At 58.3% G+C, this 41,573-nt stretch carries 42 protein-coding genes (1 of these 42 only partly in view); 12 read left to right on the top strand and 30 right to left on the bottom strand.

Going from position 1 to position 41,573, the window contains the following annotated elements:
- Positions 1 to 106: 106 nt before the first annotated feature.
- Positions 107 to 1,012 carry a hypothetical protein gene (locus tag WC370_00745; protein ID MFA5307998.1) on the bottom strand — a complete coding sequence of 302 codons (906 nt, stop codon included), beginning with the start codon at positions 1,010 to 1,012 and terminating at the stop codon, positions 107 to 109.
- 244 nt (positions 1,013 to 1,256) lie between these two features.
- On the opposite strand from WC370_00745, the gene WC370_00740 reads away from it, so the two are divergent.
- A complete protein-coding gene (locus WC370_00740) occupies positions 1,257 to 1,862 on the top strand; it encodes a LysE family transporter (protein ID MFA5307997.1) in 606 nt (201 codons plus the stop codon).
- A gap of 26 nt (positions 1,863 to 1,888) precedes the next feature.
- Here WC370_00740 and secF read toward each other — a convergent pair whose 3' ends face one another.
- The 10 genes from secF to recA all read right to left on the bottom strand — a co-directional run bounded on the left by secF (position 1,889) and on the right by recA (position 12,610).
- Positions 1,889 to 2,806: a protein translocase subunit SecF gene (gene secF / locus WC370_00735; protein MFA5307996.1), complete on the bottom strand. Its 918-nt coding sequence runs from the start codon at positions 2,804 to 2,806 to the stop codon at positions 1,889 to 1,891.
- The gene (gene secD / locus WC370_00730; GenBank protein MFA5307995.1) at positions 2,806 to 4,362 is read right to left on the bottom strand and encodes a protein translocase subunit SecD; all 1,557 of its coding nucleotides are present in this window, start codon (positions 4,360 to 4,362) and stop codon (positions 2,806 to 2,808) included. Before secD ends, secF begins: the two co-directional genes overlap by 1 nt.
- A 24-nt stretch (positions 4,363 to 4,386) precedes the next feature.
- Positions 4,387 to 5,889: an HD domain-containing protein gene (locus WC370_00725; protein MFA5307994.1), complete on the bottom strand. Its 1,503-nt coding sequence runs from the start codon at positions 5,887 to 5,889 to the stop codon at positions 4,387 to 4,389.
- 71 nt (positions 5,890 to 5,960) lie between these two features.
- Positions 5,961 to 6,464, bottom strand: coding sequence for a hypothetical protein (locus tag WC370_00720; GenBank protein ID MFA5307993.1), 504 nt, complete (start codon positions 6,462 to 6,464; stop codon positions 5,961 to 5,963).
- The gene (locus WC370_00715; GenBank protein MFA5307992.1) at positions 6,461 to 7,168 is read right to left on the bottom strand and encodes a glycerol-3-phosphate acyltransferase; all 708 of its coding nucleotides are present in this window, start codon (positions 7,166 to 7,168) and stop codon (positions 6,461 to 6,463) included. Before WC370_00715 ends, WC370_00720 begins: the two co-directional genes overlap by 4 nt.
- A 273-nt stretch (positions 7,169 to 7,441) precedes the next feature.
- On the bottom strand, positions 7,442 to 8,269 hold the full coding sequence (locus WC370_00710; GenBank protein ID MFA5307991.1) for a PHP domain-containing protein: 828 nt from the start codon (positions 8,267 to 8,269) through the stop codon (positions 7,442 to 7,444).
- Complete coding sequence (locus WC370_00705) at positions 8,266 to 9,093, bottom strand: TIGR00282 family metallophosphoesterase (GenBank protein MFA5307990.1); 828 nt, start codon at positions 9,091 to 9,093, stop codon at positions 8,266 to 8,268. The genes WC370_00710 and WC370_00705 overlap by 4 nt, the downstream gene beginning before the upstream one ends.
- A gap of 166 nt (positions 9,094 to 9,259) precedes the next feature.
- Positions 9,260 to 10,798, bottom strand: coding sequence for a ribonuclease Y (gene rny, locus WC370_00700; GenBank protein ID MFA5307989.1), 1,539 nt, complete (start codon positions 10,796 to 10,798; stop codon positions 9,260 to 9,262).
- Positions 10,799 to 10,835: 37 nt separating this feature from the next.
- Positions 10,836 to 11,498, bottom strand: a complete 663-nt coding sequence (locus WC370_00695) for a regulatory protein RecX (GenBank protein MFA5307988.1) — start codon at positions 11,496 to 11,498, stop codon at positions 10,836 to 10,838.
- 95 nt (positions 11,499 to 11,593) lie between these two features.
- Complete coding sequence (recA, locus tag WC370_00690; GenBank protein ID MFA5307987.1) at positions 11,594 to 12,610, bottom strand: recombinase RecA; 1,017 nt, start codon at positions 12,608 to 12,610, stop codon at positions 11,594 to 11,596.
- Between the two features lie 327 nt (positions 12,611 to 12,937).
- Between recA and WC370_00685 the strand changes: the two genes are divergently transcribed.
- Together WC370_00685 and WC370_00680 are read left to right on the top strand one after the other, a co-directional pair.
- Positions 12,938 to 13,648, top strand: coding sequence for an acetate--CoA ligase family protein (locus tag WC370_00685; GenBank protein MFA5307986.1), 711 nt, complete (start codon positions 12,938 to 12,940; stop codon positions 13,646 to 13,648).
- 70 nt (positions 13,649 to 13,718) lie between these two features.
- On the top strand, positions 13,719 to 14,138 hold the full coding sequence (locus tag WC370_00680; GenBank protein ID MFA5307985.1) for a hypothetical protein: 420 nt from the start codon (positions 13,719 to 13,721) through the stop codon (positions 14,136 to 14,138).
- On the opposite strand, the gene WC370_00675 is transcribed toward WC370_00680, so the two are convergent.
- The 8 genes from WC370_00675 to WC370_00640 all read right to left on the bottom strand — a co-directional run bounded on the left by WC370_00675 (position 14,139) and on the right by WC370_00640 (position 23,622).
- Positions 14,139 to 15,371 carry a CoA transferase gene (locus WC370_00675; GenBank protein ID MFA5307984.1) on the bottom strand — a complete coding sequence of 411 codons (1,233 nt, stop codon included), beginning with the start codon at positions 15,369 to 15,371 and terminating at the stop codon, positions 14,139 to 14,141.
- 105 nt (positions 15,372 to 15,476) lie between these two features.
- On the bottom strand, positions 15,477 to 16,352 hold the full coding sequence (locus tag WC370_00670; protein MFA5307983.1) for an enoyl-CoA hydratase/isomerase family protein: 876 nt from the start codon (positions 16,350 to 16,352) through the stop codon (positions 15,477 to 15,479).
- A 210-nt stretch (positions 16,353 to 16,562) separates the two neighbouring features.
- On the bottom strand, positions 16,563 to 17,786 hold the full coding sequence (locus WC370_00665; GenBank protein MFA5307982.1) for a CoA transferase: 1,224 nt from the start codon (positions 17,784 to 17,786) through the stop codon (positions 16,563 to 16,565).
- Positions 17,787 to 17,926: 140 nt separating this feature from the next.
- Complete coding sequence (locus WC370_00660; protein MFA5307981.1) at positions 17,927 to 19,168, bottom strand: CaiB/BaiF CoA-transferase family protein; 1,242 nt, start codon at positions 19,166 to 19,168, stop codon at positions 17,927 to 17,929.
- A 114-nt stretch (positions 19,169 to 19,282) separates the two neighbouring features.
- Positions 19,283 to 20,653, bottom strand: a complete 1,371-nt coding sequence (gene glmL, locus WC370_00655) for a methylaspartate mutase accessory protein GlmL (protein MFA5307980.1) — start codon at positions 20,651 to 20,653, stop codon at positions 19,283 to 19,285.
- A gap of 114 nt (positions 20,654 to 20,767) precedes the next feature.
- A complete protein-coding gene (gene glmS, locus WC370_00650; protein ID MFA5307979.1) occupies positions 20,768 to 21,193 on the bottom strand; it encodes a methylaspartate mutase subunit S in 426 nt (141 codons plus the stop codon).
- Positions 21,194 to 21,322: 129 nt separating this feature from the next.
- The gene (locus WC370_00645) at positions 21,323 to 22,783 is read right to left on the bottom strand and encodes a hypothetical protein (protein MFA5307978.1); all 1,461 of its coding nucleotides are present in this window, start codon (positions 22,781 to 22,783) and stop codon (positions 21,323 to 21,325) included.
- A gap of 32 nt (positions 22,784 to 22,815) precedes the next feature.
- Positions 22,816 to 23,622 carry an SDR family NAD(P)-dependent oxidoreductase gene (locus WC370_00640; protein MFA5307977.1) on the bottom strand — a complete coding sequence of 269 codons (807 nt, stop codon included), beginning with the start codon at positions 23,620 to 23,622 and terminating at the stop codon, positions 22,816 to 22,818.
- A gap of 184 nt (positions 23,623 to 23,806) precedes the next feature.
- Between WC370_00640 and WC370_00635 the strand changes: the two genes are divergently transcribed.
- The 3 genes from WC370_00635 to WC370_00625 all read left to right on the top strand — a co-directional run bounded on the left by WC370_00635 (position 23,807) and on the right by WC370_00625 (position 25,730).
- Positions 23,807 to 24,589 carry a glucose 1-dehydrogenase gene (locus tag WC370_00635; protein ID MFA5307976.1) on the top strand — a complete coding sequence of 261 codons (783 nt, stop codon included), beginning with the start codon at positions 23,807 to 23,809 and terminating at the stop codon, positions 24,587 to 24,589.
- A 20-nt stretch (positions 24,590 to 24,609) separates the two neighbouring features.
- Entirely contained in the window at positions 24,610 to 25,041 is a 432-nt protein-coding gene (locus tag WC370_00630; protein MFA5307975.1) for an ester cyclase, read from the top strand.
- Between the two features lie 185 nt (positions 25,042 to 25,226).
- Positions 25,227 to 25,730 carry a MarR family transcriptional regulator gene (locus tag WC370_00625; GenBank protein ID MFA5307974.1) on the top strand — a complete coding sequence of 168 codons (504 nt, stop codon included), beginning with the start codon at positions 25,227 to 25,229 and terminating at the stop codon, positions 25,728 to 25,730.
- A 40-nt stretch (positions 25,731 to 25,770) separates the two neighbouring features.
- Here WC370_00625 and WC370_00620 read toward each other — a convergent pair whose 3' ends face one another.
- Positions 25,771 to 27,579 carry an aldehyde ferredoxin oxidoreductase family protein gene (locus WC370_00620; protein ID MFA5307973.1) on the bottom strand — a complete coding sequence of 603 codons (1,809 nt, stop codon included), beginning with the start codon at positions 27,577 to 27,579 and terminating at the stop codon, positions 25,771 to 25,773.
- Between the two features lie 178 nt (positions 27,580 to 27,757).
- Here WC370_00620 and WC370_00615 point away from each other — a divergent pair, with 178 nt between their 5' ends.
- A complete protein-coding gene (locus tag WC370_00615; protein ID MFA5307972.1) occupies positions 27,758 to 28,498 on the top strand; it encodes an enoyl-CoA hydratase-related protein in 741 nt (246 codons plus the stop codon).
- 449 nt (positions 28,499 to 28,947) lie between these two features.
- On the opposite strand, the gene WC370_00610 is transcribed toward WC370_00615, so the two are convergent.
- Positions 28,948 to 29,808, bottom strand: coding sequence for a PIG-L family deacetylase (locus WC370_00610; GenBank protein ID MFA5307971.1), 861 nt, complete (start codon positions 29,806 to 29,808; stop codon positions 28,948 to 28,950).
- Between the two features lie 173 nt (positions 29,809 to 29,981).
- Here WC370_00610 and WC370_00605 point away from each other — a divergent pair, with 173 nt between their 5' ends.
- Entirely contained in the window at positions 29,982 to 30,701 is a 720-nt protein-coding gene (locus WC370_00605) for an enoyl-CoA hydratase/isomerase family protein (GenBank protein MFA5307970.1), read from the top strand.
- Here the strand turns inward: WC370_00605 and WC370_00600 are convergent.
- Positions 30,698 to 31,138, bottom strand: coding sequence for a nuclear transport factor 2 family protein (locus WC370_00600; GenBank protein ID MFA5307969.1), 441 nt, complete (start codon positions 31,136 to 31,138; stop codon positions 30,698 to 30,700). The genes WC370_00605 and WC370_00600 overlap by 4 nt on opposite strands.
- Positions 31,139 to 31,356: 218 nt before the next feature.
- Positions 31,357 to 32,874, bottom strand: a complete 1,518-nt coding sequence (locus tag WC370_00595; GenBank protein ID MFA5307968.1) for an FAD-dependent oxidoreductase — start codon at positions 32,872 to 32,874, stop codon at positions 31,357 to 31,359.
- 809 nt (positions 32,875 to 33,683) lie between these two features.
- On the opposite strand from WC370_00595, the gene meaB reads away from it, so the two are divergent.
- The 3 genes from meaB (at position 33,684) to WC370_00580 (ending at position 36,346) form a co-directional block, all read left to right on the top strand.
- Positions 33,684 to 34,625, top strand: a complete 942-nt coding sequence (meaB, locus tag WC370_00590) for a methylmalonyl Co-A mutase-associated GTPase MeaB (GenBank protein ID MFA5307967.1) — start codon at positions 33,684 to 33,686, stop codon at positions 34,623 to 34,625.
- An 87-nt stretch (positions 34,626 to 34,712) separates the two neighbouring features.
- Positions 34,713 to 35,855, top strand: a complete 1,143-nt coding sequence (locus WC370_00585) for an acyl-CoA dehydrogenase family protein (GenBank protein ID MFA5307966.1) — start codon at positions 34,713 to 34,715, stop codon at positions 35,853 to 35,855.
- The gene (locus WC370_00580; GenBank protein MFA5307965.1) at positions 35,855 to 36,346 is read left to right on the top strand and encodes an N-acetyltransferase family protein; all 492 of its coding nucleotides are present in this window, start codon (positions 35,855 to 35,857) and stop codon (positions 36,344 to 36,346) included. Before WC370_00585 ends, WC370_00580 begins: the two co-directional genes overlap by 1 nt.
- Here WC370_00580 and WC370_00575 read toward each other — a convergent pair.
- From WC370_00575 to WC370_00555, 5 genes are all read right to left on the bottom strand, one after another.
- The gene (locus WC370_00575; protein ID MFA5307964.1) at positions 36,343 to 37,098 is read right to left on the bottom strand and encodes a tyrosine-protein phosphatase; all 756 of its coding nucleotides are present in this window, start codon (positions 37,096 to 37,098) and stop codon (positions 36,343 to 36,345) included. The genes WC370_00580 and WC370_00575 overlap by 4 nt on opposite strands.
- Positions 37,099 to 37,109: 11 nt before the next feature.
- The gene (locus WC370_00570) at positions 37,110 to 37,868 is read right to left on the bottom strand and encodes a tyrosine-protein phosphatase (protein ID MFA5307963.1); all 759 of its coding nucleotides are present in this window, start codon (positions 37,866 to 37,868) and stop codon (positions 37,110 to 37,112) included.
- Positions 37,865 to 38,596 carry a hypothetical protein gene (locus tag WC370_00565; protein ID MFA5307962.1) on the bottom strand — a complete coding sequence of 244 codons (732 nt, stop codon included), beginning with the start codon at positions 38,594 to 38,596 and terminating at the stop codon, positions 37,865 to 37,867. The genes WC370_00570 and WC370_00565 overlap by 4 nt, the downstream gene beginning before the upstream one ends.
- A gap of 118 nt (positions 38,597 to 38,714) precedes the next feature.
- The gene (locus WC370_00560) at positions 38,715 to 39,125 is read right to left on the bottom strand and encodes a Zn-ribbon domain-containing OB-fold protein (GenBank protein ID MFA5307961.1); all 411 of its coding nucleotides are present in this window, start codon (positions 39,123 to 39,125) and stop codon (positions 38,715 to 38,717) included.
- A 2-nt stretch (positions 39,126 to 39,127) separates the two neighbouring features.
- On the bottom strand, positions 39,128 to 40,315 hold the full coding sequence (locus WC370_00555; protein ID MFA5307960.1) for a hypothetical protein: 1,188 nt from the start codon (positions 40,313 to 40,315) through the stop codon (positions 39,128 to 39,130).
- A gap of 157 nt (positions 40,316 to 40,472) precedes the next feature.
- On the opposite strand from WC370_00555, the gene WC370_00550 reads away from it, so the two are divergent.
- On the top strand, positions 40,473 to 41,096 hold the full coding sequence (locus tag WC370_00550; protein MFA5307959.1) for a glycerol-3-phosphate acyltransferase: 624 nt from the start codon (positions 40,473 to 40,475) through the stop codon (positions 41,094 to 41,096).
- Positions 41,097 to 41,129: 33 nt separating this feature from the next.
- Here the strand turns inward: WC370_00550 and WC370_00545 are convergent, their stop codons facing one another.
- Together WC370_00545 and nadE are read right to left on the bottom strand one after the other, a co-directional pair.
- Complete coding sequence (locus WC370_00545) at positions 41,130 to 41,288, bottom strand: hypothetical protein (GenBank protein ID MFA5307958.1); 159 nt, start codon at positions 41,286 to 41,288, stop codon at positions 41,130 to 41,132.
- A 14-nt stretch (positions 41,289 to 41,302) separates the two neighbouring features.
- On the bottom strand, positions 41,303 to 41,573 hold the 3' end of the coding sequence (nadE, locus tag WC370_00540; protein MFA5307957.1) for an NAD(+) synthase. The gene runs 458 nt beyond the window's last position; 271 of the gene's 729 nt are visible here — the last part of the coding sequence; its start codon lies beyond the right edge, outside the window — the gene reads right to left on this strand; it ends in the stop codon at positions 41,303 to 41,305.

Genomic DNA, 41,573 nt, shown 5'->3' with positions numbered 1-41,573 from the left:
AGCTGGCGAAAGGATTATAATACTGTCAGGCCGCATAGCTCATTGGGCGGCTTGGCACCCCAGGATTTCATAGAACTAGCCGGAAGACGCTAAGATGCAGATGGCACTAAGAATGGGGTAAGGTCACTTGATACCAATCCGCATTACTATTCCAATTTTCAAACCAAACACTTGTATGCCCATCTCTTATTAATTTGGTACCTGTCGCACTAGTTCTAAAATAATACTCAAAAGTTCCTGTACTCATATCTTCACACCATATTGACCACACATTATATGAATAACAAATGTCATATTTAACTACATGGCCGATTGCATAAGGAATAGCGAAAAACTGAGGGTAAAGTCCTAATGCAGTATCAGTCCATATATTCCATCCAGTCCCTTGTATATATAACTGACCCGCCTGTAAAAAATATCGTCCGACATCTGTCATTCCGTTAACCAAAAAATAGCTGCCCCAATCCTGATTAGCTCCTACAACCATAGAAACCAATCGTGCACGCTGACTAGTCACTACTTGACTGGAGGGGTCTGTATTGGCACAAATAGAGAATGTTGGGAAATTGGCCTGTTTCATTCTACTGTCTACAGTAAAATCAATGTTTTGTATTGTACCACGACCGCTAAACCATGGTTGGTTTTCCTTAGCGAATTTAATTAATTGTTCTTGGTTTGCTTGATGTGCCTTTTCAAAATTTTCCTTTGTAGCTCCGTTACCTCCATAGACTGAAATATTCCAACCCTTTGGTAAAGGATTTTTATTGAGGTATTCTGAAATGTTCAGTTTAGCAAACGATTCTTCTATTGTTTTATTGGCATTGTCTAATAGCGTAAGTATAACTTCGCAATCTTTTAACCCATATGTATTTTCAGGGGTCTGGATAAAAATAACAGGATATCCGTTTATTTCCTGTGGATAACTTACTTCATCTGCAATGACTGAAAGAGGTATTATTGAGGTTAAAACTAATGCGATCAGAACTAATATTATACTAAATTTTGAAAACATGTTGTTCTCCTTTAGTTTATATAATACGCTAATAAATTCCGCCATTTTAGGGACGCTCTCTGTCCACTTGCCACATTCTATACAATATATGCAATTTCATCGTAATACTCTAGTTAGTGCCTGCTGGCATTATAGGGCATAAAACGGACAATAGTCAATACTCTTAACAAGAAAAGTACCTTAGCTTCCCGTCGCTCGTAAATGCTATAATGGTATTATCATGTTAGCCGCTCTGGGGACTGTCGTGGTTACTTCACTGTCCGGCGTGATGATGCCGGGCCCCATGTTCACCGTCACCATCGCCAAGAGCTTGAAGTCGCCCTGGGCTGGCGTGCTGGTGTCTTTAGGTCATGCCGTCATCGAGGTGCCGCTCATCGTGGCGGTGTACTTCGGGCTGCGGGGCTTTTTCCAGAACGAGATATTCCAGCTGGTGCTGAGCGTGCTCGGCGGCGGCATGATCGTCTGGATGGGGTACGACCTTTTCCGGGCGCGCAAGAAGATCGTCCGGGAGGGGAGGGATACCACCTATAACGCTTTTACCGCCGGCATCCTGATGAGCGGGATGAACCCCTTCTTCCTGTTCTGGTGGGCCACGGTGGGGCTACAGCTTTTGCTGACCTTTACCGGCACGGTAGGCACCTGGGCGCTGCCCTTTTTTATCATCGTGCACTGGCTGTGCGACCTCGTCTGGCTGTCCGTGGTGTCCTTTACGATATACAAGACGCATGCGTTCTGGGGGGAAAAGGTGCAGGAGTGGGTGTTTATCGTGCTGAGCGTCGCGCTGCTCTACTTCGGGGGGCAGTTCATGGTGAAGGGGATTATCGCTTATACGCAGCGGGGGCAGGTGTAATACCTCCCGCCCCCGCCTTTTAGTTCTTATGCCTTAACCGGGGTGGCTTTCTTCCGCCCGATAAACCGGCCCCACTCGTTCTTGTCCCACACCACCAAAAGCCCCGGCGCCACGAAAACGGAGTCGAACGTGCCGGCGATGAGGCCTATCATCAGCACCACCACGAAGTTCTGGATGGACCCTCCCACGAACAGCAGCAGGGCCAGGCAGGTAATCAGGATGGTGATGCTGGTATTCATGGACCGCCCCAGCGTCTCTATCTGGCTGCGGTTGACCACCGCCTCGAAGTTGGGGCTGACGCCCATGCGCTGGTTCTCCCGCATCCGGTCGAAGACGACGATGGTGTTGTCCAGGCTGACGCCCACGATGGCCAGGATGCCGGTAATAAACATCAGGTTCATTTCCCAGCCGAACATCTTGCCGAACAGGGAGAACAGCCCCACCGTGACCAGAATGTCATGGAAAAGCGCGATGACGAAGCAGGTGCCCCAGCGGAAGGGGCTGGGCATTTTGCGGAAAGCGTAGGTAACGTAAAGCAGCATACCCACCATAGCCACCGCTACCGCGATGCCGGCGTTGCGCGCTGTCTCCGAAGCTATCATGGGCGAGACGGAGTTGAAGGAAGATTCCGACAGCGTCCCGAAGGCGGCGGTAAGGTCGGTTTCTAATTGCGTTTTCTGGGCGTCCGTCAGCACCTCGGTGCGGACGAGGAATTGGCCGGAACCGGTCCGCTGCACGATGGCGTTACTGTAGCCTAGATCGTTCATTTTTTGCTGAAACTGGTCGTATTCCACCGGCGTTTCAAAAGCTAAAGATATGATGGACCCGCTGCTGAACTCGATGCTCGGCTTGAGGCCGAATACCGCCAGCGAGACAACCGCTATCAAGATGAATACCCCGGAAATCAGGAAGTACCAGAACCGTTTTCCCACTATATCAAGCATTATTTTTTGCCTCCGGTTACAGTAAATAGCCGCGTTTTATTGGCCAGCCCGGTGCCGGTCAGCGCGCGCAGCAGCGTGCGGGTCACCAGTACCGCGGTGAACATGCTGACGACGGCGCCGAGGAACAGCGTCACCGCGAAGCCGATTACCGCGGCGTTATGCATGGCCGTGCTGCCCAGCCAGTACAGTATGATGCAGGCGATGAAGGTGGTCATGTTGCTGTCCCAGATGGCGGACCAGGCGCGGTGGAAGCCGGCTTCTATGGCCGCTTTCAGCGTCCGCCCCGCCCGGAACTCCTCCTTCATACGCTCGAAGATGAGCACGTTGGCGTCCACCGCTATGCCCACGCCGACGATGATGCCGCCGATGCTGCCCAGGCTTAACGTGATGGGCCACAGCTTGCATACCGCCAGGGTAAGGGTGGTGTAAAAGACCAGCGCCATGCTGGCCATCAGGCCGGGCAGGCGGTAATAAGCCACCATGAATCCCATCACCAGTATCAGCGCTATCAGCCCGGCTTTCCAGCTCAGTGTGATAAACTCCGCCCCCAGGGTGGCGGAAATTTTTTCCTGCATTTCCGGCGCCTTGAGCGCCATCGGCAGTGAGCCGGATTTCAGCAGGTTGGCCAGCTGCTCCGCTTTGGCCAGGGTAAAGCTCCCGGATATCGTGCCCCGGCCTTCATATTTTTCGGAAGTCAGCTGCGGCGCGGAAAGCAGGTTGTCGTCCAGGAAAATTCCCAGGGCATACTGGTAGGAATAGGTACCGCCGGCGCCCGCCGGATTGTGCAGGCGTGCCGCAATCTGGTCGAATATCGTCGCCCCTTCGGTGTTCCATTTAATATCTATCTCCGGTTTGGAGCTGGTCTGGTTGATATTGGGCTGCGCGTCCGCCAGCAATGAGCCGGTCAGCGCCGTGCCGTCATCGCCCCGGGTTACTATCCACGATTCACTGGCGCCGTAAGTCTTCAGCGATACGTTATCGGTCGGGTTACCGGCCCCGTCGGTCAGGGTGATCACGCCGTCGATATTGCTCACGAAGGCGATAGTCTTGTAGGCATAATCGCCGTTATCATCGGTTCCCTGGGTGACGAATACCCGGTTGCCGGTTTCCGCCGTGTCGATATACTGGAGCTGATCCTGGCTCAAATAATCTTTAAGATAGACCATTCCGCCGGAGCTGTTCTTTTCCACCTCCCGGAACTCGAGGAAGCCGACCTGCTCCACCAGGCTCCTGGCGGCGGCGATATCGGTAAAGCCGGGGAGCTGCACCATGATGCGGTCATTGCCCAGCTGCTGGACTACCGGCTCCGTAACGCCGAACTGGTCGATACGTTTTTCAATGGTAAGCACCGCCCGGTCCATATACGCCTGGCGGTCCTCGGTATTGTTCCCGCTGAAATCGGCCTGGTAAATCAGCTGCACGCCGCCCTTCAGGTCCAGCCCGAGGCGCAGTCCGTCCCGCCCCAGACGGCTGGAGTCTACGGGAAGCAGCACCCACAGGGTAAAGGCGAAGATGACCAGTATTACCAGCAGCACTATCTTGTTATTTCTTGTCATGTTTCTCTCCGGGTGAACTCAAATTCAGTTGGTCCCAGCCCGTTCACGGAACAGGCGTTTCAGATATTTCAATGCCTGGGCGCGGGTGGCTATTTCTCCGGCGGCGCGGGCTTCCCGCAACGCTTCCAATAGCTCCCCCACCGCCGGCCCCGGCTTTAGCTTGAGGCTTTGCATCACGTCATTGCCGTTAAAAATATTACCCGGCGCCGCCTGGTTTTCCGCCGCCGGGTACCGGGATAAAACATATTCCGTCTCCCGGGTGTGTTCCCGCCACCCGGCCATGTCCAGGGTGTTCCCCCGCGCCGCCAGGTGGTCGGCCAGGCACAGGTAAAGCAGGTCGATGCCCACCTCCCCGGTATCGCGGAAAAAGCGGTAGACCGCCCGCGCGGTAGGCAGGCCCTCGTGGCTCATCTGGGTGGGGCGGAGGTGGTATTTAATTAACAGCGCTACCAGCTGTATTTCACGCTTACTGAAGCGCAGCCGTGTCATAATTGCCGCGGCCGCGGCGGCGCCCTGGTCCGGGTGCCCCAGGAACCGGGTGCGCTCTCCGTCCACGGTGCGGGTCTGCGGCTTGGCTATATCATGTAAAAGCGCCGCCAGCTTGAGCATGGTGCGGCCGGTGCTGCCGCGGCTTATTTCGCGGTCGAAGTGGCGGCGGAGTTTATCCGACCACGGTACGGCCGCCAGCGCGTCTTCCCCGGCGAAATCGCAGCCGGACTCCCGCAGCACGAACTCAACGGCGGCCACGGTCTGTATTGAATGGTCGAACACGTCCCAGACATGCAGTTTCGGCTGTTCGACGCCCCGGGCCGGCTCCAGCTCCGGGAAAAGGGCGGTAAGCAAACCCAGCCGGTCCAGGTAAAAAAGACGCCCGGCGGCGCCGGGCAAAGCCAGCAGGCGCAGCAGCTCTTCGCGGATGCGCTCTCCGGCGACCCCGGTCACCAGATGGCTGTTGTTTACAATCAGTTTTTCGGTGCCTTCCTCGATATCGAAACCTAGCTCCGCGGCCAGGCGCGCGGCGCGCATCAGGCGGGCGGGGTCGGAGGTGAAAACGCTGTCGCTCACCGCCCGGATGAGGCGGCGGTCAAGGTCTTGCCGACCGTTAAACGGGTCGATAATATCATTGACGGTAATGGTTTTTAAGCTTTTGTCCAGCGCCGCCGCCATGGCGTCTATGGTAAAATCGCGCCGGGCCAGGTCCTGCGTTATATCGCCCTGCAAAGTGGTAAAGTCCACCTGCCATTTATTTTCGGGCAAGACTACCCGGCCGATGCGGTTCACGTCATCGAGCTCTACATAGGCGCCCCCGAGGCACGCGGCGGCCTCCCGGGCAACCGCCGGCGCATCCGCGTCCACCGCGATGTCTATATCCGCCGTATCGCGTCCCAGCAGCATATCCCGCACCAATCCGCCGACGATGAACGCGGGGATGTCCTTGCTGGCGAGAAAATGGCTGATTTGCGTCAGTAGCCGGGAAGCCTCGGGCCCGATGACTATTTTTGTCATTTCTATGGTAAGCGCAGGCATCTGTTTAACTATACTATCAAGTTTTGGAATTATCAAGTGTAGCTATATCTAATTTCATATTTGTTTAAGCTTTAACGCAGGCGGCTGACGGCCGTGGAAACGGCTACCGCCACGGCGATGATATCCAGCAGCAGTCCCAGCCCTAATCCCGGTATCCGCCCGAAGGTAAAGATATTGACCAGGTAGCAGAAGAACACCCCGGCGGAGCCGATTATCGCCAGCGGCAGGCCCCGCTTGCGGTTGACCGCCAGGCCGGTTATCTCCGCGATGGCATAGCCTACCCCGGCGGCCAGAATCAGGTTGAGATAGATGAAAGAAAAGAGGCCGGTAATTAAACCCCACCCCACTCCGATAACCGCCGCCGCCCCCAGCGCCGCGCCGGTGGCGCGCAGGTAGTAAGCGGAAGAAAGACGGTAGGTGGGCAGTCTTTTTATTTTAGCGCAGTCCCGGCACCTGGCCCCCACCGGCGTTTGCACCAGGCAGCGGGGGCATATAAGTTTGCCGCACTTGCCGCAGCGCAGGTTGGTTTCAACGTCCGGGTGGGTGGCGCACCGTAAAGGTCCCGGCTCCGTCATGCCCCGCTTTCCTTCTTGGGGGGCAGTTCCCGGTGCACCCAGGCGCTCCGGTCCCGGATATCCCGGTCGAAGAGCAGGCGGTTCCAGAGGACGCGCCCCATGCCGGTCTGGATTTTCTCGCTGGACTTCTGGGCGGTGAGGCGTTTGATGACGATAATCAGCAGCAACGCCAGGTAGGCGAAGGTAAGCGACGGCGGGTCGTCCACCACTTTACTGGTTACAGGCAGGGAAATCAGACCTAAAAGTATGGGCACGGGCGTGCGCCGCGCGATAACGAGCCCGGCCACCCCCACGGTGAAAAAGATTACCAGCGGCCAGGTGGTTATCTCGTCGGTATTGAGCATCGGCAGGATGATGATAATGCCCAGGCTGGTGGCGATGCCCCGCCCCCCGTGGAAGCGGAGAAAGACCGGCCAGTTGTGGCCGGCCACCGTGGCCAGGCCTACCGCGAACTGGAGGCCGGGGTCCAGCCCCACCCTCCAGGCGATGATGATCATCATCATGCCTTTGAAGAAGTCGAAAATGCCGATAGACAGGCCGAGGGCGCGGGAGGTGGTCCGCCAGAGATTGCCCCCGCCCACCTGCTGGGTGCCCTGTTTGCGCAGGTCTATGCCGCGCGACCGCCCGGCGAGGTAGGACAGCGGCATCGCACCTACCAGGTAGGCGGCGGCTACCAGTATCACGAATTTAAGCCAGATATCCATCGATCTCCTTCAGCAAGATTTCTTTGCCATAATTATAATATATTTTCCCGTTGATGTGGAATTTGGGGGAATAAAAATAATCCGCTCACCCTGAGTGAGCGACTTTGTCGCCATCCCGCACCGATTCGTACCTCATCCGGTGTACCGCATGACCATAGGGAATCGGGATATGACGCAGGAATCGGGACTTGTCGAAGGGTGATTCTATAGCTTCAATGGGTTTACCGGAGGGAAAAACAGCCCGGCAGGAGAATCGCAAGCGGAGGATTATAGTTAACGCCCCGCCATCTTCATCAGTGCCTCCGCGGCGGCCATAGGCACTTTCACCCCGCCCATCATCACCTCTCCGGCGTTTTCCAGGCCGTGGTAGTCCGTGCCGCCGGTGGCTATCAGCCCGTACTTTTCCGCCAGCTGCCGGGTGTTTACCGTCCGTTCCGGGGTGTTGTCCTTATAATAGACTTCTATACCTACCAGCCCGGCCGGCTTTAGCTGCCGCACCATCGCCTCCGGGTCTTTGACGGTGAAGGGGTGCGCCAGCACCGGCAGGCCCCTGGAGCGTACGATTAGAGCTACCGCTTCCTGCGGCGTCATCTTTTCCCGCTCCACGTAGGCCGGAGCGCCGTGGCCGATGTACTTATCGAAAGCTTCCTCGAAGGTGGCTATGTATCCCTTTTCCAGCATCGCCCGCGCTACGTGCGGCCGGCCGATAGCGCCGTCCCCGGCTATTTCCTGCACCCGGCTCCAGTCGATATCGATGCCTAAAGCAGCCAGCTTTTCCACCATTTTGCGTCCCCGCCCCGTCCGCGATTCGCGGAATTTCAGCAGCTCTTGCTCAAAAACGGGGTCGGTGTAGTCAATGAAATAGCCCAGGATATGCGCCTCGCCGTCGGGCAAATCGGTGCTGATTTCCACGCCGGGGATGAGGGTCAGGCCGGGATATTTTTTTAGCGCTTCTAAAGCCGGGGCTATACCGGCGATGGAATCATGGTCGGTGAGGGAAATGACCTTCAGCCCCAGCGCCGCCGCCTTGCTCACGATAGCTTCCGGCGCTAATTTGCCGTCGGAGGCGGTGGAGTGGATATGGAGGTCAACCAGGCTCATGTTTCGTCCATCTCCCGGCGGATGCGTTCGATGCCGGTGGCCTTGCCGCTGCTTTCGTCGATTTCCACGATAACGGCGTTCAGCTCCGGTTTGCCCTTGCCCACGGAAAGGTGGTACGGCATCTGGGTGAGGAAACGCTGGAGGACAGCATCGGCGTCGTCCCCGATGACTGAATCGGTCGGGCCGGTCATGCCGATATCGGTAACGTAGGCGGTGCCGCCCTTTAAAATCCGCATATCGGTGGTACCCACGTGAGTGTGCGTGCCCAGCACGGCGCTTACCCGCCCGTCCAGATAGCGCCCCAGGGCCACCTTTTCCGAGGTGGCTTCCGCGTGAAAATCGATGATGATAACGGGGGGCCTGTCCTTAAGCTCCGCCAGCAGCCGGTCCATGGTGCGGAAGGGGCAATCGTAGGCATTCATGAAGACCCGGCCTATCAGGTTGATTACCAGCACCTTGCCCATGACGCGGTAGCCCCGCCCCGGCACGCCTTCGGGATAGTTCAGCGGCCTGATGACGGGCATATCCGTGTCCAGGAAGGGGATTATCTCTTTCTGGGCGAAGATATGGTTGCCGGAGGTCAGGATATTAATGCCGTCGTCCAGCAGCTCCCGCGCCGTGCTGGAGGTCAGCCCGAAGCCGCCGGCGGTATTCTCGCCGTTGGCCATGATAAAGTCGATTTTATATTGCTTGCGCAGGCCGCGCAGGTAGTGATGTACCACCTGCCGCCCCGGCCGCCCTACGATGTCTCCGATAGCCAGTATGTTCATATTATTTTTGTTTATCCCCACCCCCGCCGCCTGGATTCCAGCCCCGATTGGCATACGGGGTATACTACTTTCGCTGGAATGACAAGATTCTACTGCCATTGCGGGCCGGAGGGCGAGGGTTACTTATTTTCCCTCCTCCCCGGGATTCTTCGCTGCGCTCAGAATGACAACTCAATGAGATTGCTTCGTCGCTGCACTCCTCGCAATGACATATGCTTTTCTATTTGGCGTAGTCCACGGCGCGGGTCTCCCGCAGCACGGTGACCTTTATCTGACCCGGATAGTCCAGGGTCTCTTCTATCTTTTTCACGATGTCCCGCGCCAGCCTCATGGCGCCCAGATCATCGATAGTTTCCGGCTTCACCAGGATGCGCACCTCGCGCCCGGCCTGGATGGCGTAGGACTTCTCCACGCCCTTGAAGCTGTCAGCGATGTCCTCCAGCGCCTTGAGCCGCTTGAGGTAGTTTTCCATGGACTCGCGGCGGGCGCCGGGACGGGCGCTGCTGATAGCGTCAGCCGCCGAGGCGATATAGCCCCAGATGCTGGTATCGCTGGTCTCCATGTGGTGCTCGGAGACGCCTTTATAGACATCAATATTTTTATCCCATTGCTTGACGAGGTCGGCGCCGATAGCGGCGTGAGTGCCTTCAACCTCGCGGTCAACCGCCTTGCCGATATCATGCAAAAGCCCGACCTTCTTGGCGGTGTTGACGTTAGCGCCGATTTCCGAGGCGATCATGCCGGCCATGTAGGCCACCTCGGTGCTGTGATCCAGGGCGTTCTGGCCGTAGCTGGTACGGAACTTGAGCCGGCCCAAAAGTTTTATCAGCTCCGGATGCAGCTGCACGCCGAGCTGCTGCGCCGCCTGCTCCCCGGCTTTTTGGATTTCCTCTTCCACTTCCGTTTTGGCGCGGGCGGCCATTTCCTCGATGCGGGCCGGGTGGATGCGCCCGTCCAGCACCAGCCGGTTCAAAGCCACGCGGGCTATTTCCCGGCGGACGGGGTCGAAGCTGGATATCGTTACCGCTTCCGGCGTATCGTCGATGATGAGGTCGACCCCGGTGGCCTGTTCCAGCGCCCGGATATTGCGCCCCTCCCGCCCGATAAGCCTCCCCTTCATCTCGTCGTTGGGAATAGGTACGACGGATACCGTGGTCTCCGCCACTATTTCCGAGGCGCTGCGCTGTATGGCCAGCGCCAGTATTTCCTGGGCTTTTACCGCGGACTCTTCCTTGAGCTTGTTTTCCCACTGGTGCAGCCGCCTTGAGGCTTCCTGCTGCATCTCCACTTCCATGGCGTCCAGCAAAGTCTGCCGGGCTTCCGCGCTGGACATGCCGGAGACAATCTCCATCTGCTTCAATTGCTTGTCCTTGAGCTCCACCACCTGGGCGCGGACGGCGTCTATTTCTTTTTCCTTGTTAATCAGGTTGCGGTCGCGCTGCTCCACGCTTTCCAGCTTGCGGTCCAGTGTTTCTGATTTCTGGTTCAAGCGGTTTTCCTGCCGCTGCACCTCGGTCCGCCGCTCGCGGTACTCGTTCTCGGCGGAAGTCTTGGTGCGTTTGGATTCCTCCTGCGCCTGCTGTAATAGCTCCTTGGCTTCATCTCTGGCTTCGGAGACCATCTTGACCGCTTTTCTTTCCGCTTGCCGTATCTGGCGGTTGATGAACACACGGCGGAACAGGAAAAATCCCCCGATGCCTAGTATGATACCTATGATGAAGGCAAAACCAATTGCAAGGTATACTAAACCTGCATCCACTGCACTCCTCCTTATTTAAAGTTTGTAGATTTTATATTTATGTAACCGCTTTCAGGCTGCGGTTGTCTTCCGGTATTTGATGGCGCTCCCGCCAGAGTCGCTTCGTTGTTTCATCGATTACGCCGTAGCTGAATCCCCGCCGCCCTAAAAATCCCCCCAGGCGCTGGCGGAAGTCCCGGTAGTCCTCTGTAGAAAGGCGGCGCGCCCTGGCTAATGCCGCCTGGTAGGCGCTTTCATGGTCGTCGATGTGACTGACGGCCTGTTCGATGGCTTCCGTAGAAAGCCCTTTGCGCTTCAGCTCCAGCTCCGTCAGGCGCCGGCTGCGCGGGCTGAACTCCTGCCGGTTGTCTCTCCAGAAATGCGCAAAGGCAATATCGTCAATAAGTCCCTGCTCTTTAAGCCGGGCAACGGTTTTTTCAATTTCAGCATCGGGGAAGCCGCGGCGCAGTAAACGCTGCCTGATTTCCGCCTCGGAGCGCGGGCGGTAGGCCAGGAAACGGACGGCGGCGTTGCGGCAGCGCTGGCAACGGTCCAGCCCGGCCAGAGCTTCCAGACTGCTCTCCGTAAGCTCTTGCCCCACCTGTAAGCCCGCTTTCAGGACTGTTTCCGCCAGCAGGGCAATGGCCGGTTTTCCGTCCAGGATAACGTTGATGCGCTTTTCACGGGTCTTGCCCGGTTTAAGTCCGGTTATCTTGCTCATCGGTTAATTTCTCTATCTAAAAACACAAAAGGCTGAAGCGTCTGCCTCAGCCTTATCTTTCCGTGCTATCGGTTGGCTTATCCAGCCGAATGGCTTTAATCTTCTTCCGCAGATGCGGAATGGGCAGCGCCGGCTGAAGCTCTGATTTTGTCTTCAATTTCCTTTTTGAGCTCGGGATTTTGCCGCAAATACTGCTTGGCACTCTCCCTGCCCTGTCCGAGGCGGGTGTCCCCGTAAGAGAAAAAGGCGCCGGCTTTGTTGATGAGACCGTATTCTATACCTATATCAAGGATGTTGCCCTCTTTGCTGATGCCGTGGTCGAACATGATGTCGAACTCGGCGCTGCGGAAAGGAGGCGCAACTTTATTCTTTACTACCTTGGCTTTAACATGACTGCCGATTGCTTCATTGCCCTGTTTGATGGTCTCGGCGCGGCGGAGCTCTATTCTTATCGAGCTGTAGAACTTGAGCGCCCGGCCTCCGGTCGTCACCTCCGGATTACCGAAGACGATACCAACTTTCTCTCTGAGCTGGTTGATGAAAATAACCGCCGTGCCTGATTTTCCGATGGCCCCCGCCAGTTTGCGCAGGGCCTGCGACATGAGACGGGCCTGTAAGCCCATCTGCGGGTCACCCATGTCCCCTTCGATTTCCGCCCGGGGTACCAGAGCCGCCACGCTATCGATGATGATGGCGTCGACGGCGCTGCTCCTTACCAGCGCTTCCGTGATTTCCAGGGCTTGTTCGCCGGTGTCCGGTTGTGAAATAAGCAACTCATCCACTTTGACGCCGCAGTTGGCGGCGTAGGTCGGGTCAAGGGCGTGTTCCGCATCTATATAGGCAACCGTTCCACCTGTTTTTTGTGCTTCGGCAATGATATGCTGCGCCAGGGTAGTTTTTCCCGATGATTCGGGTCCGAATATCTCCGTGATACGTCCTCTCGGTATCCCTCCAATACCGAGGGCAAGGTCTAAAGCCAGCGAGCCGGTGGGAATGGCTTCAATCGGCGGCAGGCCGGAGGACTCCCCCAGTTTCATGATGGAGCCTTTGCCGAACCGCTTTTCTATCTGGCCGATAGCCAATTCCAGTGCTTTAACTTTCTCCGTTGTCATCTCTCGCCTCACCCCCGATAATAGCACAACTGTTTTACCAAAACAAGGGCTTTATCAGCCTGAGGTACGCAGTGACGGCATGACCCGCCAAAATATTTTAGTAATGTGTTAACGTCTTTTTGACCTTGCCCTTTTTTACGCAAAGCGGCCGGGCATGGGTGTTTCACCGGGGCTGATGCCCTACCCCCTTTTTTGATATCCCGCCCCGCCCGCAGTTATAATGCTAATGTATTCCCCGTTAATACCTGCTCAAGAGGCAGCCGGCGGGATATGGGGGGTGCGGCGGCGCGTGAAAAACGCCGCCGTGGTAAATAACCGGGGGTAAACATGAACAAAATAAACAGTATGATAAAAGACCTGCAAAAGCAGGGCCGGGATATCCTGACGGAGATAGAAGCCAAGCAAATCATGCAGGCGGCCGGCATTAAAACCGTGGCCACCAGGCTGGCGGCGTCGCAAAAAGAGGCGGCGGCCGTCTCCGCGGAAATAGGCTTTCCGGTGGTTTTGAAGATAGCATCGCCGGAAATCACCCATAAAAGCGATGCCGGCGGCGTGAAAACAGGACTTAAAAGCGCGGCGGATGTCCGCCAGGCCTACCGGGATATCATGGCTTCCGTCCGCGCCAAATACCCTAAAGCTAAAATAGAGGGCGTGTCCGTGCAGAGCATGGCGCGGCCGGGCATTGAAATCATTATCGGCATGTCCCGGGACGCGCAGTTCGGGCCGGTTATCATGTTCGGGCTGGGCGGCATCTTCGTGGAGGTCCTGAAAGACGTCGCCTTCCGGCTGATTCCCGTCTCCCGGTATGACGCTGAAGAGATGATAAAAGAAATCAGGGGTTACGCGCTGCTGAACGGCTACCGCGGGCAGGAGCCGGCGCATATACCGTCGCTGGTGGACGTTTTGCTGAAAGTCTCCGAACTGGTGGACAAAACGCCGGAAATCAAGGAAATCGACCTTAACCCGGTATTCGCCTATAAGGACTCCGCCATGGCGGTGGACGCCCGTATCGTATTGGAAAAACCGGAAAAGTCCTGAAGAATGTGACAAAAGGCATAAGTACCGGTTGCCGGGCATGATAGCATGTAGCCTGGGAGGGCTAAAGACGATGAAAAAGGTTTTTGCCTTATTGGGTATTTTGGTTATCTCCGTGATACCGCTGGCGGCGGCATCCTGCGGCCCCGGCGGGCTTTCCGCTTCCCTGGGCGAGCAGTTCACTTTGCCCATCGGCCAGACCATCGCCATCAAAGGGACGGACCTGAAAATTACCTTTGAAGAAGTGAACGGGGACAGCCGCTGCGCTACCGGCAATACCTGCGTCTGGGAGGGGGTAGCCAAGTGCCGGGGGATAATCGACTATGCCGGGGATAAAAATATCATTATCTTTACGATAACGGGCAGCGGCGTGACCGACCAGTCCCTGGCGCACGGATTTACGGCCAGCTATACGCTGGAGCCTTACCCGGTGGCCGGCCAGACCATCGCCCACGGGGACTATTACCTGCTGATGACCGTCACCAGGGAGTAACTACTTCTTTTTTACGGTCTTGATGATGCCCTGCGCTTCCATACCGGCGATGTCGTTGGGTCCATAACCCAGCCTGAGCAGGATTTCTGCCGTGTGCTCTCCCAGCAGCGGGGAAGGCCCCTGCGGCTTACCGGGGGTCTGCTGGAGCTTTACCGGCAGCCCCAGCATTTTAATCTCGCCGCGGGTGGGGTGTTTGGTGGTATAAATCATATCGTTGGCGGCCACCTGGGGATGGGCGCAAATCTCTTCATAAGTCAGGCAGGGGTCGCAGCGCATCCTGGCGTCCCGGAATATCTGCGCCCATTCGGCGCGGGTCTTCCGGCTGAACGCCTCATCCAGCAGCCGGCCTATTTCCTCGCGGTTTTCCCGCCGCGCTGCATCGGTATTGTAACGGGGGTCGTCGGCCAGCTGCTCCACCCCCACCACCTTGCAGAAAGAGGGCCACATCGGCCCGTTGCCGAATATGGTTAAAACGTCCCCGTCTTTGGCGCGGAAGGGCCCGAAGGGCGGGGCTTCATAGCTCCTGCCCAGCTTGTAAGGCATATCGCCGTCGGTCAGGTATTTGGCGAAGCCGGAGAACTGGAGATACATGGCCGCGTCCAGGTTATTTACCGTAAGCGATTGCCCGGCGCCCGTCCGCTCCCGGACGAATAAAGCGGTCATCACCGCGTAAGCCACCAGTACCCCGCCCAGGTGGTCGCAGGCGGGCACGGGCAGCATTTGCGGCGCCCCTCCCCGGAAGCCCAGGACGCTGACCAGCCCGGACATCGCCTGGCTCCACATATCCCCGCCGGCGCGGTGGGCCACCGGCCCCGTTTCCCCGTAGCCGGAGAAGGAGCAGTAAATGATTTTGGGATTGATTTTGGCTATGGCCTCGTAGCCGATGCCCAGCCTGTCCGCCACCCCGGGGCGGAAGCTCTGGAGGATGACGTCCGCTTCTTTGGCCAGCTTCAGGACGATTTCCCGACCCTGTTCCGACCTTATATCCACGGCCAGGTCTTTCTTGCCGCGGTTGAACGCCATCCAGTCCGCTTTATCCGGCGTTTTCCCCGCCTCGCTGGTGTCCAGCATATCGTCGATGCCGGCGGGCAGTCCCAGCCGCGTGGCTTCCCCCTGCACCCTTTCCACCTTGATGACCTCCGCGCCCATGTCCGCCAGCATCGTCCCGCCGAACGGCGCCGCCACGGCGATGCTGAAGTCCAGTACCTTGATGCCTTCCAGCGGGTAAGCCATATATGCCTCCTTTTTAGGAGAAATCAAATAGCAATAAGTTTACAGTCGACGGTTAACAGACCCCGCCCCTTTTCCCCAGCGGTAAACGGTGTACCGTTAATTCCATTATTTATCCAGCTGCTCGTACAGTTTATTCCGCGCGTGTATCGCGTCCCGCACGCCCATGTCCCGCCGCGCTTTGAAGAAGTTGAACTCGTCCTCCTCGAAGTGGATGTTGGTGCCCATGGTATGCGCCAGGAAGTGATTGGACAGGCCGCTGGTGATGCCCATCATGTCATAGACCATCTGCTTGGAGGTCTTGCCCAGCGCGATACCGTCGAAGGGGAATTTGCTGAAGCCTTCGGCGTAGCGGTTGACCTCTTCCTCCAGCTTGTCCGGCGGCACCGCCCGGTTGATGAGCCCGATGCGGGCGGCTTCCTTGCCGTCCATCATGCGCCCGGTCAGGCACATATCCAGGGCGTTGGTCAGGCCGACGCGCAGTATCATCATGGGGGTAATGGTCATCTGGGGAATGCCCAGCCGCACTTCTATCTCGCCGAACTTGCAGTCCTCCGCCCCCACGATGAAGTCGCAGAGCATGTACATGTCCATGGACGCGCCCAGCAGGAAGCCGTGGGCCTGCACCACCGTTATCTTGGGGAAATTGAGCAGCTTCTGGGCGCATTCGTAAAAGAGCTTCCTGTCGAACTTGATGCGGTGGCGGATGGGGGTCTTGGGCGCTTTCTCGCCGGGCTTGGGGTTTTTCCACCCGTAAACGAACCCCACCTCGTGCAGGGGGGCGCCGGCGGCTAAAGCCCTTCCCGCCCCCTTGATAACCAGCACCTTGATGTCGTCTGCCTCCTCCACCACGTCCAGCGCCTTCCAGAAGTCCTTGACGCCGGTGTTCATGGTATCGGGGTCGTTCAGGGTAATGCGCGCCACGTAGCCGCTGCGCTCGTAAATAACGTCCTTAAATTCCCCGGCCTTTTCAAACTTAAGCATTTTGCGCCTCCAATATATTTGTCATTCTGAAGGAGCGAAGCGACTGAAGAATCTCGGTGGGGTGGGGGAAAACCTCCCCGCCCCGGTATCCTTCGCTACGCTCAGGATGACATTATTTAAGTATCAAGTGTCAAGCAGCAAGCCCCCCCACCCCCGCGGGATTCCCGCTCTCCTTCGACAAGCTCTGGATGAGCGGGGATGCCATATCCTCTATTCAAATAAACCCTCCTGCATCAGGCCGACGAACTCTTCGTCCGTCATGCCCAGCATCTCCGTGCAGATTTGCTCCGTGTGCTCGCCCAGTAAGGGCGCCGGCGAGTACGCTTTGGCCGGCGTCTTGGAAAGCTGGAAGCTCTGCCCCAGGTGGGTGAACTCCCCCATCTCGGCGTGCTGCATCGGCCAGTAGATATTGCGCTGCCGCAGCTGGGGGTCGCGGTAAACATCGGCGGCGTTTGCCACCACCCCCGCCGCCACCCCCGCCGACTGCAGCCGGGACATGACCTCTTCCGGGGTAAGATTAACCGTCCAGTCGCCGACTATTTTATTAAGCGCGTCCTCGTTCTCCTTCCTGTTTTCCAGGGTATCGAACCAGGGGTCGCTCACCAGTCCGGGCTGCCCGATTTCACTACAGAAATTCGCCCATTCCTCGTCGGTAGTCACGGCGATGGTACACCAGCGGTCGCTGCCTTTACAGGGATAGACCCCGTGGGGGGCGGCACAGGGGGAAGCGTTGCCGATTCTTTCCGGCTCCCGGCCGTTGGCGCTGTATTCCAGCACGCCGGGCAGGATGAAGGATATGGCCGACTCGAATTGTGATATGTCCAGGAGCTGCCCTTTGCCCGTCCTTTTTCGGTAGTCCAGGGCGGCAATCAGGGCGGCGGCGGCATAGCGGGGGCTGATGCAGTCCGTGTAGGCGCTTACGCCCACCGGCAGCGGCTCTTTGCCCGGCCAGCCGATAAAGTTGGGCAGCCCGGCGATGGGCACCAGCACCATCCCGAAGGCCGGCAGGTTTTTATAAAGCCCCGTGGAGCCGTAGCCGCTCTGCCGCAGCATGATGACGTCCGGTTTTATCTTTTTCAGGTTTTCGTAGTCCAGCCCCCATTTTTCGATGACGCCGGGGGTGTAGTTTTCCATGAAGACATCGCACCACCCCACCAGCTTTTTGGAGATTTCCGCCGCTTTGGGGTGGTTCATGTTAAGGGTAAAACTCAAAATATTGCCGTTGAAATAGGTAAAATAGCCGCCCCGGTTCAGCCCCGGCCGGTTGTCTTTATAGGGCGCGGACGAGCGCATGGTGCAGGGGCGCAGGCTGGTTTCGATGCGTATCACCGTTGCGCCGTGGTCGGCGAAAAACTTCATCGTCAGCGGGCCTACCACCGCCCAGGAGTAGGACAGTATTTTCAGTCCGCTGAAAACGCCCGCTCTTTTTTCCATGTTTAATCTTTCCGTTCCCGTTTTTATTACCCGCTCATGGTGAGCTTGTCGAACCATGAGGTTGGCGCTTATTTTCTCACCCTTCGACAGGCTCAGGGTGAGCGGCATCTGCCGCTTTGATAATTATATCCAGCCGGACACTAAATAACCCGAGCAATTTTCAGCTCATCCAGTTCTTTTTCGGAAAGCCCTATTTCTTTATACACCTCTCCGTTATGCTCCCCGGTGAGGGGGGCGCGGCAATGCGTGGCGCAGTCCGTCTCTGACGCCCTCACGAACTCTTTGGGGTAGGTGAGGCTGGCGCCCAGCTCCGGGTGCTCTATCTGCGTCCAGTAGCCGCGCTCTTTAAGGCAGGGGTCTTCCAGCAGGTCCTGCATGCTGGATAAAGGCCCCAGGGAAACGCCCCGCGGCACCGCCCCCTTTAAAAGCTCCTGCCGCGTGTGCTTTAAAAAGAAAGCGCTGATGGGGTTGGCAATCTTGTCCATTGTTTCCTGCGTTACCGTGAACATGTCGAAGCTGTCCCAGTCCAGGCGCAGCAGGAAATCGGTCGCCATCTTTTCCTCGTCCATCCAGGCCGCCAGGGCGCTTAAGGTCTTGGCCCCCGTCCTCCCCCCTATAACGTTGAAAAACAGGTAGCCGTCTTTACAGCGCCAGACCTGCCGCTGCCCCACCTGGCTGCTCGTCCCCGCCCGGAAAGCCCCGGCGCGCTTTAAAATAGTCCCGTTAAGCTCGTAGGAGGGGATGGCGTTGGCCTGGAACCAGGCGGCGCTCTGCTGCATGGACACGTCCACCCGCTGCCCCTCGCCCGTCTTTTCCCGGTGGTGGTAAGCCACCATGCAGCCCGCGGCGGCGTCCGCCCCGGCGTGGAGACAGGCCTGGGACAGGCTGATATGGACGGGGGGGCCGTCGCTTTCGCCGGTCTGGTAGAGCGTGCCGCTCATGCCCATGACCACGATGTCCGGCCCCTTGAAGTCGCGGTAGGGCGCTTCCGTCCCGAAGGGCGTGATGGACGCCCAGATGACTTTAGGGTAAATTTGGCTGATGGCGTCATAGCCGATGCCCAGCCCGTCCAGATAGCCCGGCGGGAACGACTCTATGATGAAGTCGGCGGCGGCGGCCAGCTTTTTAAAAATCTCGCGTCCCCGCGACTTTTCGATGTCCAGCGTGACGCCTTTTTTATTGGAGTTGTAGGCGAACCAGTACAGGCTTTGCTGCGGGTCCGGCGCGCCGCCCCGGAACCCCCCGATATTGCGGGAAGGGTCGCCGCCCGGTCTTTCCACCTTGATCACGTTCACGCCGAGGTCGGCCAGGATTTTCCCGCAGAGAAATCCCTTGTCATCGGTCAGGTCCAGGGCGCGGAGGTGTCCCAGCATTTTTTCCATAATAGTCAACCCTGTCATTCTGAAGGAGCGAAGCGACTGAGGAATCTCGGGGAGGGGTGGGGTAAGTACGTCCGCCCCGGTATCCTTCGCTGCGATCAGGATGACACACCAATACTATATTTGCTCGAGGTACTTCTTGGCAAGTTGCAGCGCCTTTTTCGGCTCCGCCTGGCTCAAAAGCCCCACCGCGTAAAGGATGTATTGCGCATCGAGTAAAAGGCGCGGGTTTTTGGGCTTAAGGATTAGCGGGTTTTCCGGCTGGAACAAAACGCCTTCCAGAATCCGGCGGGGGTCGGCGGCGAAGATAACCGGCCCCCCGGTGCCGATGACCGTCTTGATGCCGGTCAGGTCTTTGCCGTGCTGGAGCAGCATCTCGCCGGTTGGCCCGTATATTTTCTCGATGCGCCCCGCGTGCTGGTTTACCGCTACCTCCACCGCCACCCGGGACAAAAGCTCATGGCAGGCTATTTCCGCGGGAGTACGCGGCAGCCGGCCTTCATGAAAGGAGCGGCAGGCGGCGGTAAAGTCCGGCGGCAGCTTTTTGCCGCGGGTAAATTCACTCAAGCTATCGATATTATGCTTCAGCCCGAGGTTGCCCTCCACCGTGCGTTTCACGTAGGGCTCGGGCAGGGTATTGACCATGGCCACGCTGCCGGAGGACGGGTTGCCCCCGGCGATGGAGTGGACGTCGGTGGTGGCGCCGCCGGGGTCGACGACCATCAGCTCGCCGAAGCCGGGCTCGCCTTCGCATCCTTCGGCTAAAAGTTTGGCGGCTTCCAGCACCGCCGAAGGCGTGGGCATGATTACCTCCCCCACGATGTCCCGCGCCCGGGAAATGCCTTTGGCCCGGATGATGTTGTTGATGAAAATGTCCCGTATCTCTTTATTGCACGGCGCGGTGTCCAGCACGCCTATTTCCGGCATGACGTTTTTGGTATAGATAACGCGCTTTTGGCTGTTTTTGAAAGCGGCATCGATTTCATCGTAGGCGGATTTATTCCCCGCCACGATGATATTACCGATTTTCTCACCCGTCCGCGCCAGCATTTTGGCGTTATGGATGATGACCGCGTCATCGCCGCCGTCCGTGCCGCCGCAAAGCAGCAGGATGTCCGGCGCTGTATTTTCAATTTCACTGATTTCCCGGCTGGTCAGCTTGTAGGAGTAGCAACCGATGACTTTAGCCCCCGCCCCCAGGGCCGCGTGACTGGCCGCCTTGCTGGTAAGCTCCGGCACGAAGCCGGTGCAGACCATGCGCAGGCCCCCCGCCGCGCTGGAGCAGGCCAGCGAGTTCTTTTTCTCCGGACCGCCGATGCCGGTTTGGGCGCTGATTTCCTCCAGGGCTTTTTCCAGCCCCAGGGTGATGTCCGTGTCCACGGTGGAGGGCACCCGGGCGGTGGCCGCTATCGCCACTTTGTCCAGGTCTATGGCCGCCACCTTGGTGTAGGTGCTGCCGAAGTCGATTAACAGCTTAATGTTATCCATGGCACCCGGTAAAAACCAAGATACAAGATACAGACACCAAAGAAAAACTCAAATAAAAAAGGGGGGAAAAGGGGTGGGGCTTGGTCTTGGTATCTTGGCGTTTGGTTATTATCCTTACATCTTTCCCTTCGCCTTGAGGTCGTTTTTCAAGTCCTCGATGCCCTTTTCCGTGTCCGTCTCCGGCGGGTACACCCGGTCGAACCCCAGCTTCTTGAACCGCGGCTCCACCTCCTTGGGGTCGTACCGGCCTATGACCAGGTTCCCGCCGATGTAGAGGAGAACGTCCCCCAGCCCCGCCTCCATACGTTTTTCATTAAAGTCTTTCAGGTCCAGCTCCGCCATGCCGTAGAGGGAGGTCATCAGGATGGCGTCCGCCCTGGTCTCCTGCGCCACGCTGATAAACTCCTCCGGGGATACCTGCATGCCCAGCTCCACTACCTTGAAGCCGGCGTCTTTCAGCGCGCGGGACAATACCTTGGTGCCGATGACGTGCGCGTCCATCCCCACCGTGCCGGTGATGACTGTCGGTACTCTTTCCATGGCTCTCCTTTAAAGTATTCTCCAGCTGTCATGCTGAGGGAGTTTACGACCGAAGAATCCCGGGGTGGGGCGGCTATAGCCCCGCCGCCGCCGGATCCTTCGCTCTGCTCAGGATGACATAAGCGTATATTACTTGTCATACGGCGGCAGCCCCACTATTTTCCCCTTGCTCATGCTCCACAGGTCACGTACCGCGGTATGGTAGTCCGCCTTTTTCCCTTCTATTTTCTCCCGTTCCGCTATTTTCTGGCGGTGGAAATCCCGGGCGGGTTTGGGTATGGGCAGGTTGCCGAACTCCAGGTAGCGGCAGGCGCCGTGCGCGTCCCTCACGCCCAGCACCTTGTCCTTGACGGTGATATTGGGGCACCACGGCGAGTCCAGCACGCCGGCCTCCACCGCTTTGATGGTGCCGTCCACCACGTCGCCGTCGCCGAGGTCCAGGATTTTGTAGAATATCGCCTTGACCTCCATCTCGGTCAGCCTCATCTCGGTTTCCACGTCCTTGATATTGATATCGATTTTTTGCTCGCGGATGACGTCGAAAATCCACCTGGCGGAGCGGTAGCTCACGGCGTTGGTATCTTTGGTCGGCACCCCCGCCCCCTCGTCGATGCTTCTCAAATCGGTGGCGTTGCTCTTGGAAAGCGCCCCCACCATGGCGATGTAGTTAAGGTAAGCGAACGCCCCTCCCATGTCCTGAGCGACCGGGAAAAGGGGCGTCTGGGCGGGGCAGCAGCCGGTTATCATGCAGTCTTTGTAGCCGAATTTGTCCAGGTATTCCCTTATCAGCCGCGGGGCCAGCTTTATCCAGGCCATGTCCTGCGCCATGTTGCCCATGCAGTGCACCAGCGGGTAGACCGCTTTCTGCCCCTGCTCCGCCGCCGTCAGCGCCTGGATAATCAGGCACACGATGTTCACGCTCAGCGGGACGGGCGCGCCGGGCAGCCAGCCGTGCAGGTCCGTGCAGAGTATCACCCCCCGGTCCGCGTACCAGCCGGCCAGCCGGGTGCTGTTCTGCCATTTCTCCACCAGCTCCCGGATGGTCATTTTCTTGGAGTAGCTGGCCCAGGTGATGAACTCCAGCCCCCCCTCCAGGGTGGTCAGCCCGGAAGCGATGGCGATTTCCCCGCCCGCGCCCCGCGGACTGAAAGCCGCGTCCACGCTTTCCACCAGCTTGCGGGTGTTTTTCACCCCCTGGTTGATGATGGGGTAGCCGTTCAGGAGCGCCTGGCCGGTGCGGTTGCACTCGTCCAAAATGCCCTGGACTTTTTCATACTGCCCGTGGCGGGTATAGCTGTCCGTGGTCACCGGGATAAGCACCACGCCGGAGTCCCGCAGTCCCTGGCAGAGCTCGATCATTTTTTCCAGTATAGGGGTGCCGGCGCGGGGGAAAACGCTCATGCGGCCTTCCTCGCGCAGCTTCACCATCACTTTCCACCAGACCTTGCTGTCCGGCAGGCTTTTCTGGAAAGCCACTGCCTCCTCGAAGTCCACTTCCCGGCCGGTGGGCCACCTGTCCAGCTCCTCCCGGCGTTTTTTCATTAATATTTCGTCGTCGATACGCTGGTTAACGACTCTTGCCTTTTTCATATCGCCTCCGTTAGTGTCTTAAGCGGTATTTATCACGACTGCGGCGTGGAAAGGAAAGTGGCCGCGTGCGAGTTCAGGGGCTGGCCGCCGGCTGCGTAGATAATCTGCCCGGTAACGTAGTCGGACAGGCCGGACGCCAGGAACAGGGCCGGCCCGGCTATATCCTCCGGTTTGCCCATCCGCCCCAGCGGTACCTCTTTCTTGCACAAGGCCGCGAAAAACGCGTCCCTGGCCGGTCCCGGCTCTTGCAGGGAGTCCCAGAACGGCGTCTCGACGGGCCCCGGCACGATGGCGTTGCAGTAGATGTTTTGCGGCGCCAGCTCGAAAGCCAGATTGATAGTCAGCCCCAGCACCCCGGCCTTGGCCGCGTGGTAGTGCAGCACGGATACCGCCGGATGCACCGCCCCCATGGAGGAAAGGTTGATAATCTTGCCGTACTGCTGCTTTTTCATGTAAGGAATAACTGCCATGCAGCACAGGAAAGTCCCCTTGAGGTTAACGTCCAGGACATGGTCCCAGTCCGCCTCGGTGGCGTCCGTGGTGTCCCCGCCCTTTACGTCTATCCCCCCCGCGTTGTTCACCAGGATATCTATTTTCTGGAATTTCCTGATGGTCTGCGCCACCATGTCATCCACTTCCGCGCTTTTGGAGATATCCGCCTGCAGCCCCAGGGCCCGCCGCCCCAGCGCCTCTATTTCTTTAGCCGTTTGCTGAGCCTCCGCCAGGTGGCGGCTGGTCACCACCACGTCGCACCCCTCCCCGGCAAACTTGAGCGCTATCGCTTTGCCCATCCCCTTGGTCCCCCCGGTCACAATGGCTACCCTGTTTTCCAGTAACACTGACGGCCTCCTTGCTTACTGCGTTATAGCGGCGTTTGAAAGATACGGGTGGATAAAACCCTTTCGTGTTATTATATACCAAAATGTCGGAAATTTGCGCTGGACCGGAAAATCATGTATTTATAATGTATAATATGTATATCAATGCGGCGGCGCTAAAGCCGGCGGAGCAAAGGAGCTTTTGGTGAAGAAACAGTTTGACGGCAAGGTAGCCCTGGTTACCGGCGCGGCTTCCGGCATCGGCCGGGTGGGGGCGCAGATTTTCGCGCGGGAGGGGGCTAAAGTTATCGTGGTGACGGACGCCAATATCAAGGGCGCGGAAGCAACGGTAAAGCTGATTAAGGATGCCGGCGGCGAGGCGTCTTTCGTGAAATGCGATGTCTCCAATGCCGCCCAGGTGGAGGCCATGGTGGACAAGGCCGTCAGCCTTTACGGTCGGCTGGACTTCGCTTTCAATAACGCCGGCATCGGGCCGGACGGCAAGCGCGTGCCGGTGGTGAACATCGTGGACTGCCCGGAGGAAATCTGGGACCGCACCCTGGATATCAACCTTAAGGGCGTCTTTCTCTGCCTGAAATATGAGATGAGGCAGATGTTCAAACAGAAATACGGCGTCATCGTCAACACTTCGTCTATCGGCGCGCTCAACGCGGTGCCGGGCTTCTGCGCTTACATGGCCAGCAAGGCCGGGCTGAACGGCCTGACCAAGAACGCCGCGCTGGAAGCCGCCGCTTTTAACGTGCGGGTCAATACCATCATGCCCGGCCCCACGGACAACACGCTGCTTTTCGAGTACCTCACCGGCACCACGCCGGAGGTGAAAAAACATATGGTGGACATGATTCCCCTCCGCCGCGTCGCCCACCCGGAGGACATGGCGGAAGCGGTAGTCTGGTTTTGCTCGGACGCCGCCTCTTTCATCACCGGCCAGTGCCTGGCCATCGACGGCGGCACCACCGTATCCTAGCTAAAAAACCGGAGGCTGTAATGGCGGACAAGACCCGTAAAAACAAGAAAGTGGTCGCCCGGTTCTATGATGACGTGTTCATCCGTCACGACCTTACCCGGCTGGACGAGTACATGCGGGACGACTATATTCAGCATAACCAGGACTGCCCGCAGGGCAAGGCCGGCTTTATCGAGTTTTTTGAGGTAATTTTCCGGGCGGTGCCGGACTTCAGGTATACTTTGCAGAAAATGGCGGCGGACGGCGATATCGTGATGGCCTTCAGCCGCACCACCGGGACGCATTCCGGCGGGGACTGGCTGGAGAAGGAGCCGGACGGCGCGCCGCTGGACTATGATGTGGTGGATATCTTCCGCGTGCGGGGCGGTAAAATCGCCGAGCACTGGGACGTGGCGGATACTTTCACCTTTTTCCGGCAGCTGGGCGTTATTGAAAAGCGTTTGAAAAAGTGACGGGAAAGCTTGTAAACTGAAAATAGTAGCCATGTTATACTGTTTTCCCTTTCAGGTTATGGTTTTGAGCTTTGGTTTTCAATCTTTGAGTTCATTTTGACGGACGGCAGGTGTATTTCTAAACACTTTATGGTAAAATCAGTCTGGTATTACTAAAAGATACCTGCGGAAAGGTCGGGGAAACTATGCCGAAGAAAAGAAACAGAGCTGTAAACAATCCGGTTTCCTCAGAAATCGAAGAAGTTGCCGCCCAGGTCCGGGAGGTCAACTTCTGGCTGTGCGTGAAATTCTCCGATATTATCAGCCGGTACTGTGAAATCACCATGAAAAAGGACGATATCAGCCCCCTGCACGGTATGGCGATGTACCACCTCGTCTGCACCGGCGGTTCTTCCACCCCCACCCACCTGGCGGAAATGATGTTCCGCTCCAAGCACAGCGTGACCAAGATTGTGGACAACCTGGAAAAAGAAGGTTTTATCGTCCGGGACTTTTCCAGCAAAGACCGCCGCGTAACCCATATCTGCGTCACCGCCGCCGGCCTGGCGTACGTGAAGAACAACCAGAACAAAGGCGATGCCCGGGCCAGGCAGGTGATGGACTGCCTCTCCGCGCCCCAGCAGAAAACGCTGGTGGGGCTGACGGAGACCCTGTGCATCAGGATGACGGATATCCTGGAGAAACTATAAGTTTCCTTTTCCTTTAATATTGACCTGTTCTCAGCCGGGGCTAACGCCCCGGTTTCTGTTTGGGCGGCCAGAGTTCCGCCGCCACGTCATCCAGTCCCAGCTCCAGCAGCTTCTGTTGGCTGGGTTTGGCCGTCACCCTGTCCCAGTCCAGCGCGCCCAGGTTCCAGTAAACCTGCGCCTCGTGGTCGGTGGTAACGCCGGCCAGCGGTCCTTCCTTTTGCGGCGGGCGGCCGGTGATGCGGCCATGGACTTTACGCAGCAGCGGGTTGTCCCCCTCCCGCAGGGTAAAGACATGCCGCATCGCGCCGATGCGCGCCCCGCATCTTAAAATCTCCTCCAGCGGCCTGTCCCAGCCGGTCACGGCGGCCAGGAAATCGGTGGCGAACTTGGCGCCGTTCACTACCGTGTTGATGTGCAGGCACAAGCCGGCGGCGTTTATCACCAGCCAGGAATAGTGCGTCGGCCCGAAGCCGCCGGTATGGCGGCCGGGGGCGGCGTCCACGGCGTATTTGGCCGAGGTTGGCGTGCCGGCAAAGGCGGGAAAATCAAACTTGGGGTCGTGCAGCCCCAGCTCCTGCCCGCCGATGTGTACGGCAAAGTCCGCCGCGCCCTTGCCGATTCTCTCCGCCGCTTTTTTCACGCCGTCCGCCAGCACATCGCCGAAGCCTTCGCGCCTGGCCAGCTTCTCGGTCATGGCAATCATGGCGCGGTGGTCGCCCCACTTTAGCTCGATGCCGTCCGTGTCTTTTTTCGTGATAATACCGTGTTCGTAGCACTCCATCGCGAACGCTATCGTCGTGCCCGTGGAAATGGTGTCCACGCCGTAATAGTTGCAGATGTGGTTGGCCATGGTGATGGCCTCGGCGTCCGTGTTCAGGCACATCGCCCCGAAGGCGGCGGCGGTCTCGTACTCCGGCCGCTTGGTGCCGGCGGGATACTTATATTCGCCTGGCCCCTGGTTGAGTCGGCCGTGACAGGCCACCGGGCAATGCCAGCAGCCGCCCCGGCTGGTCAGGTTGGCGTTAAAAACGTTTATATGCAGGCCGGACACGTCCGGCATATCGACGACTCCCACCCCGCCCCAGTTTTTCACCGGCGAGTCCCCGCTGTGCGCGGAGCTATCGGCATGGCCCACCGTGCCGTTGATGTGCAGGCCGTGCCCCTGGAAAGCCGGCAGGTATTCTTTCCTCAGTTTTTCCACGGCTGCCGGGTCGGCCAGCGGCACTTTTCCGGTACCGGCCACCGCTATCGCTTTCAGCTTTTTGGAGCCCATCACCGCCCCCAGCCCGGAACGCCCCGCCGCCGACCCCTTATTGGTGATGATGCCCGCGATGAGGGACAGCTTCTCCCCCGCCGGGCCGATTGACATAACTCTGGCCGCATTGCCGATTTCCCCTTTGAGGATATCGTCCGTCTCGAAGGTGCTCTTGCCCCAGAGGTGGGCGGCGTCCCGCAGCGAGGCCTGGCCGTTATCGATAAACAAATACACCGGCTTGGGCGCGATGCCGGTAAAGAAAACGCCGTCATACCCGGCGAATTTCAGGTGCGGCCCGAAGTCCGAGCCGCAGTTGGCGTCTCCCCACCCTCCTGTCAGCGGTGATTTGCCCACCACCGCGTAGCGGCAGCCCATCGGGGCAGGGGAGCCGGTCAGGGGGCCGGTAATCACGCCCAGCGTGTTCTCCGGTCCCAGCGGGTCGACGCCGCCCTTTTGCCGACTGTACAGTATGCGGGCGCCCACCCCGTACCCCCCGATGAAATCACGGTATAGCTCATCCGCCGGGGTCTCTTCTTTAATATTCCCGGTGGTAAGGTCCACGAACAAAAGTTTGCCGATGTATCCTCCAGCCATTTTTTAACTCCTTCAGGGAAATTCTCCGGTGTCTCTTATTATACGGGCCGCCGGGAAAAATGGTCAACATTGTAAACAATATACTAGTTATACTATTACAATTAATACAACCGGCTTGAGCCGCCCCGCTTGACGTTCCCGCGCGCGGCGGTTTAAGATTACTTTGAGGTAATTTGAAATGCCAGCAGCACCGGTAATATTCTCCAAAAAAGAGCATATAGCTGTCATCACGCTGAACCGTCCCGCCCGGGGCAACGCTATTGATAATGAGCTTGCCATCGCCCTGGTGGAAGCCTGCGGCCAAATCAGGGATGACGCAGACATTTATGTGGTGGTGCTGACCGGGGCGGGGGACGCTTTTTCTCTGGGCGGGGAGGCGGGGCTGAATGAGGACTGCAAGCCTGCTGCGGCGGTAGCCGCTATCGACCGGCCGGTTATCGCCGCTATCAACGGGGACGCAATGGGGCTGGGACTGGAAATAGCTTTGAGCGCGGATATCAGGATTGCCGCGGACACGGCGCGCCTGGGACTGCCACAGGTGGCGGGGGGCCTTCTTCCGGGGGACGGCGGCACCCAGCGTCTGCCGCGCATCGTGGGCCGGGGGAAAGCTTTGGAAATGCTCCTGACCGCGGATGCGATAACCGCCGCGCCGGCGCTGGAAATAGGGCTGGTGAGTAACGTCTTTCCCGCCGGGGAGCTGGCCGGGGAGGCCCAAAAGCTGGCGGCGACCATCGCCGCCAAGGGCCCGCTCGCTTTAAGGTATCTCAAGGAAGCTATTATCAAGGGCATGGATATGACGCTGGAGCAGGGCTTGAGGCTGGAGGCCGACCTCTATTTTCTGCTGCACACCACCACCGACCGCACCGAGGGGATAAAGTCCTACCTGGAAAAACGCCAACCGGATTATAAGGGGGAGTAGGGCGAGGGAGTGTTTTTACACCGCTCACCCTGAGCTCGTCGAAGGGTGAAGTTGTCCCGTTATGGTTCGACCCTACTACGCTGAAGCTATGAAGGGCAGGCAAGCTCACCATGAGCGGGGCGCATATCACAACACAATTCTCCGCTCACCCTGAGCTCGTCGAAGGGTGAAGTTGTCCCGCTATGGTTCGACCCTACTACGCTGAAGCTATGAAGGGCAGGCAAGCTCACCATGAGCGGGGCGCATATCACAACGCAATTATCCGCTCACCCTGAGCTCGTCGAAGGGTGAAGTTGTCCCGCTATGGTTCGACAGGTCCCGATTCCTTCGTCATGTCCCGATTCCCTATGGTCATGCGGGACACCGGATGAGGTACGAATCGGTGCGGGATGGCGACAAAGTCGCTCACTCACCATGAGCGGATGGTGTAAAACCAAACAGGTTGTTGTTCACACTACCCCCTCGAACAAGTCCTTCTCTTTACGGCGTCCCTTGACCGGCGGGTAGCCCCGCATAAATGAGTCCTTTTGCCCCAGCAGCCGGTTGATGACGCCCATCAGGCCCCGCCCGCGCGGGCCGCCGCCCCCCATCTGGCTGGCGTGGCAGGCCGCGGCCCTGGCCCGCATCTCGTTGGCCGGCTTCTTCAGGCGGACGACGGCGTGCACCGGGAACTCTTCCTGGGTCATCTCTGCCAGGTCTATGTCCCGGTTCTTCCCGAAGTGGTGCATATCCCGCCCCAGCAGCGTCATCACCCTTACCGTGAACTTGAGCCAGCGGTGCGGGAAAACGTGGTAGTAAAGCTTCTGCGGCCGGTAGGGAGGCCCCGCCTCCGGGTACTGCGCCGCGTCAGCGGCGGCCTGGAACGCCTTGACCGTGGCCTGGTGTATGGCGATATGGTCGGGGTGATGATAGCCGCCGATGGGGTCGAAGGTGATCACCACCTGCGGCTTGAGTTTACGTAATATTTTCACGATGCGCCCGGCCGCCTCGTCGAGCGGGGCGGCGGCCAAAGCCTGCGGGTGCTTGTTGTCCGCTGTCCCCGCCATGCCGGAGTCGCGGTAGCCCAGGTAAATAACCCCGGTCAGGCCGAGCGCTTTCCCGGCGCATTCCAGCTCGTGCGTGCGCAAATCGGCGATGGACTCGTAGCCCTTGAGCATTTCCGGCTCCACCTCGCCCACTTCCCCCCGCGTGGCGCAGATATAATAGACCTTCACGCCGTCCGCGGCGTACTGCGCCAGCGTCCCCCCCACCCCGAATGACTCATCGTCCGGGTGCGCCCCGGCCAAAACCAGCACTCTATCGTCGGCCATGTTTTACCCCGCCAATCTTTTACTTTTGCGGCAGCGCCGGGTAGCTGGGGAATATCTCCGGCTTTCCCCGGTATCCCATAATATTACTACAATACAGGGGTGGAGTAAAAAACTTGCCGCCGTCACTTGACAGGGGGCGTGCCCGGACTGCTACTATTATCTGGGGAAGATGTATGAGCGATTTTGAAGTTATTATCTATGAAAAACAGGACGGCATCGCCTGGATTACCCTCAACCGCCCCAAAGCCCTGAACGCCTACAGCGTCAGGATGCGGGACGAGCTTTATGAGGTCCTGGGCGCTATCAAGGACGATAGCGAGGTGGATGTGGTGATACTGAAAGGCGCCGGGGAAAAGGCCTTCTGCGCCGGCGCTGACCTCACCGAGTTTTTGACCGCCCCTCCCCCCGTTTTCGCCCGGCAGGCGCGCTTTGAGCGCGATATCTGGGGTCGGTTTTTAAGCGTGGCGCAGCCGGTCATCGCCGCCATGCACGGCTACGTGCTGGGCTCCGGCATCGAGATGTCCCTCTGCTGTGATATCCGCCTGGCCTCGGATGACGCCCGCTTCGGGCTGCCGGAGCCGGGACTGGGCATTATACCGGCGGCGGGGGGGAGCCAGACTTTACCCCGGGCTATCGGGCAGGCGGCGGCGCTGGAGATACTCATGAGCGGCCGCTGGATTGACGCCAGGGAGGCTCTCAAGCTAAAGCTGGTCAACCGTATCATGCCCCGCCCCGCCCTGTATGAGGAAGCGGCAAAACTCGCCAAAAAAATACAGTCGTATGATTCCCGCGCCGTGCGCGCCGCCAAGCAGGCGGTCTGGCGCGGCCTGGACCTGCCTTTAGCTGAGGGGCTGGAGCTGGAAAGACGGCTGGCCGGGCATAAATCGCTTTAGGGATATAGCTCCGGCTGGGAAGCCAGCGTCCGCGCGAACTTCAGCTTGCTGAACTTCCATACCCCGTTTACTTTCCGGTACTCGCAGTCATGCCGGCCTTGCACCCATTGTATGGTAGGGACGGAAAAGAACATGTAGACAATCCAGTGCCCTTTGGCCGTATCCCCGTTCACGGTAACGTTCGGCTGGGCCACGAGGTGCCCGTCATGGCGCTCTTTGCGCATGGCCAGGGTTCCCGTGTATATTCTGGAGTAGTTCTCCCGGCCCTTCATCACGCCGGAGTGGCGTACCTCCACCTCCGCGTCGTCCGTGAAAAAGTCCAGCGCTTTGGTGAACTGGATATTATCCAGGCACAGCATGTATTCCTGGTGCATCTGTTTGATAGCCTCCAGGTCTTCCATCGCCTGCAAGCGTTTTTCCAGCTCTTTAACGTCCATGTGTGCCTCCTCTGGGAAGTTACCGGTAATCACTAAATACTGATTCTCTTAACTCATGCGGTATCCCGATGAACTAAGTGAATCGGGACAAAATTTAAATCGTTTGATGTTTAAAACCTTCGTTTTTCGATATTGTTTAGGATTTAGAGCTTAGGAATTAGTATTTCCTTTTTATTCTTTAATATCTCCTTGTATCTTGCCACTAACTACTTACTCTCCTACCCCTGCTCCGCCGCGGCGCTCAAGCCGGTGAACCGACCGGAAAGCCAGGCGAACCCGTGGCTCAGACCGGCGCACATGGTGGGGTAGTCTACCGCGAACCGGTTGCCCACGGTATTGCCGGCCAGGTAAAGCCCGGGGATTACTTTACGGTCCGCGTCCAGCGGCTGGAACTGCGGGTTGGTTATCAGCCCCCCCAGCACCACCAGGATATGCTGCTCGATGATGCCGGCGTAGAACGGCGGTTTTTCCACGGTGGTCAGGCGGTCGGCGCGTTTGCCGTAGTCTGTATCTTTCCCGGCTCTCGCCAACATATTATTTCTTGTTACTGTAGCTTTAAAAGCTGCCGCGGGCACTTCCATTTTCCGGGCCAGCCCTTCGATGGTGTCCGCTTTGAGGCACAGCTCCTCCACCCTGCCCCGCACCATGTCGTTGGCTTCGTTAAAGGTGCCCAGCCCCACCCCCATATGCCTGATTTCCTTTTCCCATTTGCTGTCGAATACCTGCCACACCCGCTGGCCGGGCTGCCGCACCAGCGAGTTGGCGCTGCTCTGGGCGGGCACGTCCTCGTTCTCGAACCGCTCCCCGTCGATATTCACCCGCAGGAAGGCGTTGGCGCCGGAGGGGCCTACCGTGGCGTGGGACATCGGGGCGTGGGGTCCCGGTTCCATCAGGGCGCCCACCAGCATCCCCATCTGGTGCCCGTCGCCCACGTTCAAAGGCTCTTTGGCGGCCAGCAGGTCGTCGTTGCGGGTCATGTAGATATTATGCCGGCGCGCCACCTCCGCGGCCGGGGCGCACCACTTTTCCATCATCCACGGGTTGTTGCCGTAGTCGCCGGTGCAGAGGATGACCGCCTTGCGCGCGTTAAGCTGGATATAGCCGCCCGCCTTGTTTTTGGCGATGACCCCGGTCACCCGGCCGTTGCCCTGCCGGATTAGCTGCACTGCCGGTGTCTGGTAGCGCAGGTCCACCCCGAGCTTTATGGCCAGGTCCTGCACGATATCCAGCGCCAGCTTGTGGCACAGCCCCTTGACTATGCCGTCCGAGTGGATATGCGCCACCGGGTAGTCCTTGTAATATTCGGTTTCCGGATGGTAGTCCCCGCGGCGGGGCCACTGGGAGGGGAGGGTCTTGATGCCGGCGGCGTCCGTGATATCCATCAGCCAGTCCATGATGGCGCCGCTGTGGTCCGCCCAGACGCGGTAGAGGCGCTGGTCCGGCTTGTTGCCGCACCACTTCATCAGGTCGAGGCAGACCTCGTCCTTGTCCACCTTTACTCCCAGTTTTTTCTGGAGTCGACTATCTATAGCGCCGACCATGCCCCCGCCCCAGCGGTAGGTGACGTGCTTGTCTATCTGGATGACCTTGGCGCCCGCCTGGGCGGCGGAAAGCGCGGCGGACTTGCCGGATGCCCCCGCTCCCACCACCACGACATCGGTATTGCAGGTCTCCTTTATTTCTTCCGGGGGAATGGGCTGCTGCGGCACGACGAATTTTCTCGGCGAATCAACCACGGTGTTATTACTCCTTTGCGTAACGGACTGTCCGGCGGTCACTACATTCTAAGTCATTTGTTAAAAGAATGACAAGGTGGAGTGAATGGATGCGGAAAATTGTGATTACCCGTAGCTGCCATCTCTTCCCCTTTCGTAAAGTCGCAGATTCCGTATGAACGTAGTGAATCGGAAGGGGACACAGGGGGTTTTTACTTCTCCCTCTCTTTTCATTTTTTATCTGTGTTTTTTGATTGCCATGCCTCCCCCGCGTCATCCTCCCCTTCCTTTTCTCCCCCTTACCCCCTATACTGTCTACAGTAAACTATTAACTGTAAACTATTAACTGTTTACTGTTTACTGTTAACTGTTTACTGTTTACTGTTTACTACCCCCTTCCACCTGCTTAACATAAAACAAAAAACAATTACTTAGCTGCAAATCGTACGTGGACCTTAACAAAAAAATAAAAAAAACAATTGCCCCCTTTCCCTTTTTCATTTGGTTATTGTTACTGACCTCTCCTCCTAGCCCCCTCTCCGTCGACGGAGAGGGGGAACTTAAGGGGGTGAGGTCGGTTATCCCATCTTTCCTTTTTTAGGTGTGTCTTTAATTTTTGTGTCGCTTCTTAACCCCACACGGCATCCCGGTGAACGCAGTGAACCGGGACAAAATTTAAATCGTTTGATGTTTAAAACCTTCGTTTTTCGATATTGTTTAGGATTTAGAGCTTAGGATTTAGTATTTCCTTTTATTCTTTAATATCTCCTTGTCCCTTGTATCTTGTATCTTGTTTCCTGTCACTTTTCCCTGCTATACTCTTATTTACCATGAGCCTCGCCGCTAAAGTATTGAAAGGTGACGTCCCCGCCGCCGCCCGCCTTATCACCCTCATCGAGGATGAAAGCCCGGACGCTTTCGCGGAGATGGAAAGCCTGTACCCTCACACGGGGCGGGCCTATATCATAGGCGTGACCGGCGCGCCCGGCGTGGGCAAGAGCACGCTGACGGACTGCCTTATAGCCTCGTTCCGCGGGAAAAAAATGTCTGTGGGCGTCATCGCTATCGACCCCACCTCCGCCCTGACCGGCGGGGCTTTGCTGGGGGACCGCATACGCATGCAGCGCCATGCCGCCGACCCCGCCGTGTTCATCCGCTCCCTGGCCACCCGGGGCTGGGTGGGGGGGCTGGCTAAAGCGGCCATCGGCGCGGCGCGGGTCATGGACGCCTTGGGCAAGGACGTTATCCTGGTGGAGACGGTGGGGTCGGGGCAGGTGGAGCTGGATATCGTTAAAGCGGCGGACACCACGCTGCTGGTGCTCGCTCCCGGCGCCGGTGATGAAATCCAGGCGATGAAAGCCGGCATCCTGGAGTCGGCGGACGTTATCGCCGTCAACAAGGCCGATAAGGAAGGCGCCGACCGACTCAAGACCGATTTGGAGGCGATGCTGGCGATGCGCCCCCGCCCTGAAAGCGGTTGGCCGGTACCCCTGGTCTTGACCGAGGCGGTTAACGATAAAGGAATAAAAGAGCTGTCCGCCGCCTTGATGAAACACCGTGATTACCTCCAAAACAGCGGCGAACTGCTGGAGCGCCGGCGGGAAAGGGTGAAGCTGGAGCTGCTGGAGACCATCAAGGGACAGCTTAAAGACATGATACAGTCCCTTGATACCGGCGACTCCCTGGAAAAGCTGGTGGAAGCCATTTTACAGGGTAAAACGACTCCCCGCCGCGCCGCCCGTGCAATGATAGAGCGACTAAAAAACGGGTAAAATTATAATGCCATGGCAAGGAGCGTAGCGACGTGGTAATCTCCCCGCCTTTTTATATAGTATAGTCTAGTATAGGATAGGTTAACCATGGACTTTGAACTGACGGAAGAGCAAAAGCTGTTGCAGACCACCCTCCGGGACTTCGCCGCTAGAGAAATCGCGCCCGCCGCCGCCCGCATCGACAAGGCTGACGCCTACCCGGCGGCGGAGGTGGGGAAAATGGCGGAGCTGGGGCTTTTCGGCCTGACCATACCGGAAGCCTACGGCGGCAGCGGCAAGGGGGAAACGGAGCTCTGCATCGCCGTCGAGGAGCTGGCCCATGCCTCCGCCGCCGTGGACAACTATTTGCGGGTCAGCCTTTCCCTGGCTATCGTGCCGGTGATGCGCTTCGGCACGGAAGCGCAAAAGCAAAAATACCTGCCCCGCCACGCCGCCGGCGAGATGGCCTGCTTCGCCCTTACCGAGTCCGGCGCCGGCTCCGACCCCTCCGGGATGCAGACCGCGGCCGTGAAAAAGAACGGCGGCTACGTTATCAGCGGCGGCAAGCTGTTCATCAGCATCGGGGAGCAGGCCGGCATGGTGGTGGTGTTCGCCGTCACGGATAAAGCTTTAAGGGGCAAAGGCATTACCGCCTTCGTGCTGGATAAAAACACCCCCGGTCTTACCGTGGGCAAGCGGGAAGAAAAGATGGGGCTGCACGGCTTCATCTCCACCGAGTTGGTCTTCGAGGACTGCTTCGTACCGGAAGAAAGCCGGCTGGGCGCGGAAGGGCAGGGACTGAAAATCGCCCTGGAAGCGCTGGACGTCAGCCGGGTCACCGTCGGCGCGGAGGCGGTGGGTATTTCCCGCGCCGCTTACGAGGCGGCTTTGGGCTACGCCCGGGAGCGCAAGCAGTTCGGGCAGGCATTGGCTGATTTCCAGGGTATCCAGTGGCAGTTGGCGGACATGGCCACGCAGCTAGACGCCGCCCGCCTTTTGACCCGCCGCGCCGCCTTTCTCTGCGATGCCGGGCGGCCCTTCGTTAAAGAGGCGGCCATGGCCAAGCTCTTCGCCTCGGAAATGTCCGCTTGCGTCACCTCCAAAGCGCTACAAATTCATGGCGGCTACGGCTATACCCGGGACTACCCGCTGGAGCGCTATTGCCGCGACGCCCGGATTACGGAAATCTATGAAGGAACCTCGGAAATCATGCGGCTGACCATCGCCCGCCATATCTTGAAGGAGGTCTGATGTTTACCATTCGCAAAGCGGAAATCAGGGACCTGTTGGCCATCACGGAGATTTATAACCAGGCGGTCCTGCACACCACCGCCACCTTCGATACCGCCGGCAAGACGGTGGAGGAACAAAGGGTCTGGTTTGACCAGCACGGCCCCAAGTATCCCATTTTGGTGGCGCAGGAGGGCGACCTAATCGTCGGCTGGGCGTCCATGAGCGAATGGTCGGACCGCTGCGCCTATTCCATTACGGCGGAAGTCTCGGTGTATATCCGGGAAGGGCACATGCACCTGGGGCTCGGCCGCAAGCTCTCGGTAGCTATCCTGAAGGCGGGCAAGGCAGCCGGACTCCATACCGCCATCGCCAGGATTGCCACGGAAAACGCGGTCAGCATCAAGCTGGCTAAATCACTGGGCTACAAAGACATCGGGGTGATGAAAGAGGTGGGGAAGAAGTTCGGGCGGCTGCTGGACGTCACCATGATGCAGATAATGTTCCGCTAGACCAGCAGCGCTTCTTCCAGCCGGGAAACGAGGGACGTCTCCGCCCCCTGTATTGCCAGGTAGTCCGCCACCGAGCCGTAGTCCTTTTTAATCATGTTGAGCAGCAGCGCCATGGACGCCGCGTCGGCTTTTTTCTGGTATGCCGGTATATTCCGGTGAACATCCGCCGTGGCCGGGTCGGCGTCCCACCGGGCGATGAACGCTTTCATGAAAGGCGCGGTCAGCGTGTAGTCCCGGATAATGTCTTCATCCGCCACGCCCAGCGCCCCCAGTAAAACGGCCGCCAGCATGCCGGAGCGGTCTTTACCGGCGTTGCAGTGGAACACCAGCGGGTAGTTCCCGGCGGCGGCGATTATTTCCAGGGCTGTCAGCAGTCTCTGCGCGTATTCCTTCAGGCGTATCCGGTAGTAGTATATTTCTCCGGCGCTGGAAAAGCGCTCCAGCACCTGGCTGTCTATGTCCCCCTCGACAATCATGCTGAACGGCAGGTTATGGTATTCGGCCCCGGTCTCCCGCACCCGCCCGCTGCCCGTCAGCGCCACCCGCCGCGCGCTCCGCAGGTCGATAACCGTCTTGATCTGTAGCTCCTCTTTAAACCGGGCGGTGTCCGCGTCCGTCATCAGGTGCATTTCGCCGCTGCGGAAAATACGCCGCCACGCCACCGTTTTCCCCCCGCGCGCCTGGTACCCACCGAGGTCGCGGAAATTGAGCACGCCTTCAAACTCGATGAGACGGGATAGTTGTTCGACCATACAAATTCCGGTTAGATTAGCAGGGCGTCTTCCAGCCGCTGCTTCAGTGACGGGTCCGCCCCCTGCGCTTTCAGGTAGCCCTCGCCGGAGCCGTAGTCGCGGTAGAGGCTGGACAGGAACAGGGACATGGATTCCGGCACGGCGCCCCAGAAGACATCGGGTATCGGCGGGCGGGTGGGCGCTGTCGACTGCTCCCGGTTGAAGTGCTGTATAAGCTCTGCCATGTAAGGGCCGGACAGGGCATAGTCCTCGATGATATCCGTTTTCTCCACGCCCAGGAGGTCTAAAAGCACCGCCGCCAGGATGCCGGTGCGGTCTTTGCCGATGGCGCAGTGAAAGACGAGGGGGTGGTTCTCCGGAGCGGCGATTATCTCCAGCGCCTCGATAAGGCGCGCGTTAAAGGTCTTTTCCTGTACCAGGTACAGGTAAAAATCGCCCAGGTTGGTAATCCCGTTAAAGCGCCGCTCGTTGGCGGCGGGGTCGCCGCCTTCCGGCATGAAAGAGATATTCCGGTACTTGAGCCCGGCCTCTTTCAGCGGTCCCAGGCCGTGGCTTTCCACCTCCAGGCTGCTCCTCAGGTCCACCACGGATGCCAGTCCCAGCTCCTCTACCACCCGCTTGAAGTCTTTATCATTAATCCTGGAGAACTCGCCGCTGCGGAAAACGCGGCGCCAGGCCACTGTTTTCCCCCCGCGCGCCCGGTATCCCCCGATATCGCGGAAGTTGGCCACGGACTCCAATCTCAAATGCCTGGAAAAAACTTCGGTCATTTTGTTATTTTTGTTTTTAGCCCGAACTGCGCCGCCAGTTTCGGGCTGTAGGGGACGCGCCTCCCGGAGCAATGGGGCTGTAAACAAAGGGCGCAGCTTTCAAAGCTGGAGCCGTTGGAAAACACGATGCCGGAACCGGACTTAATCGGCTGGATGGTCTTGGTGGATGTGAGCTTGACGCCTATTTCTTTCTCGGTGTCGTGGAATAAAGAGAACAGCGGTACCTGCTGCTCTATGGGCAAATCCGCAAACTCGCCGGGGTGGAGGTGCGTTATTTCCGGCAGGCGGCACTTTTGCCGGATATATTCCATGAAATAATGCGCCGCCTGTAATGAAGCGTTCATCTTGACGGCTTCCAGGCAGAAGTACCGCATATAGTCTTTCGGCGATACCGGCAGCTCGTCCAGCTCTTTGCCGACGGTGAAAATGTAGGGGAAAACGGTATCCGTGCTGGCCAGGCTCTGCGCCAGTACCCGGCTGTGAATTTTTACCCCGTCTATCTCCACCCAGTCCTCTCCCCGCCCCCCCACGCAGGAGACCTTGAACATACCCCGGGCTTTCACCGCCGCCTGCGCCAGGGTGATAAGCTCGTCCAGGTGTTTGGCCATGGCGGCGCGGGTGCGCTCGTTCTTGCCCAGGCTTTGCAGCACTTCCTCCCGGTCGATGGTTACCGGGATATCGACGCGCTGCTGGTTTCCCTTTTCCGCCTTGACTATCGTATCTGCCATGTTTAGACGATTCTAAAAACCCTCTCAATCCCCCTTTATAAAAGGGGGACGAAACTATTGGTTCAACCCGTTCTATAGTCGCTCTTTTGTAAAAATGGATAAAAGGGAGTTTCCCCCGTTATTCCACCAGACTGAAGACCGGCCGGGCGGCCTCGCCGGCGGAGTACTTATCCCCGGCAAAGATTTTATTGCCCATCTTCACCGGCCGGCCGATTAGCGCCATGGTGGCCGTCTTGGGGTCGATGCCCTCTAGGTTGCCCATGAGCCACGGCCCTTCGTCCAGTTCCACCATTACTAAAATATAGGGTATTTCGCTTTCCCGCCCTTCCGCCGCCACGTAAACGGTGGTGAACGTCTTTATCTTGCCGCTGCCCTTCACCTCCGTCACCTCCAGGTCGAACCCGGCGCACTGCCGGCAGGCCATCTTGGGCGGCACGGTCAAAGCGCCGCAGGAGTGGCATTTCAGCCCGAGTATCCGGTTCTGTTTCAGGGCTTCATTGTAGTCTTTGAAATAGAGTTTCTGTTCCATTTCTACCAGCCCCTCTCGAAAATCATATTGACCAGCGTGCCGCCGTCCCCGCCGAGGGTATCCGTCATGCCGGTCCTGGCGTCGGGCACCTGGCGGCCGGGCTCCACCTCGCCGCGCAGCTGCCTGGTGATTTCATAGACCTGCCCCGCGCCGGTGGCCCCGATGGGGTGCCCCTTGGACTTGAGCCCGCCGGAGGGATTGATAGCCACTTTCCCGCCGATGTCCGCCTCCCCTTTTTCCCAGGCTTCCCCGGCCTTGCCGTATTCGAAGAATCCCAGGCCCTCCGCCGCTATCAGGCTGGCGATGCTGAAGCAGTCGTGCAGCTCACACAGGTCGATGTCCTGTGGTTCTTTCCCGGCCATTTTGTAGGCCTGCCGGGAGGATATTTCCCGCGCCCGTATTCTGGGCAGATATTCCTTCTGGTTGCCGAGCGGGCCGCAGGATGCCTGCCCCACGCCGGTAAGATAAACGGGCTTGTCCGTGAGCTTTTTGGCCACTCTTTCCGAGGCCAGCACCACCGCGGCGGCGCCGTCGGAGAAGGGACAGCAGTCGTGGAGGGTGAGGGGGGAGCATACCACGAAGCTGTTGAGCACTTTTTCCAGGCTGATGTCCGCGTTCTTCCCGTAGAACTGCCCCTTGGGGTTGATGGCCCCGTGCCTGTACGACTGCATGGTGACCCGCGCCATCTGCTCCCGGAGCTTCTGGAGGGGTATTTTATAGTTATCCGCGTAGAGATGGGTCAGCATGGCGAAGACCGCCGGAAAGGTAACGCCGGCGGGGTATTCGTAGCGCGCGTCGCTGAACATGGCGAAGGTGCGCGTGGCCAGCCCAGTGCCCATGGTGGCGGCGCGTTCGATGCCGCCGGCCAGGACGATATCGTAATAGCCGGAGGCCACCCACATGAAGGCGTCCCGGATGGCGATGCTGGCGGAAGCGCAGGCGCCTTCGTAGCGGTTGGCGGGTACGTACAGGCAGCCGATATTCTCCGCGGCGTAGGCCTGCACCATCCCCTGTCCTTCGTCGAAGTCCCCTAAGGCGTTGCCGATGAACAGCGCTTTGATGTCCTGCGGCTTCAGGTTGGATTCCGTTATAGCTTCAGTGGCGGCTTCGGCGAAAAGCTCGACCTCAGTCTTGAACTGCGGGCCGGTGAACTTGGTTTCGCCTACGCCTACCACGGCGACTTTCTTCATGCCGTCCTCCTGTGGTGGTTCCTGCCTGATTCCAGATTACCGTTTTTATGATGCAGGTGTCAAACACACATCAACGAATTGCTTCACCTTTTACCGGAGGCATGATTTATGGTGTAATATATTAGTACAATTTTTAGTTATATTAAGGACTAAAATTTTGAATATTGTAATCATTATCGGTTCTCTGCTGGCCGGTTATATAATCGGCTCTTTTCCCACCGCCTATATTATGGCCCGCTTAAGGAAGGGCGTGGATATCCGCGAGGTAGGCAGCCGCAACCTGGGCGCGATGAATGTTTTCTACAAGGTCGGTTTCGCCGAAGGGCTGCTGGTATTGCTATTGGATATCGGCAAGGGCGCCCTGGGGGTGGCCGTGGCGCACTGGCTGGGCGCGGGGCTGTTGGTGGAGATGTTTGCCGGCGTGGCCGTGGTGCTGGGGCACGGGTTTCCGGTCTTCCTCAGGTTCCGGGGCGGGCGGGGCGGCGCTTCCTGCATCGGGGTGCTGGTCTATTTCATGCCCTGGGGCACGCCCATTTTCCTCGGGGTTTTCTTACTGGGCATGGCGATTACGCGTTTCCCCACCCTGAGCTATAGCCTGGCCTTTATCTGTTTCCCGTTCATCGGCTGGCTTATCCATCATCAGTGGGAGCTGGTGGTATATTCCGTATGCCTGCCGGTGGTGCCGCTGCTCAAGTATATCCCGCGCATTATCGAGATGCGGCGTAAGGGAGGCAGCTGGAAGCACGTGTTCTACCGTAAAAGCTTGCATGACCGGCTGTAAGGTCGTATGGTTGCTGTGGTAAGCAGCCGGGGCTTACTTTTTGATTTTTCTGATCAAGGGTTCCAGGAAGAGCAGGAACAAGACGAAGAACCAGTAGAACACCGGCTGTTCCAGCATCCAGCCCAGTATGCCCAGCAGTCCCAGGAGTCCCCAGGACCAGTGTATTCTGAATTTCTGCTCTTCGTCCGTCATCTTGCCTCCAGCCTTTAGAAGTCCGGCACCGGCGGGGTAGCGCATTTGTGGGCGGCCGCCGCCCTCATCCCCTCGATGCGCTTTTTCAGGTCGGCGGGCGCCCGGCCCGTCAGGATATATTCGTCCAGTGCTTCATAGGTAAAGCCCATTTCGGCTTCGTCGGTCTGCCCCGCCCAGAGCCCCGCCGAGGGCGCTTTAGTGATGATGACCGTTGGTACTTCCAGGCAGCGCGCCAGCTCCCTGACCTCTTTTTTTACCAGGTTGCCCAGCGGCAGCAGGTCCACG

Source organism: Dehalococcoidales bacterium (assembly GCA_041652735.1).
GTDB lineage: Bacteria > Chloroflexota > Dehalococcoidia > Dehalococcoidales > RBG-16-60-22 > RBG-13-51-18.
This window is presented reverse-complemented; position numbering and strand designations above follow the sequence as displayed.

Excerpts from the sequence above, each read along its gene's own strand:
- WC370_00615 (MFA5307972.1), top strand. The coding sequence starts at position 27,758 with ATGCCAGCAGCACCGGTAATATTCTCCAAAAAAGAGCATATAGCTGTC.
- WC370_00710 (MFA5307991.1), bottom strand. The coding sequence starts at position 8,269 with ATGAGCCTGGTTGACCTCCATATCCACTCCACCGCCTCCGACGGCAAA.
- secF (MFA5307996.1), bottom strand. The coding sequence starts at position 2,806 with ATGCTTGATATAGTGGGAAAACGGTTCTGGTACTTCCTGATTTCCGGG.
- WC370_00565 (MFA5307962.1), bottom strand. The coding sequence starts at position 38,596 with ATGGCAGATACGATAGTCAAGGCGGAAAAGGGAAACCAGCAGCGCGTC.
- WC370_00715 (MFA5307992.1), bottom strand. The coding sequence starts at position 7,168 with ATGGATATCTGGCTTAAATTCGTGATACTGGTAGCCGCCGCCTACCTG.
- WC370_00580 (MFA5307965.1), top strand. The coding sequence starts at position 35,855 with ATGTTTACCATTCGCAAAGCGGAAATCAGGGACCTGTTGGCCATCACG.
- WC370_00605 (MFA5307970.1), top strand. The coding sequence starts at position 29,982 with ATGAGCGATTTTGAAGTTATTATCTATGAAAAACAGGACGGCATCGCC.
- WC370_00645 (MFA5307978.1), bottom strand. The coding sequence starts at position 22,783 with ATGAAAAAGGCAAGAGTCGTTAACCAGCGTATCGACGACGAAATATTA.
- WC370_00705 (MFA5307990.1), bottom strand. The coding sequence starts at position 9,093 with ATGCCAATCGGGGCTGGAATCCAGGCGGCGGGGGTGGGGATAAACAAA.
- WC370_00680 (MFA5307985.1), top strand. The coding sequence starts at position 13,719 with ATGAAAAAGGTTTTTGCCTTATTGGGTATTTTGGTTATCTCCGTGATA.
- WC370_00610 (MFA5307971.1), bottom strand. The coding sequence starts at position 29,808 with ATGGCCGACGATAGAGTGCTGGTTTTGGCCGGGGCGCACCCGGACGAT.
- WC370_00575 (MFA5307964.1), bottom strand. The coding sequence starts at position 37,098 with ATGGTCGAACAACTATCCCGTCTCATCGAGTTTGAAGGCGTGCTCAAT.
- WC370_00555 (MFA5307960.1), bottom strand. The coding sequence starts at position 40,315 with ATGAAGAAAGTCGCCGTGGTAGGCGTAGGCGAAACCAAGTTCACCGGC.
- WC370_00685 (MFA5307986.1), top strand. The coding sequence starts at position 12,938 with ATGAACAAAATAAACAGTATGATAAAAGACCTGCAAAAGCAGGGCCGG.
- WC370_00665 (MFA5307982.1), bottom strand. The coding sequence starts at position 17,786 with ATGGAAAAAAGAGCGGGCGTTTTCAGCGGACTGAAAATACTGTCCTAC.
- WC370_00725 (MFA5307994.1), bottom strand. The coding sequence starts at position 5,889 with ATGCCTGCGCTTACCATAGAAATGACAAAAATAGTCATCGGGCCCGAG.
- WC370_00585 (MFA5307966.1), top strand. The coding sequence starts at position 34,713 with ATGGACTTTGAACTGACGGAAGAGCAAAAGCTGTTGCAGACCACCCTC.
- WC370_00600 (MFA5307969.1), bottom strand. The coding sequence starts at position 31,138 with ATGGACGTTAAAGAGCTGGAAAAACGCTTGCAGGCGATGGAAGACCTG.
- glmS (MFA5307979.1), bottom strand. The coding sequence starts at position 21,193 with ATGGAAAGAGTACCGACAGTCATCACCGGCACGGTGGGGATGGACGCG.
- WC370_00625 (MFA5307974.1), top strand. The coding sequence starts at position 25,227 with ATGCCGAAGAAAAGAAACAGAGCTGTAAACAATCCGGTTTCCTCAGAA.
- WC370_00660 (MFA5307981.1), bottom strand. The coding sequence starts at position 19,168 with ATGGAAAAAATGCTGGGACACCTCCGCGCCCTGGACCTGACCGATGAC.
- WC370_00670 (MFA5307983.1), bottom strand. The coding sequence starts at position 16,352 with ATGCTTAAGTTTGAAAAGGCCGGGGAATTTAAGGACGTTATTTACGAG.
- recA (MFA5307987.1), bottom strand. The coding sequence starts at position 12,610 with ATGACAACGGAGAAAGTTAAAGCACTGGAATTGGCTATCGGCCAGATA.
- meaB (MFA5307967.1), top strand. The coding sequence starts at position 33,684 with ATGAGCCTCGCCGCTAAAGTATTGAAAGGTGACGTCCCCGCCGCCGCC.
- WC370_00560 (MFA5307961.1), bottom strand. The coding sequence starts at position 39,125 with ATGGAACAGAAACTCTATTTCAAAGACTACAATGAAGCCCTGAAACAG.
- WC370_00720 (MFA5307993.1), bottom strand. The coding sequence starts at position 6,464 with ATGACGGAGCCGGGACCTTTACGGTGCGCCACCCACCCGGACGTTGAA.
- WC370_00545 (MFA5307958.1), bottom strand. The coding sequence starts at position 41,288 with ATGACGGACGAAGAGCAGAAATTCAGAATACACTGGTCCTGGGGACTC.
- WC370_00630 (MFA5307975.1), top strand. The coding sequence starts at position 24,610 with ATGGCGGACAAGACCCGTAAAAACAAGAAAGTGGTCGCCCGGTTCTAT.
- glmL (MFA5307980.1), bottom strand. The coding sequence starts at position 20,653 with ATGGATAACATTAAGCTGTTAATCGACTTCGGCAGCACCTACACCAAG.
- WC370_00675 (MFA5307984.1), bottom strand. The coding sequence starts at position 15,371 with ATGGCTTACCCGCTGGAAGGCATCAAGGTACTGGACTTCAGCATCGCC.
- WC370_00570 (MFA5307963.1), bottom strand. The coding sequence starts at position 37,868 with ATGACCGAAGTTTTTTCCAGGCATTTGAGATTGGAGTCCGTGGCCAAC.
- WC370_00695 (MFA5307988.1), bottom strand. The coding sequence starts at position 11,498 with ATGAGCAAGATAACCGGACTTAAACCGGGCAAGACCCGTGAAAAGCGC.
- WC370_00745 (MFA5307998.1), bottom strand. The coding sequence starts at position 1,012 with ATGTTTTCAAAATTTAGTATAATATTAGTTCTGATCGCATTAGTTTTA.
- WC370_00620 (MFA5307973.1), bottom strand. The coding sequence starts at position 27,579 with ATGGCTGGAGGATACATCGGCAAACTTTTGTTCGTGGACCTTACCACC.
- secD (MFA5307995.1), bottom strand. The coding sequence starts at position 4,362 with ATGACAAGAAATAACAAGATAGTGCTGCTGGTAATACTGGTCATCTTC.